Genomic DNA, 56606 nt, shown 5'->3' on the forward strand with positions numbered 1-56606 from the left:
ACCGCGGCGACGGCGAACGGTTGGAACGGATCGGGGGAGGGATACGGCGGCGGTGGTGCGTAGCGGTTTTCGGTGTAGCTCCACACGGTGCCGCGCCGGGATAGCGGGACCAGGGCCAGGGTGTCGCTGTCGCAGCCGGGGTTGGGGCAGTTGTTTTCCCGGGGCGGGAAGACATAGGTGGCACAGGCGGTGCACTTACCGCCGATCAGATGCGTGGCCCCGGACTCATCGGTGGCGAACCACCCTTCCACCGCGGGAGCTGTCGATGCTGCTGGCACGGACGTCAGAATACCCAGACCGAGCGCAAAACTGAAACGTGTTGCAGTTCTCAGGTCGGGGTCAGCAGGATGCGCAGCAGGTCGTCGGGGTTGTCGCGCATGAGGTTGTGCTTGCCGTCGAGTTCGTGGACCACCCAGCTCGGATCGTCGCGCACCCGCTCGTAGGAGGGTCGCAACGGCGAATCACCAGGCCAGCCCAATGCGTAGACGAAGACCCGCCGACGAAACCGGTTCAGATCGCCGTCGAGTCGCAGCGGCTGCAGGACGGTGGCCAACGGGTGCGCGGTCGCGCGGTCGTCGAAGAACGGCATCGGCGGGACGCCGAAACCGGTCGCATCGACGCCGACATACCACTGACGTTCCTCCTCGTTGACCAGCTCCCAGCAGGACTCACCATCGTGGGGGACCACCGCGTCGACGAACACCAGCGATGCCACCCGATGGGCCATGCGGTCGGCCACACCGGTGATCACCATCCCGCCGTAGCTGTGTCCGACCAGGACGAGTTCGTCATCGCCCTCGGCGCCTGCGTCGATGGCACCGATCACATCGAGGATGTGGGTGTCCAGGTTGACCCCGCCCGGCAACAGGTGGGCTCGTTCGGCGACACCGGTGAGCGTCACCGCCAGCACACGGTGGCCCTCGGTGCGCAGTGCCGCTGCCAGATCGTCGAAACACCAGGCGCCGTGGCACATTCCGGGAATCAAGACGTAAGTGGCCATCAGTGGTTGCTCCCTGCGGTGTCGTGGCGGTACTTGGCGGTGATGCGATGCAGATCGGCCGTGGTGCGACCGGATGCGCGATGCATATCGCGGTTGGCGGCGATCACCGCGGCGGTCTCACGGCGCCGCTGCTCGGCGTAGCGGCACAGCCCGGGGATCCCGTGCGCGGCATACTCGTCGGCCAACACCCTGGCGTCGACGATGGACTGGGATCCGCCGTTGGCGCCCACCGGATACATCGGGTGGGCTGCGTCGCCGAGGAGCGTCACCCGTCCGGTTCCCCAGTGCGGCAACGGTTCCCGGTCGACCATGGGGTACTGGTAGATCTGTCGAGTTGATTCGATCAGCGCCACCGGGTCCAGCCGGTCCAGCCGCCAGTCGGCGACGTGCCCGCGCACCTGCGTTGCGTCGGCCGCCGCGTTCCACTGTGTGTCACCGTCGAGCACGCCCGCGGATCCGGTAGGGACCTGCAGAACCCAATTCACCAACCGCTCGCCGATCGGGTAGGCCACCAGTTCGACTCCGTCATCACCCTTGACGATCACCATGGTCTGCCCATCGAGGAATGCCGGGACGTCGGCGACCCCGCGAAACATCGTGATACCCGACCACATCAGCGGGTCGGCCACGGGGTGAAGGGTGCGGCGTACCGCCGAGTTGATTCCGTCCGCGCCGATCAGCGCTGCGCCGCAGATTTTTCCGGCCGTGGTGTGCACCTGGACGCCGTCGGCATTCTGGGTGAATCCGGTGACACCGACTCCGGTTCGGACCGCGCGATCGCCGAGGCGCTCGGTGACGGTATCGAGCAGCAGCATCTGCAATGTGCCGCGATGCACCGACAGTTGCGGGTGGCTGTCCCCGGCGGCCAGCCCGCGTGGTTCGCGGAACAGGAGAGCGCCGGAGGAGGCGTAGAACTCGATCGAATGCGGTGCGATCGCGATATCGCGTACCGCGGTGGCCAGTCCGAGTTGGTCCAGTTCCCGGACCGCGTGCGGCAGCAGGTTGATCCCCACGCCGAGGGGGCGCAAGGTACTCACGCGTTCGAGGTTGACGGTCCGGACCCCGCGTGCGTGCAGGGTCAAGGCGGTAGTAAGGCCACCGATTCCCGCCCCGGCGATCACCATCTCTGTATCCATGCCACCACCGTGCGTGAACAGCGTGAATAACTCCAATACATGTTTGTTCTCGTATCTATAATCAATTCATATGGAGTTGCGCCAACTGGAGTACTTTGTCGCGGTGGTCGAGGAGCGCAGTTTCACCAGGGCTGCCGAGCGGGAGCGGGTGGCGCAACCGGCGGTGAGCGCGCAGATCCGGCGTCTGGAGCGCCAGGTCGGCCAAGCGCTGCTGACCCGCTCCAGCCGGGATGTCCGGCTGACCCAGGCCGGTATCGCGTTCCTCCCGCATGCGCGAGCGGCGCTGGCCGCCGTGCGGGCGGCCCGACGCGCGGTCGACGAGGTCGCCGGCCTGATCCGGGGAGCGGTCGCGATCGGCACCGTGACACTGCATCCGGTGGACATCGCCGGACTGATCGCGGACTTCCACGCGCAGTACCCGGCCGTCGAGATCACCTTGGCCACAGACAATTCCGATGCGTTGCTGGCGAAGCTCGCCGACGGACGCCTCGACCTGGCCATCGTCTCCCTCGGCCTCGACGAGCATCCGCCCGGGCTGGGTGTCCACACGGTGACCGACGAGGCCGTTGTCGCGGCGGTGGCCGCAGATCATCTACTGGCGGGCCGGGCGACGTTGCCGGTGGCCGAACTGTCCGGCTACCCGCTGATCTCCTTGCCCGGCGGGACGGGACTGCGGACGCGTCTCGACAGTGCCTGTGCCCGTGCAGGAATCACCGCGAATGTGGCGTTCGAGGCGACCAGTCCGCTGGAACTTGCCGACCTGGGCGCGCACGGTCTGGGCATCGCGATCCTGCCCGAGTCGATGGCCCGCAATCGTCCCGGACTGCACGCGGTGGACCTCGTCCCGGCGTTACGGGGGCGCCTGGTGTGGGCGTGGCGGCGGGACATGAGCGGTCCGGCCGCGCGCTTGCTGCGGGATCGGGCGACCGCCGCCGGAGACCGCGCAGGGTAGCGGTGCGGAACTGTCGGAGCGGGTGCCTAGAGTTGGGTGCGTGAGCCCCGCGAAGACCGAGAGCACCGCCAAGAAACCGGCCGGCGACGCGACAACCGATGGTCAGAAGCCGACCCTGATGCTGTTGGACGGCAACTCGCTGGCCTTCCGGGCCTTCTACGCGCTGCCCGCCGAGAACTTCAAGACCCAGGGTGGTCTGACCACCAATGCGGTCTACGGATTCACCGCGATGCTGATCAACCTGCTCCGCGACGAGCAACCCAGCCATATCGCCGCCGCGTTCGACGTCTCCCGGCAGACCTTCCGCAAGGTGAAGTACCCGGAGTACAAGGAGGGCCGTTCGGCCACCCCCGACGAGTTCCGCGGGCAGATCGACATCACCAAGGAGGTGCTCGGTGCGCTGGGCATCACCGTGTTGGCCGAGCCCGGATTCGAGGCCGACGACATCATCGCCACCCTGGCCAACCAGGCCCAGGACGCCGGGTACCGGGTGCTGGTGGTCACCGGAGACCGGGACTCACTGCAGTTGGTGAGCGACGATGTCACCGTCCTGTACCCGGTCAAGGGCGTCAGCGAACTGACCCGGTTCACCCCGGAAGCGGTGGCGGCGAAGTACGGCCTCACTCCCGCGCAGTACCCGGATTTCGCCGCACTGCGCGGCGACCCGAGTGACAACCTGCCGGGCATCCCGGGGGTGGGGGAGAAGACCGCGACCAAGTGGATCGTCGAGCACGGCTCCCTGCAGGGTCTGGTCGATAACGTGGACAAGGTCAAGGGCAAGGTCGGCGACGCGCTGCGCGCCAACCTGTCCTCGGTGGTGCTCAACCGGGAGCTCACCGAACTGGTCAAAAACGTGCCACTGCCGCACACCCCGGACACCCTGCGGATGCTGCCCTGGGACCGCGACCAGATCCACCGGCTGTTCGACGACCTGGAGTTCCGGGTGCTGCGCGATCGGCTCTTCGACACGCTGGCCTCGGCGGACCCGGAGGTCGACCAGGGTTTCGACGTGCGGGGCGGGGCGTTGGCGCCCGGCGAGCTGGCAGCCTGGCTGGCCGAGCACAGCCTGGGCAACCGGTTCGGTGTCGCCGTGGTCGGAACGCACCTGGCCTTCGACAGTGATGCCACCGCGCTGGCGATCGTCGCCAACGACGGTGACGGGCGCTATATCGACACCGCCACGATCCATCCCGACGACGAGGCCGCCCTGGCCGCCTGGCTGGCCGACCCGGGCCCGCCCAAGGCGCTGCACGAGGCCAAGCTCGCCATGCACGACCTGGAGGGTCGCGGCTGGAAGCTGGCCGGCGTCACCTCCGATACCGCGCTGGCGGCCTACCTGGTGCGGCCCGGGCAGCGCAGCTTCGCGCTCGACGACCTGTCGCTGCGTTATCTCAAGCGCGAGCTGCGCGCCGAAAACCCCGAGCAACAACAGCTTTCGCTGCTCGACGACAACGACGGCGTGGACGAGCAGGCCGTGCAGGCACTGCTGCTGCGGGCCGCAGCGGTGATGGACCTGGCCGATGCGCTCGACGAGGAGCTGGCCCGTATCGACTCATCCTCGCTGCTGGAGCGCATGGAACTGCCGGTGCAGCGGGTGCTCGCCGAACTGGAGAGCACCGGCATCGCCGTCGACGTGGACTTCCTGCGCGGGCTGCAGAGCGAGTTCGGCGACTACATCCGCGACGCGGCCGAGGCGGCGTACGCGGTGATCGGCAAGCAGATCAACCTGGGGTCGCCCAAACAGCTGCAGGTCGTGCTGTTCGACGAGCTCGAAATGCCCAAGACGAAGAAGACCAAGACCGGCTACACCACCGATGCCGATGCGCTGCAGGGGCTTTTCGACAAGACCGGGCATCCGTTCCTGCAGCACCTGCTGGCCCATCGGGACGCCACCCGGCTCAAGGTCACCGTCGACGGACTGCTGGCATCGACGGCCGCAGACGGCCGGATTCACACCACGTTCAACCAGACCATCGCGGCCACCGGCCGGCTCTCGTCGACCGAGCCGAATCTGCAGAACATCCCGATCCGCACCGAGGCCGGCCGCCGGATCCGGGACGGGTTCGTCGTGGGCGAGGGTTACACCGAACTGATGACGGCCGACTACAGCCAGATCGAGATGCGCATCATGGCGCATCTGTCGCGGGACGAGGGTCTGATCGAGGCCTTCAAGACCGGCGAGGATCTGCACTCGTTCGTCGCGTCACGGGCCTTCGACGTGCCGATCGACGAGGTCACCCCGGAGCTGCGCCGCCGGGTCAAGGCGATGTCCTACGGCCTGGCCTACGGGCTGAGCGCCTACGGTCTCTCGGCGCAGCTGAAGATCAGCACCGAAGAGGCCAAAGAGCAGATGGACCAGTATTTCGACCGGTTCGGCGGCATCCGCGACTACCTGCGTGATGTGGTCGACCAGGCCCGCAAGGACGGTTACACCTCCACGGTACTGGGCCGCCGCCGGTACCTGCCCGAATTGGACAGCAGCAACCGCAACGTCCGCGAGGCGGCCGAGCGGGCCGCGCTCAACGCACCGATCCAGGGCAGCGCCGCCGACATCATCAAGGTGGCCATGATCAACGTCGACCAGGCCATCAAATCGGCCGGGCTGAACTCCCGGATGCTGTTGCAGGTGCACGACGAGCTGCTGTTCGAGGTCGCCGAGGGTGAGCGGGACACCCTCGAGAAGCTGGTGCGCGAGCACATGGGCAATGCCTACCCGCTCGACGTGCCGCTGGAGGTTTCGGTCGGGTTCGGACGCAGCTGGGACGCCGCGGCGCACTAGCGCCGCGTCAGCACGGCCCCGTGCCGATGAACTCCGAGGGCGATCAGCAAATTCGCTTCCTGGCCAGGCTGGGTGCGGCCATGTGTGCTGCGAACTATCCGGTGACGCTGGTGCGCCAGACGCTCGACCGCACCGCGGCCCGGTTCGGGGTGCGCAACGACGGCATCGCGCTGCCCAACCACGTCCAGGTGGTCGGCCCGGACGGCTCCGGCGGCACGGCGGTGCACGGCGCCAGGGTGGACGCCGACCTGCGATTCGATCAGATCTTTCCGCTGGCCCGCCTGGTCTCGGATGCGCTGGCCGGCCGGGTGTCCGCCGAACAGGGCGAAAACAGACTGGACGCCATCGGCGCGGCCACCCGGCGCTACCCGTCATGGGTGACCGTCCTCGGCTACGGGATCCAGAGCGCCGGGTTGTCGCTGGTGCTGGAACCCACATTTCTCAACGTGCTGGCCGCGCTGGCCCTCGGCGCCATGGTCGGCGGACTGCTGGTCGCCGGTCAGCGCGTCCCGATACTGGCCCAGCTGGTGCCCGCGATCAGTGCCTTCGCCGTCGCCTCGATCTGCATCGTGGCGGCGCTGCGGTTGGACCTCGATCATGTCGGGCTGCGTGCGCTGATACCGCCGCTGGCGGTGTTCCTGCCGGGCGCGGCGATCACACTCGCGGTCATCGAGCTGACCTCGCGTGATGTCATCGCCGGCACGAGCAGATTGATCGCCGGCTTCGTGCAGATCATCCAGCTGGCGTTCGGGATCCTCATCGCCACCCAGTTGCTCGGCATGCGCGAGGACCAGCTGAGCTCGGAGGCGGTCAACCACATCGGCCCGTGGGCCCCGTGGCTCGGCGTCGCCGTCTACAGCCTGGGCGTGCTGTTGTTCCTGGCACCACCGGTGTCGTTCCTGCCCTGGCTGCTGCTCATCACCTACACCGCCTTCGCCGCGCAATACGCCGGCGACCTGCTGCTCGGCAGCTATGCCAGCGGCTTCTGCGGCGGTCTGGCGCTGACGCTGGTGGCGCTGGCGGTGTCGCGACGGCGCGGCGCGCCGCCCGCCATCACCATGATCCTGCCCGGGTTCTGGTTGTTGGTTCCCGGCTCGATGGGGCTGATCGGTGTCACCGAGCTGTTCGGCGCCGACGGGGATTCGGCGCTACCGGCCACCTTGATATCGATGATCTCGGTGGCCTTCGGTCTGCAGGCCGGGCTGGTGTGCTGGCAGATCGTCCGGCGGGGCCGTCGGGCCGGCCTGCGTCAGGGACCGGGAATCCGGTAGGCGGCCAGGTACTGCAGTTCCGGTGTGGCCGCCCGCGCCGCATGCACCCGATGGGCCTCCTCGGTGAGCAGCGCCTGCACCCGGGCGTCGCCGAACCCGCGGTCGATGCGGTCCCGCACGAACGCGAGCTCCACGACCTGGGAGGCGAAACCCCGCACCGCCTTGCCCGCGGCCTTGCCGCGATGCCGGGTGACCTCGGCGACGGCCAGCTTGCGGGTGCGGATGGACCGTAGCCAGCTGGCCTCGTTCGCGGTCACCAGGCCGACGGCCACCATGTTCGGCAGCTTGGCGGCCACCACCTGCTGCTCGCGATGCCTGCTCTTGACCGCCAGCCAGATCGCCAGCACGAACACCGGCATCATCCAGAACACGTACACCAGGAAGTACGCCTCGATGCTGATCACCGACGACCCGTTCCACATCGCGTGCAGCACCACCGCGCCGACGTAGCCGGCCACGATGCAGCTCAGCTTGGCCAGCGGATTGCGCCGATGCAGCGCGAAGTACACCCCGACAGCCAGCGCCGAGACGAACAGCGAATGGGCGAACGGCGCCATGATCAGTCGCAACGCGGCAGTCACCAGCGAGCCGGCCAGCGATTCACTGTTGGCGATGTAGAGGATGTCCTCGAACCACGCGAAACCCGCTCCGACCAGGCCGGCGTACACCAGACAGTCGGTCAGCGAGTTCAGCTCGTGGCGGCGACGGCCGGTCATCATGATCAGCAGGAACAGGCCTTTGGCTGCTTCCTCGATGATCGGTGCGCGCAATGCCGTCGACTCGAAACCTTCCGGCAGACCCGGGGTCGGGATGAACACGGCGTCGGCCCACAACTCAAGGACCAGGGACAGGATGATGGCCACCGAGGCGCCCCACAGAAAGGCCAGGATCAGCAGCCGCGGGGGTTCGGGCTCCCACCGGTCCAGCCACAGATAACACAGCACCACCAGGGTGATCGCGATGCTCGACAGCACGAACCCGATGGCGGTGCCCACCGGGTTTGTCGCGGTGAGCAGGATCATCAGCAGCCCGACGATGACGCTCAGGCCGATGATCACCGCCAGTGGCGCACCGACCTTGCGAACGGTCGGCGGCCATATCGGTAGGTGCGAAGGTGGCGTCAGCGCGGGCACGTGAGGAGACTAACCACCGCGGGGCGTAGGGGTCGGGTTTGTCCAGCGTGTACCACCTCTAGTACCCTCGAACAGTACCTGTGCGCTCCGTCATGTCTGGGGCCCCGCGGGAACACCGCATCATCGAAGAGCCTGGTGTCGAATCTGCCGCCCGGCCCGCGCGATTGTGCAGCACGACCACACAGCAGAAACTCATTGTCCCTACGATTGAACCTGTCCGGAGCAAGCCACCACATGCCAAGTCCCTCCGTCACTTCCCCGCAGGTAGCCGTCAACGACATCGGCTCCGCGGAAGACTTCCTCGCCGCTATCGACAAGACCATCAAGTACTTCAACGATGGCGACATCGTCGAAGGGACCATCGTCAAGGTGGACCGCGACGAGGTCCTGCTCGATATCGGCTACAAGACCGAAGGCGTCATCCCTTCCCGCGAACTGTCCATCAAGCACGATGTCGACCCCAATGAGGTCGTTTCCGTGGGCGATGAGGTCGAAGCACTGGTCCTCACCAAGGAGGACAAGGAAGGCCGCCTGATCCTGTCCAAGAAGCGCGCTCAGTACGAGCGGGCCTGGGGCACCATCGAGGAGCTCAAGGAGAAGGACGAGGCCGTCAAGGGCACCGTCATCGAGGTCGTCAAGGGCGGCCTGATCCTCGACATTGGCCTGCGTGGCTTCCTGCCCGCCTCCCTGGTCGAGATGCGTCGTGTCCGCGATCTGCAGCCGTACATCGGCAAGGAGATCGAGGCCAAGATCATCGAGCTCGACAAGAACCGCAACAACGTGGTGCTGAGCCGCCGCGCCTGGCTGGAGCAGACCCAGTCCGAGGTGCGCAGCGAGTTCCTCAACCAGCTCACCAAGGGTGCCATCCGCAAGGGTGTCGTGTCCTCGATCGTCAACTTCGGCGCCTTCGTCGATCTCGGCGGCGTCGACGGCCTGGTGCACGTCTCCGAGCTGTCCTGGAAGCACATCGACCACCCGTCCGAGGTCGTCACCGTGGGCGACGAGGTCACTGTCGAGGTGCTCGACGTCGACATGGACCGCGAGCGGGTTTCGCTGTCGCTCAAGGCGACTCAGGAAGACCCGTGGCGTCACTTCGCCCGCACCCATGCCATCGGCCAGATCGTGCCGGGCAAGGTCACCAAGCTGGTGCCCTTCGGTGCGTTCGTCCGCGTCGAGGAGGGCATCGAGGGCCTGGTGCACATCTCGGAGCTCTCCGAGCGTCACGTCGAGGTCCCGGACCAGGTGGTCCAGGTCGGCGACGACGCGATGGTCAAGGTCATCGACATCGACCTGGAGCGTCGCCGGATCTCGCTGAGCCTCAAGCAGGCCAACGAGGACTACACCGAGGAATTCGACCCCTCGAAGTACGGCATGGCCGACAGCTACGACGATGCGGGGAACTACATCTTCCCCGAGGGCTTCGATGCCGACACCAACGAGTGGCTCGAGGGCTTCGACAAGCAGCGCACCGAATGGGAGGCCCGGTACGCCGAGGCCGAGCGTCGGCACAAGATGCACACCGCGCAGATGGAGAAGTTCGCCGCTGCCGAGGCCGAAGAGGCTGCCCGCCCGTCGTCCTCCAGCAGCTCCTCGCGTTCCGAGGGTGAGTCGGCCGGCGGTTCGCTGGCGAGCGACGCCCAGCTGGCCGCTCTGCGGGAGAAGCTCGCAGGCAACGCCTAGCAGTTCGTTTCTTCGGACGCCCCGGCCCAATGGGTCGGGGCGTTCGTCGTCTCCGGGCTTCATGGCGAGCAGACGCAGAACTGCTCAGATCACCCAGATTTCGGCACTTTTGCGTCTGCTCGCGGGGCCCTGACAGACTGTGGGCGTGCTTCGTATCGGACTGACCGGCGGCATCGGCGCCGGCAAATCGACGGTGTCCTCGACCTTCAGCGAGCTGGGCGCGATCATCGTCGACGGTGACGTCATCGCCCGCGAGGTCGTCGAACCCGGCACCGAGGGGTTGGCCGCCCTTGTCGATGCGTTCGGCCACGACATCCTGCACGCCGACGGTCCCGATGCCGGCGCCCTGAATCGTCCCGCACTGGCCGCCGTCGCGTTCAGCGACGAGAGCAAGCGCAAGACGCTCAACGGCATCGTCCATCCGTTGGTGGCACACCGCCGTTCGGAGCTGATCGCCGCCGCCTCCGAGGACGCCGTCATCGTCGAGGACATCCCGCTGCTGGTGGAGTCGCAGATGGCGCCGCTGTTCCCGCTGGTCATCATCGTCAACGCCGATGTCGAACTGCGGGTCGCCCGGCTCATCGAGTATCGCGGCTTCTCCGAGGCCGACGCCCGGGCCCGCATCGCCGCGCAGGCGACCGAGGAACAGCGCCGCAAGGTGGCCGATATCTGGCTGGACAACTCCGGTTCACCGGGTGCGCTCGTCGAGCAGGCCCGCGGCCTGTGGCATGAGCGCATCCTGCCGTTCGCGCACAATCTGGAGGCGGGTCGTCCCGCCCGGCGCGATGCCGCGGTCGTACCCTACGACGCGAGCTGGCCGGATCAGGCGCAGCGGATCCTCGCCCGGTTGAACACGGCCTGCGGGCATCGCGCGACGCGTATCGATCACATCGGTTCGACCGCTGTCCCCGGGATGGACGCCAAGGACGTCATCGACGTCCAGGTGACCGTCCCGTCGTTGGAGGTCGCCGATGAACTGGTCGACGCGCTGCACACGGCCGGCTACCCGAGGGTGCACGACCTCGATGCCGACACCGCGCACAGTGACGATCAATCGTTGTGGCGCAAGCGGTTTCATGCCTCGTCCGACCCCGGACGAGCCGCCAATGTGCATCTGCGGGTGCAGGGCTGGCCCAATCAGCAGTTCGCGCTGCTGTTCGTCGACTGGTTGCGCGCCAACCCCGGTGTACGCGAGGACTACCTGGCCGCCAAGCGGCGGGCCCTGACGGCACCGGACTACGCCGAGGCCAAAGAGCCGTGGTTCCTGGACGCCTACCGCCGCGCCGCGGAGTGGGCGAAGACCACCGGCTGGAGCAGCTGACCTCTCAGGCCGGCGGAGGTGCGGCGGGCTGTCCGGGGTAGCCGGGCAGCGCCGGCACACCGGCGGCCGCGGCACCGGAGGCCGGATCGTTCAGCGGTGCGCCGCACTGGATGGTCCCGTAGAGCGGATCGTCCTTGGGGCGGAAGAGGCGCGGTGCGATGAACTGATCGGCCTGGGCGACGATCTGATCGTCGACCAGGATCTCGCAGTGCAGGTTCGACCCGTACGGCCACTCGATGGACAGCTCCAGACCCGCCAATTTCGGGTCCGTCATCACGGTGTTGACCTCGAAGGTCTGGCCAGGCAGTAGGGTCGGTTGCTCGCTGTTGACGTTCTGGTCGTCGGCCTTGTAGGCGACGATCGCGCCGCGTGAGGTGCCGTCGGCCCGCGCGCGGTAGGTGATGTTGTGCAGCAGCGGTGCCGGGGCGGAGTCGGTGGCCGCCGGTTGGGGCTGTCCGGTGTCGGGCTCGGCGACGGCCGAGGCCGGGAGGAGCTGCCCTGCCAGCAGTAGCCCCGTTGCCGTGGCAGCCAGCACCGCCGCGTGCCTGCGAACACTCATGACGGTGACTTTACGCCCGCCACGTCAGCACCACACCGTGCCCGGCCAGCCAGCGGTCCAGGTCATAGCCGTTGCGGGCCAATCCGTCGACGGTCGCCGTGGCGACGGTGATCGCGCGCTCCGCGACCGCAGGAGCCACCAGCTGCTCACACACCGCGGCGATCAGCTCGTCGGTGTCGGTGAGGACGACCTCGCGACCGGTGCGCACGATCAGGTCGAGATAGTGGTCTTCGGCCGACCACCCGTCCGCACCGGCGGTGTAGTCGCCGATATCGAGGTAGAAGTCCTGGTCGCGTTCGTGGCCAGGGTTGAAATGGAAGATGGTGGCGCGCAGGTTCAGCGCCGGCAGCAGCCACGACTCCAGGTAGTGGAACTGGTCACGCCCGGGGGCGGGCCGGGCGATGTAGAGGCCCCAGGGGCGCACATCGAACACGTCGACATCGCGCACGATGCCCTTCGGGTCGGTGTTGGTGCGGGCGCGCAGGTCGAAGTACTCGCGTTTGGGTGGGTGCATATCAGCGCCCTCGACGCAGGCTGCGCAGGTCGAGCACGAGCGGCCCGCGTCCGGGCGGGCGGGTGACGATGCGCAGCACAGCCCCGATGACGATCGCCAGCCCGGAGCCGGTCCACAACAGGTCGGCGGCCTCCAACCAGCTGCACTGGTGTGACGGGCCGAGACCGCCGTCACCGCAGGTCGAGCCCAGCCGGGCCGCGATCTCACCGGGACCCGGCCACACCAGCAGGACCGCGCAGACCACGCCCGCCACCAGCAGAATCAGTCCAAGGAGTCGCAGGGCGATGCGTGCGGGTTCGGACACCGCGTCACGGTAGCGCGGCCGGGGTGCGCGCGGGGAATGAACTTGTCGGTGCCCGCGCTTAATCTGGAGATATGGCATTCGCTACCGAACATCCTGTGTTGGCGCAGTCGGAGTACCGGCCTGCCGCCGACGCGGTCGATGGCATCGTCCGCTCGGGCGGCAGGTTCGAGGTGGTCAGCGAGTACGAACCGGCCGGTGATCAGCCGGCAGCCATCGATGATCTGGAACGCCGGGTCCGCGCCGGCGAACGCGACATCGTGTTGCTCGGCGCCACCGGTACCGGCAAGTCGGCCACCACCGCCTGGCTGATCGAGCGGCTGCAGCGGCCCACACTGGTGATGGCGCCCAACAAGACGTTGGCCGCCCAGCTGGCCAACGAGCTGCGGGAGATGTTGCCGCACAACGCCGTCGAATACTTCGTCTCGTACTACGACTACTACCAGCCCGAGGCGTACATCGCCCAGACCGACACCTATATCGAGAAGGACAGCTCGATCAACGACGATGTCGAACGGCTACGGCACTCGGCGACGTCGAGCCTGTTGTCGCGCCGCGATGTCGTGGTGGTGGCATCGGTGTCGTGTATCTACGGTCTGGGCACTCCGCAGTCCTACCTGGACCGCTCGGTCGAGCTGAAGGTCGGCGATGACGTACCCCGCGACGGACTGCTGCGGCTGCTGGTCGATGTGCAGTACGACCGCAACGACATCGCCTTCACCCGGGGCAGCTTCCGGGTGCGCGGTGACACCGTCGAGATCATCCCCGCGTACGAAGAGTTGGCGATCCGCATCGAGTTCTTCGGCGACGAGGTGGAGGCGCTGTACTACCTGCACCCGCTGACCGGTGACGTGGTGCGCAAGGTTGATTCGGTGCGGATCTTCCCGGCCACCCATTACGTGGCCGGACCGGACCGGATGGCCGTGGCCATCTCCAGCATCGAGGCCGAGCTCGAGGAGCGACTGGCCGAGCTGGAAGGCCAGGGCAAGCTGCTGGAGGCGCAGCGCCTCCGGATGCGCACCAACTACGACCTGGAGATGATGAAGCAGGTCGGGTTCTGTTCCGGTATCGAGAACTATTCGCGACATATCGACGGCCGAGGTCCCGGGACCGCGCCTGCCACTCTCATCGACTACTTCCCCGAGGACTTCCTGCTCGTAATAGACGAGTCCCATGTCACGGTGCCGCAGATCGGCGGCATGTACGAGGGCGACATGTCGCGTAAGCGCAATCTCGTCGATTTCGGGTTCCGGTTACCGTCGGCGGTCGACAACCGGCCGCTGACCTGGGAGGAGTTCGCCCAGCGCATCGGGCAGACGGTATATCTGTCGGCCACGCCCGGTAATTACGAGATGGCCCAGGCGGGCGGGGAGTTCGTCGAGCAGGTCATCCGCCCGACCGGTTTGGTCGACCCGCAGGTGCATGTCAAACCGACCAAGGGCCAGATCGACGATCTGATCGGCGAGATCCGACTGCGCACCGAACGCGACGAGCGCGTGCTGGTGACGACCTTGACCAAGAAGATGGCCGAGGATCTCACCGACTACCTGTTGGAGATGGGTATCCGGGTGCGGTATCTGCACTCCGAGGTCGACACGCTGCGCCGGGTGGAGCTGCTGCGTCAGTTGCGACTCGGCGAGTACGACGTGCTGGTGGGGATCAACCTGCTTCGTGAGGGCCTGGACCTGCCCGAGGTGTCGCTGGTGGCGATCCTCGACGCCGACAAGGAGGGCTTCCTGCGGTCGCCGCGCAGCCTCATCCAGACCATCGGCCGCGCCGCCCGCAACGTGTCCGGCGAGGTGCACATGTACGCCGACAAGATCACCGACTCAATGAAAGAGGCGATCGACGAGACCGAGCGTCGCCGCGCCAAGCAGATCGCCTACAACGAGGCCCACGGCATTGATCCGCAGCCACTGCGCAAGAAGATCGCCGACATTCTCGACCAGGTGTACCGCGAGGCAGACGATACCGAGAACGTCGAGGTCGGCGGGTCGGGCCGCAACTCCTCGCGCGGCAGGCGTGCGCAGGGTGAGCCCGGGCGCGCCGTCAGCGCCGGCATCGTGGAGGGGCGTGACACGGCGAACATGCCGCGCGCCGAGCTCGCCGATCTGATCAAGGATCTGACCGAGCAGATGATGACCGCCGCGCGCGATCTGCAGTTCGAGCTGGCAGCGCGCATCCGCGACGAGATCCAGGACCTGAAGAAGGAGCTGCGCGGCATGGATGCCGCTGGCCTGAAGTAGGGGAGTGACGACCGTCGCGCTATGCCGACTTGAACTCAACCGCGGTTGAGCTTCTAGGTTGGCGTGGTGACCGACACCGATGTCTCGACCGATAGCGGCTGGCGTGCGTTGCTGGGCCCGAAACACCTTGGTGTCTCGACGGTTCTGGCCGGCGGGGTGGCACTGTATGCCACCAACGAGTTCTTGACCATCAGCCTGATGCCCAGCGCCGTCGCCGAGATCGGCGGGCAGCGCTTCTACGCGTGGGTGATGACGGTCTACCTGGTCGCCTCGGTGGCCGCTGCGACGACCGTCAGCGCGGTGCTGGCGCGGTTCGGCCCCCGGTCGGCGTATCTCGGCGCGTTGACGGTCTTCGGGTTGGCCAGCATCACCTGTGCGCTGGCGCCGACGATGGAATTGCTGTTGGTGGGGCGCACCATCCAGGGTGGCGCCGGCGGCCTGCTGGCGGGCCTCGGCTACGCGGTGATCAACACCGCATTACCGGAAGCGCTGTGGACGCGCGCCTCGGCGCTGGTATCGGCGATGTGGGGGGTGGGCACGCTACTGGGCCCGGCGGCCGGCGGAATATTCGCCCAGTTCGCCTCGTGGCGTTGGGCTTTCGGCGCCCTGGTGGTACTGACCGCGATGATCGCCGCGCTGGTGCCGATATCGCTGCCCAAACGCACTCGCGGTGATCGGCCGGCGGCAAGCAGGGTTCCGATCTGGTCGCTGATGCTGTTGGGCGCCGCGGCCCTGCTGGTCAGCGTGGCAGGTCTGGCGTCCGACCTGCTCATGACCGGTCTGATCCTCGCGCTGAGTGGGGCGCTGATCGGTGCGTTCATCGTGGTTGATCGCCGGGCGGCGCTGGCGACGGCCGGCCCGGCGACGGGTCACTCGGTCCTGCCGCGCACGGCTTTCCGGCGCGGGCCCCTGAAGTGGATGTATCTCACCCTGGGTCTGCTGATGGCCTCGACGATGGTGGACATGTACGTGCCGTTGTTCGGTCAGCGGCTGGCGCACCTGGCACCGTTGGCGGCCGGCTTTCTGGGCGTGGCACTGGCCGTGGGCTGGACCGTCAGCGAGATCCTGAGCGCTTCGGCCGATCGCCGTGGGGTCGTGGTCCGGATCGTGGTCGCCTCGCCGGTGGTGATGATCGTCGGTCTGGTGGGCTCGGCAATGATGGTCGAGCAGTCGATGGCGGGTTGGTCGGTCGGGTTGTGGGTGGCGGCGTTGGTGATCACCGGAACGGGGATCGGAATGGCCTGGCCTCATCTGTCGGCGTGGGCCATGGGCGGTGTCGACGATCCGGCGGAGGGGCCCGTGGCGGCCGCGGCCATCAACACCGTCCAGTTGATCTGCGGTGCGTTCGGGGCCGGGCTGGCGGGCGTCGTCGTCAACCACTCCGCGACCGATGATGTGCACGCAGCCCGGGTGCTGTTCATCGTCTTCGCGGCGCTGGCATGTGTGGCCGTCATCGCGGCCTGGCGCGCCACCCGACGGGACCGACCATCCGCGATCAGAGGCGGCATCTCATATCTCAAGACAGGTGTCGAGAAGTGACACCGTGTCCGGTATCGGCACTCGTTGTCCACACGCTGGGGTGGACTTTGCCCGCCCCGGGCGCGCAGCGGCGGCGGACTTAGCTGGAGAGTGAGTGGTGGTACGGCTGAGTTCTGCTGTGGCGGCGGTCAACCGTTGATGTTCTTGGGAAGCCTGCTCCCAGCTGGACTATTGCGTCTGCTGTGACCCCGGCGGGACAGCGCCTCGTGCGGGACCAGGATTTTGTGGCATTTGCCAGAATCGCACATTCTGTCGTTTCTTTGGAAATTACCGGCCTGCAAATTATTTGCTGAAGAATGGTCCAGTTATGGAACACTGAGTAGTTTGCACATTACTTTCGAGTAAGTTGCGCGAAAGGTGGTCCTGTCCGCTAATTTCCCTGCATTGTCGATCCCTGCAGGTTCGACGCCATTACTGAGAGCTGGGTGGTCATATGTGGGGTCGCGGTGTTCGGCTGGTACGCACTTTTACCAACCGAATCGTTATTGGCGTCGCAACCGTTGCGCTTGTTGCGGCCACCGGTAGCCACTTTGCTATGCCCGCCACCCCTCGCGTGGTTGCTCACGAGGTCGTCAATATCGCTGCGATCGTGGAATCACCGTCCACCGTCGGGATGGCGGACTCGAACATCTACTTCACCGACAGCCTCGAGCAGGTGATCGAGCATCTCGATCTGATCGAGTCGCTCGGAGTGAAGAACGTCCGGCTTTTGGTGCCGTGGATTTTCGTCCAACCCACCGACCCCATGGGTGCTCCGGTCGACTGGGAGGCAGACCTCGACTGGGCCAAGCTCGACCAGATCGTCTACGAGGCGGACCGGCGGGGAATGGGGATCCTCGGCGTCCTGCAGTGGTCGCCCGACTGGGCGACCGACGGCCCGACCGGCAGCGGACATCCGTCCGACGTGCAGGACTTTGCCGATTTCGCGGCCGCCGTCGCCGACCGGTACCGCGACAAGATCACCGCCTACGAGGTGTGGAACGAGCCGAACGCGTCGTTCTTCTGGAACCCGATCGATCCGGTGGAGTACACCCGGCTGTTGCAGGCGACCTACACCTCACTCAAATCGGTCAATCCGGATATCACTGTCGTCGGTGCCGTTGTGAGCGCCACCCTCACCTGGGGCGATGCCACGATGAACGCCGTCGACTTCGTGGAGGCGATGTACGCCGCCGGTGCAGACGGGTTCTTCGACGCGATCTCGATTCATCCGTACAACTTCGACACCAAATTCTCCGAGCAGGGCGACTTGGACTGGCGCGAACTGATGCCGCTGTTCCAGATCCAGAAGATCCGTGAGTTGATGGATCAGCATCAGCAACCGGGCGAGGAACAACTGAAGATCTGGATCAGTGAGTACGGTCTGCCGACCAGTGTTGTCACCCCGGAAAAGCAGCTGGCGTTCATCACCGATCTGCTGAATGCGTGGCAAGCGTTCTCCGGCGGCGGTCCCATCTTCATGTACACGACCAAAGACGATATGAACGCCATCGGCGATGAACGCTTCTTCGGTCTGTTCGACGAATACGGGAACTTCAAGGGCAGCCCGGAGGCGCTGCGTGACTTCCAGCGTCTGATCGACTGCCTCGACGGTTGCTCGCCGAGCAATCCGGGCAACCCGTCGAATCCGTTGGGCTCGCTGCTGGAACTCATCCAACACGTGGTCACTCAGGTGCTGAGCTTCGTGCCGAACCTGGTGGCCGGGGTGGTCTCGGCCGTGACCAACCTGCTCGGGTCGATCCTGGGCGGGTTTTCCGGTGCGAGCACGGCGACCGAACCGGTCGGTGTGGGAGCGGGCATGCGCGCCATGGTGGCCGAGCAGAGCGGAACGGACGCCCCGGCGGAGGCCGACGGACAGGAGGCGCTCGACGCCCCACGGTCGCTCGGCGCCGCGGTCACCGAACCGCGGGGCGAGGCGGTGTCGGCCGAAGCGCCCGTCGCCGTCGAGGAAACCGTCGGTGGGGTGGGCGTCGAACCGGTGACCGATCCGTTATCGGCGGATCCCGTTGTCGGCGAACCCGTTCTGGAAGAGCCCGTCGTCGAACCCGTCGTCGAACCCGTTGTCGAAGAGCCTGTCCAGGACGCCCCGGAAGTGGATGAGCCCTCTGTGGACGTGCCTGTTGTGGACGAGCCCGTGGTGGAGAACCCTGCTGTGGATGAGCCCATCATCGACGAGCCGGTCGTGGAGGAGCCCGTCGTCGAAACGCCGGCGCTGGAACCGGTTCTCGAACCGACCGATGATCCGTCGCACTCCACCGATACCGAGGAGACCGCCCCGACGCGTGCGGAAACGGAATCGTCCGAAGCGTCGATCAGGGCGGAGCTCACCAGGCCCTCGAGTCGGTCGTCGGCAGGCGACAGCTCCGAGGACAAGATCGAGCGCCCGACGGTGGGCCGGGAGCCGAGTCGCACCGAGGCCAGCGCCGTCGAACCGGGGATGCGGTCGTCGGAACGCCCGGTGGGGCGGGAGAACGACGGTGCGACCGGGGTGACCGGAGACAAGGGAAGTAACGATCACGGCGAGCGCAACTCTGTGACAACGTCACCGTCGGTGGCAGATTGAGCGGTGCTGCGGGTGTGGCTGAGTGGCTAGGCACCGGCCTGCAAAGCCGTTTACACGGGTTCGAATCCCGTCACTCGCTCGTGGCCGTATCGACGGCATCTGGTGTCTGGCTGCCGGCGGATCAGGTCGGCCGGCGGACACCGAGCTCGTCCAGAAGGACCCGAACGCGGCGCTCGATATCGTCGCGGATGGGACGAACCGCGTCGATGTCCTGGCCGGCCGGATCGGCGAGTTCCCAGTTCTCGTAACGCTTGCCGGGAATGTAGGGGCATTCGTCACCGCAGCCCATGGAGACCACGACATCCACCGCTTCGACGATCTCGGGGGTCCACCGCTGCGGCTGTTGACCAGAAATGTCGATGTTCTTTTCGGCCATCGCGGCCACGGCGGCTGGATTGAGTGCGGCGGCCGGTTCTGATCCACCCGAGTACACGTCCGCGCCTTCCCCGGCGACGCAGCGGAAGAATCCCATGGCCATCTGGGAGCGCCCGGCATTGTGGGTGCAGAGGAAAAGAACTGCGGGTTTGGTGTCGCTCATGTGGTCGAAACTTTCGTCTGGGGCCAGAAGCGCTTGCGCAGGAACAGGGATACGTAGACGAGGGCGACCAGGACCGGCACCTCGATCATCGGGCCGACCACCCCGGCGAGTGCCTGGCCGGAGGTGGCGCCGTAGGTGGCGATCGCCACGGCGATGGCGAGTTCGAAATTGTTGCCGGCCGCGGTGAACGCGAGCGTGGTGGTGCGCTCGTAACCCAGTCCGAGCGCGGCTCCGAGCAGGTATCCGCCACTCCACATGACGGCGAAATAGATCAGTAGGGGAGCGGCAATACGCACCACGTCGACCGGTCGGCTCGTGATCTGTTCGCCTTGCAGTGCAAAGAGGATGACGATGGTGAACAGCAGGCCGTAGAGCGCCCACGGCCCGACCTTGGGCAGATATCGGGTTTCGTACCAGGTGCGGCCTTTGGCCTTCTCGCCCAGTCGCCGGGACAGATAGCCGGCCAGCAGCGGGATGCCCAGGAACACCAGGACGGATTGGGCGATCTGCCACGGTGAGGCGGTGATGGACGCGGTGTCCCAGCCCAGCCACCCCGGCAGCACCGACAGGTAGAACCAGCCCAGCACCGCGAACATGACGACCTGGAACAGCGAGTTGAGCGCGACCAGCACGGCCGCGGCTTCCCGGTCACCGCAGGCCAGGTCGTTCCAGATGATGACCATGGCGATGCAACGTGCCAGGCCGACGATGATCAGGCCCGTACGGTATTCGGGCAGGTCGGGCACCAGCAGCCAGGCCAGCGCGAACATCAGCGCCGGACCGATCAACCAATTCAGGACAAGGGAACTCAGCAACAGCTTGCGGTCGCCGGTGACGGTGTCCAGCCGGTCATAGCGGACCTTCGCCAGCACGGGGTACATCATGATCAGCAGGCCGAGGGCAATGGGGACCGAGATGCCCTGCACCTGAACGCTATTGAGCGCGGTGCTGACGCCGGGGACCAGCCGGCCCAGCAGCAGACCGGCGAGCATGGCGGTACCGATCCAAACCGGGAGGAATCGGTCGAGCGTCGAGAGTTTCGCGACGACGACCGATCCGCTCCCGGCATCGGTGTCGGCGGTCATGCGTTGTCGGTGGTGCAGCAGGTTCCCGCCCCGGCGCCATCGGCGACCAGTGCCGTCGAGTTGGTGCCGAAGGTGTCGGAGTCGGCCAGCACGGTGTAGACCTCCCATTTCTCGCCTGCCGGGCCGGTCACCCACACCTTGTCCTGGGTCGCGAAGCAGCAGGTGGTGCCGATTTCCTCTTCGGTGAACATGCCTTCGTCGGTGAGGCGGGCGATTTCGGCGTGGACGGCCTGGCTGGATTCGACTTCGACACCGAGGTGGTTGATCGTTCCACCGTGGCCGGGGTTTTCGATGAGCACGAGTTTCAGCGGCGGTTCGGTGACCGCAAAGTTGGCGTATCCCGGTTTCACCTTGGCCGGGGATGTGTTGAACAGTTTGGAGTAGAACGCGATGGCCTCATCGAGGTCATGGACGTTGAGGGCGAGTTGAGCGCGGGACATGACCGCCTCCTACCTTTGTGGCTTATGTCGAACTACAGGCACCGTCGATCCTGCCACCTCTTCGATATTTGTCAATAAGGTGTGGCAGGATGGCTTCATGCCGAAAACGCTGCCGACCATCGATGTATCCGCGCCGGTCTGTTGCTCGCCGGTCGCCGCCGGCCCCGTCGAGGACGATGCGGCATTGGAGATTGCGTTGCGCCTCAAAGCGTTGGCCGATCCGGTGCGGGTCAAACTGATGTCATTGCTGTTCAGCAGTAGCGAGGGTGAAGTGTGCAGTTGCGACCTCGCGGCAGCGGTGGAGCTGACGGAATCGACTGTGAGCCATCACCTGTCACAGTTGCGGCGAGCGGGTTTCGTCGTGTCGGAGCGGCGCGGAATGAATGTCTATCACCGCGCCCACCATGAGTCCTTGATCGCACTGTGTTCGGTGCTCGACCCGAACTGTTGTCGCTAGCTCACCCTCGCACATGTCGGCACCCGGTCCGCGTGCCAGGTCCCGCACGGTCTCACCGACCGGTGACGACCACGTCATCCCAGGTCGCGGTGATCTCGGCGGTGTCGACACCGATCGTCTCGCGCAGCACCACCGCGGCGTCGCGGCGCAGCGAATCACCGTCCTCCAGATAGGTGTGTCGCCGTTGTTCGGCGCCGATGCCGATGAGATGGATGTGAACGGCGGTCAGGACATTGTCTTCGACGCTGAGTTCGACATCGGCGACGGCCGCGGCGACCTCGGCCGCCGGCTCGGCCAGCGCCCAGGTGAGCAGCTTGGCCAACGCGATGTGCGTGACGCCGATTCCCTTGCGTGCGGTGCGGATCAGCTTGCCTCGCCGCGGTAAGGCCGAGATGCGTTGGGCGATACCGCTTCGTAGCTCGGTGAGCGCCGAACCGGTTTCGGCCCAACGGTTATCGCTCTCGGCTTCCGGCTCATGCAGACCGGCGAATCGGCGGGTGGCGTCGGCGATCCAGGCCGCCGCTTCGGCGGTGGCTTCGTAATCGTCCCGCGCTGCCGTGCTCATATGGTCTCCAGTGTTGCGCACTGGGGCACCACTGTAAAACCGGCCGGTCGTCCTCATGGTCGGAACTCCTCCAGTGTGGTGGCCAGACGTTTCCGGGTGCGCTGCAACAATCCCCGGACCGATCCCTCGGTCGTATGCAGCACCGTGGCGATTTCCGCCACCGGCAGGTCGTACACCTCCCGCAGCCACCAGGCGGCGCGCGCCGGGTATGGGAGCTTGGCCAGTTCGCTGTTCAGGGCCGTCAAGAAAGCGGCGTGCTCGGCCCGCTGGCCTGGGCCCGGTCGGAAGTCCGGGGTCTCCGGGGCCGAATCCAGATCGTTCTGTGGCCGCCGACGGCGCATCGCGTCGACGGTCTTGCGAGACGCCAAGGAGTACAGCCAGGTTCGGAACGCCGAGCGGAACGCGAAGTTGGGCAGCGCCTTCCATGCGGCGATGAAGGTCTCTTGGACGATATCGTCGCAGTCACCGGACTCCGGATACGTTTGCCTGACAAATCTCAGCAACGCCGGCGCATGGCGGACGACCAACGCGTCGAACGCTGCCGGATCACCCCGCTGAGCGCGTCGGGCGAGCGTCTCATCGGGCAGCGAGTCGAGCACCCCGCACTAGTTGTCCATTTAGCGCACATTTCAAACCCGCTGTGTTCTACATCTCCCGTGCGTGCGCTCCGCGCACCCCGCGCCGACTAACCATGTGAGCCGGACAGAACGTTCCGAGCTGGAGGAACTCGTGAAGGAGACTCGCATGACCACTGCAGCACCGTCCCGTGAGGTCAGCTCCGCAGCCAAGGCGGAAAGCGCAGGCAAGGAGTTGGAGAAGCTGGCTTCCGACCACGGCGTCACCACCATCGCCGACGTCGTCGTGTCCAAGATCGCCGGCATCGCGACCCGTGAGGTCGACGGCGTCTACGACCTCGGCGGGCAGGCCGCCCGGGTAGTTGGGAAACTGCGTGAGACTTTGCCCGGTACGCAGAATCTCACCCAGGGCGTCAACGTCGAGGTCGGCGAGCGCCAGGCGGCCGTCGATATCGGCATCGTCGCCGAGTACGGGGTGGCCATCCACGATCTCGCCGATGGCATCCGCAACAACGTCATCTCCGCCGTCGAGAACATGACCGGCCTCGAGGTGACCGAGGTCAACATCACGGTGCACGACGTGCACTTCGCCGATGACGACAACGGCGAGGAGACCGCGACCGACGCGCAACCCCGCGTCCAGTGAGCGCCGCGAGCGAGCGGGTCGATCGCGTCGTCGCGGCGGTGACCGCCGTCGACGGTGTGGTCGGCCTGCACTCGGGCCCCGGTGTCCCGACCACGTACCTGCCCGGCCGCACGGTGGGCGGGATCCGGTTGGGCTCCCAGGACGGCAAGGTTCACGTTGTCCTTGCACTCCGGGGAAACCTGCTCGACACCGCCACCCAGGTACAGCAGGTCGCAAGTACGGCCGCCGGGGTGCCGGTGGAAGTGGTGGTGGGAGATGTGGCGGCCCCGTAGTGGAGCCGCTGGGACCTTGACCCAAGAGGAGAAGACAATGACTGAGAAGTACGTGATACCAGGGCTTTTCGCGGGCCTGCTGGTGGCCATCGCGGCGGTGACCGGCGGGCTGATCGGCTTCCTGCTGGCTCTGGTACTCGGTGCCGCAGGTGCGGTCATCGGTGCCCATCTCGACGGCACCATCGATCTGACCGCGCTCGGTCGCAGGTCGGGGAGCTGACCATGACGAGCGAGGCGGTGACGCAGGTGGTGGAGCCGACCACCCGCGGGCGCACGCTGATCGACGACCGGGTGCGCGAACGGGTGATCGAACGCGCCATCCTGGCCACACCCGGTGTGGTCGCACACCGGACCATGGTTCCCGGGCGGACATTGCCGTCGGTCACCATCGCCGATCACCCGGCGGGCTTGGACGTTCAGATCGCCGCGGCATGGCCCGTCGACAGCGCCACGGTGCTGGCTTCGGCCCGGTCGGCGGTGGTGCGTGAACTCGCCACCACGCTCGGCGAGCATCCCGATCGGGTTGAGGTGACCATCACCCGAGTCGAGTCGGACCGGACGCCGGCCCAAGTCGCCGATGCCTACGCGGATGCCGAGGTGCCGGTGCCCGCGGCCGTCGGTAGTGCGTCACGCCGCTTCGCTCCGCGCCGGATCGCCGGCGCCACCTACTGCGGTGTGATCTTCGCGGTCCTGCTGATGGCGCTCGGCGCGGTGGCCATCCGGGACGCGTTGACGCCCGAGGACCCTTGGATCGCTCCTGTGCTCTCGGCGCTGGCCGATGCCCGCTGGCAATGGTGGACCTGGCCGGGTGCGGTCGCGGCGGCGTTGATCGGCGCGGTCCTGCTGGTCATCGCTGTCAAACCGCGCAAGCGCACCCACGAGCCCATCGACGACCTCGTCTGGGTTCGGCGCGGCCACCAACGGCAATGGCTCGATGAACAGAACTTCGGGGATGACGGGGGAAGTGTGCGATGAGCACGTCACTACGCGTATTCGACCGCGTACTCACCGGACTGCTGGCCGTGCTGATACTGACCGGTGCGGCATGGGTGATCGGCTACGGCGCCGATGTGGCCGTAGCCAGGGATACCGCGGCGCGCATCGACCCCGACGCGCTCGGACGCGCGACCGAGTGGCACCTGTGGCAGGCGGCGCTCGGTGCCGGTGGCGCGGTCCTGCTGTTGATCGGTGCCTGGCTGACCCTGTCGCACCTGCGGCCGCGTTCGGTTCGGGCCGTATCCACCGATCATGTCGGAGCCATAGATCTGGCCCGACTGGCCGATGCGGCGGCGACAGATCTGGGTAACCACCCCGCGGTGGTGTCGGCGAAGGCGGCCACCCGCACCGTGTCCGGACGCCCGGTGGTCCGCGTCAGCGCCGAGTTCCCGGTGACCACCGACTCGGCCCGGATCCGCCAGCTCGCGCATCGGTGCGAGCAGGACCTTCGCCGCGCCGCCGACACGGATCTCGAATTCCAACTGCTGGCCGAAAGGACAGCGAAATAGGCCGAGACCGCAGAACCCTGCGGGCTCACACACGAAGAGGAGAGAAGAATGGGAATCGCCGACAACGCCAAGAACAAGGCCGAGGATCTCAAGGGCCAGGCCAAGGAGAAGGTCGGTTCGGCCACCGGTAACTCGGATCTGGAATCCGAAGGCCAGGTCGACCAGGCCGTCGCCGCGGTCAAGGATCACCTCACCAACGCCGCCGACAAGGTCAAGGACGGCGTCGAAGCCGTCAAGGACAAGCTCACCGGTAAGTGAGTTCGCCTGACACACAATTAGTTACAGACACGGGTGGTACCGGGCGCGATCCCGGTACCACCCGTGCTTTGTCGCAGCCGGGATGGTGTCACGCTCCCAGCAAACGCGGCACCGCCGCTTTGCGGGCTGTGGAGCATGGTGTCGGATATCACCGGAGCATGGGTGCTGCGATACGACAGATCGGGCTGCTGGCCTGGTCATCTCGGTCACGGAACGGTTTGCGCAGGGCTCATCGGGGCTACCATTCGACGTGACGAAGACTGCCGAGGCGTCGCCCGCCGCGGGTCGTGTGGCCAATTGCGCCCGTGCCCGTTGGGCGAGGCGTTAGGGTCTCGGTGGCTAGCTATCGATTTGACATCGAACTTGGAGGGCATGAATGAGCGCCTATCGGACCGTCGTGGTCGGCACGGACGGATCGGACTCGTCGTTGCGTGCGGTGGATCGTGCGGGCGAGATCGCCGCGGGGTCTGGAGCGAAAGTGGTTATCGCCACCGCGTATTTCCCGCAGAGCGAGGACCATCACGCCGCCGACGTCTTGAAGGACGAGGGCTACAAGACCACCGGCAATGCGCCGATCTACGCAATCCTGCGTGAGGCCACCGACCGGGCAAAGGCCGCCGGTGCCAAAGAGGTCGAGGAGAAGGCCGTCGTCGGTGCGCCCGTCGATGCGCTGGTCGACCTCGCCGAACAGGTCAAGGCCGATCTGCTGGTCGTCGGCAATGTGGGCCTGAGCACCATCGCCGGGCGCCTGCTCGGATCGGTGCCCGCCAATGTAGCGCGCCGGTCCAAGGTCGACGTGCTGATCGTGCACACGTCCTGATCGCGTTCTGAAAGCCGTGAGCCCGGCGTCCGCCGCGAGTGCGGGTGCCGGGCTTTCTGCTGTCCGGGCGGTGTTCGGTCGGTGTGCCGGTTACCAGCCCATCGACCCGGGGATGCCCTTGAACGGTCCCGTCACCCAACTGGTGATCCATCCGCCGTAGAAGCCGCCCGGCTGGGGCAGCACGGTCTCGCCGTTGACCGTGCACCGGTCCACCGCGGCGGCCATCACCGCGATCGCCCCGGCGATGGGTTCGAAACCGCGCGTCGGCCGAGGATACGTCCAGGCCGCCCGCTCGCTGACGGTATCGCCCGACACCAGGTCGAAATAGCTCGCCTGCCCTTTCCATTCGCACCAGGATGAGCCGGTGGCCTCGCGCAGGGCGCCGGGCCGAAAGGCGTCTGCCGGCAGGTAATAGGTCGGCGGATGACTGGTTTCCAGCACACGCCAACCACGCTGGGTCGTGGCGATCTCGGCCCCGCCGAGCTCGACGGTGATCGAGCCGCGGAACTCCTCCAGCCGCGGCGGACGCGGGTAGTCCCACACCGACTCCTGACCGCGGCCGGGCTTCTCGGGTACCGGTTTCACCAGCCGCGCTCCTTCCACTCGGCCAGGTGCGGGCGTTCGGCACCGAGGGTGGTGTCATCACCGTGTCCGGGGTAGACCACGGTCGAATCCGGGTACACATCGAACAACTTGTCGGATACGTCGCCGAGCAGCCGGTCGAAGTCACCGTCCTTCCAGGTCTTGCCGACCCCGCCGGGGAACAGGCAGTCCCCGGTGAACAGGTGGGTCGTCTCGCCGTCGGCGCCCGTCAAGGCGAGGGCGACCGAGCCCTCGGTATGGCCCTGGAGGTGGATCACGGTGAAGTCGAGCTTGCCGACGGTCACGGTGTCGCCGTCGGCCAGGAGGCGGTCGGGAGTGACCGGTAGTGGTTCGGCGTCCAGCGCGTGCGCCGCGGTCGCCGCCGCGGTAGAAGTCGCCACCTGCTCCAGGGCCTGCCAGTGGTCGTAGTGCTGGTGGGTGGTGACGATCAGCTCGACATCCGGGGCATGCTCGGAGATCAGCGCGATGAGGGCATCGCCGTCGTTCGCGGCGTCGATGAGCAGGGTCTTGCCCGTCGAGGAACAGGTCACCAGGTAGGCGTTGTTGTCCATGGGGCCGACGGACGCCTTGATGATCGTCGCCGCGGGCAGGGTGCGCCGAGCGGCGGTGCCACTGTCGACGTGGCCGGTGTAGGACTCGCTGAGCGGGATCTGGTGGCTGGTCACACCCCCACGCTATCCGGCTCGACTCGGGCTTGTCGGTGGGTGCACTTAGCATGGGCCGTGAATTCTGTCTTGGGAGGAAAACCCGTTGTCTGACCGTCTGATCGTCAAGGGCGCGCGCGAGCACAACCTGCGTGGAGTCGATCTTGATCTACCCCGCGACGCCCTGATCGTGTTCACCGGCCTCTCGGGCTCGGGGAAGTCCTCGCTGGCCTTCGACACCATCTTCGCCGAGGGACAGCGCCGCTATGTCGAGTCGCTGTCGGCCTACGCCCGCCAGTTCCTCGGCCAGATGGACAAGCCCGATGTGGACTTCATCGAGGGACTGTCGCCCGCGGTCTCCATCGACCAGAAGTCGACCAACCGCAATCCGCGGTCAACCGTAGGCACCATCACCGAGGTCTACGACTACCTGCGCCTGCTCTACGCCAGGGCGGGCACACCGCACTGCCCGGTCTGCGGTGAGCGCATCGCCCGCCAGACCCCGCAGCAGATCGTCGACCAGGTGCTCGCGATGGAAGACGGGACCAAGTTCCAGGTCCTCGCACCGGTGGTGCGCACCCGCAAGGGCGAGTTCGTCGACCTGTTCGACAAGCTCAACAGCCAGGGTTACAGCCGCGTGCGGGTTGACGGCGTGGTCTATCCGCTGGCCGAACCGCCGAAGCTCAAGAAGCAGGAGAAGCACGATATCGAGGTGGTCGTCGACCGTCTGACCGTGAAGGCATCCTCGAAACAGCGGCTCACGGACTCGGTGGAGACGGCGCTGGGTCTGGCCGACGGCATCGTGGTGCTCGACTTCGTCGACCGCGAGGATGATCACCCGCATCGCGAGCAGCGATTCTCGGAGAAACTCGCCTGCCCGAACGGCCACCCGTTGGCCGTCGACGACCTGGAACCGCGGTCGTTCTCCTTCAACTCCCCGTACGGAGCCTGCCCGGAGTGCACCGGTCTGGGCATCAAGAAGGAGGTCGATCCCGATCTCGTCGTGCCTGATCCGGAGCTGACGCTCGCCGAGGGTGCCGTCGCTCCGTGGTCGATGGGGCACACCTCCGAATACTTCACCAGGATGATGTCGGGCCTCGGTGAGGAGTTGGGGTTCGACGTCAACACCCCGTGGAAGAAGTTGCCCGCCAAGGCGCGCAAGGCCATCCTCGAGGGCTCCGACCATCAGGTGCACGTCCGTTACAAGAACCGGTACGGACGTACCAGGTCGTACTACGCCGACTTCGAAGGCGTGCTCGCGTTCCTTCAGCGCAGGATGGAGCAGACCGATTCCGAGCAGATGAAGGAGCGCTACGAGGGTTTCATGCGCGATATTCCCTGCCCGGAATGCCGAGGGACGCGGCTCAAGCCGGAGATCCTTGCGGTGTCGTTGTCGGCGGGAGCGCTTGGTCCCAAGTCCATCGCCGAGGTCGCCGAACTGTCCATCGCCGACTGTGCGGAGTTCCTCAACGCACTCACCCTGGGTGCCCGTGAGGCGGCGATCGCCGGGCAGGTCCTCAAGGAGATCCAGTCCCGGCTGGGCTTCCTGCTCGACGTCGGCCTGGAATACCTGTCCCTCTCGCGTGCGGCGGCCACGCTGTCCGGCGGTGAGGCCCAACGTATCCGGCTGGCCACCCAGATCGGCTCGGGTCTGGTCGGCGTGCTCTACGTGCTCGACGAGCCCTCCATCGGCCTGCACCAGCGTGACAACCGCAAGCTGATCGACACCCTGGTCCGGCTCCGGAATCTGGGTAACACGCTGATCGTGGTCGAGCATGACCTCGACACCATCGCGCACGCCGACTGGGTCGTCGACATCGGTCCGGCGGCGGGGGAGCACGGCGGCCGGATCGTGCACAGCGGTTCCTACAAGGATCTGCTGCGCAATCCCGAATCACTCACCGGCGCCTATCTTTCCGGCAAGGAGAGCATCGAGGTGCCGGCCATCCGGCGGCCGGTGGACCGCAAGCGCCAACTCACCGTGGTCGGTGCCCGCGAACACAACCTCAAAGAGGTCGACGTGGCATTCCCACTCGGGGTGCTCACATCGGTCACCGGGGTCTCTGGTTCGGGTAAGTCGACGCTGGTCAACGACATCCTGGCGACCGTGCTGGCCAACAAGCTCAACGGGGCCCGGCAGGTTCCCGGCCGGCACACCCGGATCAACGGTATCGATCAACTCGACAAGCTGGTGCGGGTCGACCAGTCGCCGATCGGCCGGACGCCGCGGTCCAACCCGGCCACCTACACCGGGGTGTTCGACAAGATCCGTACGCTTTTCGCTGCCACCACCGAGGCGAAGGTCCGTGGCTACCAGCCGGGCCGGTTCTCGTTCAACGTCAAGGGCGGCCGGTGTGAGGCGTGTTCGGGTGACGGCACGTTGAAGATCGAGATGAACTTCCTGCCCGATGTCTACGTGCCCTGCGAGGTGTGCCACGGCGCCCGGTACAACCGTGAGACCCTCGAGGTGCACTACAAGGGCAAGACCATCTCCGAGGTCCTGGACATGCCGATCGAGGAGGCCACCGAGTTCTTCGAGCCGATCTCCTCGATCCACCGCTATCTCAAGACGCTGGTGGATGTCGGCCTCGGATACGTGCGGCTCGGCCAGCCCGCGCCGACACTGTCCGGCGGCGAGGCGCAGCGGGTGAAGCTGGCCGCCGAACTGCAGAAGCGTTCGACGGGGCGCACCGTGTACATCCTCGACGAGCCGACCACCGGCCTGCACTTCGAAGATATCCGCAAGTTGCTCAAGGTGATCAACGGCCTTGTGGACAAGGGCAATACGGTGATCGTCATCGAGCACAACCTCGATGTCGTCAAGACCTCGGACTGGATCATCGACATGGGACCCGAGGGCGGCGCCGGTGGCGGGACCGTTGTTGCCCAGGGGACTCCGGAAGATGTCGCGGCCACGCCCGAGAGCTACACCGGCCAGTTCCTGGTGGAGATGCTCGACCCGCCGCCGGTCGAAGAGTCGCCTGCGCCCAAGACGCGACGCCGCCGCAGCAAGGTCAGCGCCTGATCGGCCCGCCCGGCCGCACTGCACTTCCAGAAGTGGTACTACCGGCAGTATCACGCGCAGCGTAGTACTGCCGGTAGTACCACTGTTGTGGTGGCATTGTCACCCGCGTGGCTGGCGTCAGGTCTTCGTCAGCGGTGAGGGGAAGCGCGGTTTGATCCGTGCCCCGTCGAGCCACGCAGTCAGCTGATCAGCCTTGTGGTGCAACGCCTTCCGAGCATCCCGGCCGACATCGGCGACGACCTGGACCTCCACCGAGGCGTCATCGGTCTGACGCCAGCCGCCGACCACCCGACCATCGACCCAGGCCGTCGGACCGGCATTACCGCGTGTGTCGAAAACCTGCGCACGTAGGTCGTGCAGATACCAGTCCCGTCCGGTCCACCCCATCGTCGTGACGTCCAGACCCGGTAGCAATGCCACCCAAGGCTCCGGCTCCGGTTCGATCTCCAGATCGTCGGGCAACGCCACACCCGGCGAGCCGTGCAGGTCCACCTCGACCGCGCCGATATCGACAAGCGCCCGGCGTACCCAACCGAGGGTCTGCCCGAACCACCACGTGATATCCGCTGTCGCGGCAGGGCCGAAGGCGCGCAACCAGTTTCGCACCATATCGGCGGCCGCGGCATCCGATTCGGCCGACGGTACGTCACCGAGCCAGTCGCTGGTCGAGCACCACAACGGTCGGGAGGATGTCCAGCCACCTTGGTTACGTCCACGCATGATGTCGCCGCGCACATCGAGTACCGTCAACACCCGCGGGGCCAGGGGAGTCTCGCCGCCCCAGGGCTTTCCGGGTGCCGGATCCCAGGTTCCGGCCAGCTCGGGCAGCGCCAGCCGCAGGTCGGCCGCGCCCATGGGACCGTTGTCATCGAGATGGTGGAGCACGGCAGAGCGGGCCCTGTCGAGCCAGGCCGATCCGTCGGTGGCGACCCCGGCCTTCTCCACATCGGCGATCAGCTTGCGGGTCTCGGTCTCGGCGACCCGGTCACTGGAGGCCACCTGCACGCCCGGCAACCGACGGGTCGGCACCATCCACAGCGTCCGCCGCATCGCCACCTGCCGCACCAGTCGCCGATCGTCATACAGCGCGGTGTCCAGATCGGCGCGCTGGAACCCCGGTACCCGGGCCCACAACGACAGATACGGCGTCGTCGGGTCGGTCGCGTGCAAACCCACCAGCGCCGCGGCCACCTCGTCGACCGATGAGCCCGGCACGGACAGGAAATGCCGTCGCCCCAGGCGGGCGCGCCGCTCGGCGACGGTGAATGCCCGCACCGCCACGCCGCCTCAATCCTGGTCGGACTTCATTGATTCGCGGATCTGCGCCAGCCGATCCGCGGCGGCGCGCTGGCGCGCCTCGTACTGCTCGGCCACCGACCTGCCCTCCGGCGTTTCCTCGGCCAACTCCCGGGCGCCGATCGCGGTGCCGACCCGGGTCTCGATCTTCTCGCGCACGGAATCGAATGTCGGCACACCCGACTCGGTGTAGCCGGTGTCGGCCGGGATGGACGCCGGCGGCGCGGGATCTACCGGGACGATGTCCGCGTCGAGCGGCTCATCGGCAGAAGAGTGCTGCTCATCGGGCATGGGATCACCGTACCCGCACCGAAGTTTGGGATCGGTAGCAATCGGCGGTCGATGTACTGATCCCACGACGGCGCCACTGGGGCGACGGGCGAATGAAGGGGACACACATGACGAAGAATCGCGTTCTGGCCGCCGGTATCGGAATGCTCGCCGCGACGACCATCCTGGTCGGCTGCTCTGATGACAAGGGCAGCGAGCCGGCCGCGTCGTCGAGCGCGGGTACCAGCACCGCGCAGGTCGCCACCGGCGGAGACACCGAGGTCAAGGTCGAGGGTCAGGATCTGGCCGGTCTGGACCTGAATTCGGTGACGTGTGTGAAGGCCGGCGGGAAGATCAACGTCGCCAGTGGTGCCATCGGCGGCCAGCAGGGTCTCGGTGTGGTGATGACCGACGAGGCCACCCCCAAGGTCGAATCGGTGGGCCTGGTGGTCGACGGTAACGCGCTTGCGGTTGCCGCCATGGGCGGTGCGAACACCGGTTCTGCCGAGGTCAAGGTCGACGGCAGCACGTACACCATCACCGGTGAGGCGACCGGCGCCGATCTCAAGAACCCGATGGCCGGCATGATCACCAAGAAGTTCGAGATCAAGGTCAGCTGCAACTGATACGGAAAGACCGGCGGCGGACGCAGATCTGCGTCCGCCGCCGGCTGCCGTCCTATGATGACGCCGTGTCGATCACCGATGCCCTGGCCCGGGCCCGGCGGTTGGCGTGGGCATCCGACGAATCGGCAGCCAAGGACCTGCTGCTCGCGCAGCTCCCGCTGATCGAGGAAGCCGACCGCGACGATCTGGCGCTGGAGGTGTTCGCCCAACTCGGCGAGATCTACCTGGTGCGCACCGCCTATGACGGTGTCGTCGAATGCGTCACCCGCATCCGGGACTGCCTCGCCGCCTACCGTGCTCAACCCGATCGCAGTGCCGAGACCCACCACATGATGTGCCGCTACGGCCGTCGTGCCGATTTCCTGCAGACCGGTCTGCACGCCGCCCGCGGTGAGCATGAACACGGCGCCGCCGTGCTTGCCACGTTGGCCGAGTCATCGGGGCCCGCCGATCTGGCTGCCGAGCAACGCTTTCTGGTGGCCTATGCGCAGGTCCTGTGCGCCCAGGCGCTCGCCGATGACGATCTGCACCACATGGCCGTCCCGCTCTGGGACCAGGTGCTCGACGGCCTGGACCTCGCGGCTGATGCCGGAGGTCACCAGGACCGGCTGCTGGTGCTGGCCGGAATCGGCTACGGCGGCTTCTGCGTACAGACCGGCCGGTTGGCCGAGGCCGAACCGTGGCTGCGCCGCGCGGGAGCCCGCGCCGAGCTGAACGGATGGGAACTCGACACCGCCAGGACCCAATTGGAACGTGCGATCGGTGACTGGTCGCGGGGCGATCACACCTCGGTCGAGCACTTGATCAACGAGGCCTATCCCGTCATCGCGCGCTACGCCCGTGCCAACGATGTGTCCCGCTGCTGGTTTCACCTCGGTCTCACCAAACTCGCCGCGGGCGCTCTTGCCGACGCTGATCAATGCTGGGAGCATGCCGAGCGGCATTGGCGTGAACTCGGGAAACCGCTGCACATTCATCGGATCCTGCTGCAGCGCAGTTGGATACCGATCTTCTTCGGTAGGTTCGGTGCGGCCGTCGAACTCATCGCGCAGGCGCGCGCCCTGCTCGACGGCTGGCCGCGCAGCACCTGGTTGCAGTACGCGCGGTGTGATGATCAACTGGGCACCGTATGGCGCGCCGATGCGCTGGCTGACCTGGGATTCGACGGCTCCGGTGATCCCGATGACAGCTGGGACGAGGTGGAGGCCAAACATGCCGCCTCGCTGGGCACCACGAACGCCGAGTCCGACAGCCCGGGCTTCGTCCGTGCCATGGCAAAACTGGAACGGGCGGCCCTGCTCAAGATTCCCGCCGCCCTGGCGGTGGATTCGGTGCGCCACACCATCGCCGACGCCGACGCGCGCGCACACTGGGCGGCCCGGGTGTCGGCCCCCAAGCTTGCCGGTGCGTTCGCCGTGGCCTGGGAGTGGGAGAACACGGCGCTGATCGCAGAACTCATCGAATATCACAGCGCCCGAGGCAGCTTCACCACTTCGAGCGGCCAGGAGGCCGAGGCTCCGATATGGGCAGGGGCGCAGGCGGTGCTGGTGGACAGTGAGCTGGAGCTGCCGGAGCCCGAACTGGCCGATGTCGCGTCCGGATCGGTTACCGGGGGACCATCGCTGACCAGGCTCGGGCCGCTACCGCCCCTACAGATGGATCCCGACGCCGAACCCATCCTCGCCCAGTACCGGCAGTTGGCCCGGCAGCGTTACGGCAGGCGCATCACCGCCGATGAACCGGCCTGGCCGACATGGACGTGAGCAACCGCCCGACACTGATACTCCGGTACGCCGACGTCGGAATTGCCACCTACGCCAGCCTGCGCGTCGTCGGTCTCCCTGAACGCACGGCCACCTGGGTGGTCGAGGAGACCATCCTGCTGGCCGCGCTCGAGGAGATCGCGGGCGCGCTTCCCGATCCGCGCGGCTCCGAATCGCCGCTCGACGCCTTGGAGCGGGCGCTGACCCGCGGCGCGTTCACCGATCCCGAGTCCGAGCTGATGCTCGCCTACCGGCTCGGTGTGCTGCTCATCGGTCCCGAAGCCTGGCAGTTGCTCGACGCGTATGCCGATCGGGCCCCGGTGTTGCACATCGCGCCGAGCGCACGGTTGGGCCGCATCCCATGGGGTCTGTTGGCGCGACCGGCACTGCGCCCCGACGTCACCGCGATGCTGCAGGCGCGCCAGGACGCCATCACCCCGGACGGTCCGCAACCCGCGGTCATTCCCTGGCCGGACGGGGCGCTCAGCGTGCTCAGCTCCGGCGTACGGCTGATGGAGCTCGCCGACGTACTGATGGCGGTTCCGGCCAACATCGCCCGGATCCGCCGGGTCAACCAGCCTCGGCCCCAAGGAGATCCGCTGCTGATGCTCGACCCCCGGGTACCAGGTCAGCGAGCCGACTCCGCGCTCGGATCGGTCTTGGGACGACCGTCCGCGGATACCGTGCTGTCGCGGCACTACGCCGAACTGATGTGCCACCGGCCGGTTTTGCCCCGGGTCGACTCCGCCGTCGAGTTGTTCCGCAGGACCGATACCGACCGGCACTGGCTTGCCGCAGCGCTGGCGCAGCGGCCGGGCAGACTCGTCTTCGTCGGGCATGCCAGCGTGGGTGACAGCGCACAGCACTCCGATCCCGACGTCGGCGTCGGGCATGCCGAACGGGCGGCACTGCATCTGGCCTGCCGGTCCTCGGTGCCCGGCTTCGCCGACCCGATCGGCGATCACCGCCCGTTGACCGCTGCTGACCTGCTCGTCGCCGGTCTGACCTTCCCGACCCGGGTCGCCCTGCTGGCTTGCGCCTCCGGTGGTGACTACCGGTTCGACGAGGCCACCGGTCTGGTGGCGGCCACGGTCCTTGGCGGCGCGGAGTTGGTGACGGCGACGCTGTGGTCGCTACCGACGAGCGCGGGATACCGTCGCTTCACCGACGGAGCGCATCCAGACCCGATGGGTGCTGTGATCGTCGCCGTGGACAAGGCCCACCAGGAGATCGCCGACTTCGATGCGGCGTGTGCGGTGAACCGTTGGCAGCGAACACAACTGCAGCGGTGGCGGACCGGCGACCGACTGGCCGACCCGGTCTACTGGGCGGCGTTGGCCACCTTTGCCGTCGGTCAGGCGGGCGGGATGCACACCGCCACCGAGGATTCGTCGTCTCGCAGGTAGTAGGCATCGATCACCGCTCCAGGGGACACCCGGCGCAACGCGGTCGCGGGGATCAACGCCGTCTCGTGCGCGGGGAATTGCCCGCCCTCGGGCCTGCGGACCATCAGGTCCAGCACGACCTCGCAGTGATCCTCTCGTCCGGTGCCGGTCGGCCGGGCGGCCGTCACCACACCGGTGCCGCGCACCCCGTGCCGGATCAGGTCCAATTGGGATTCGGTGACCAGGCCCTTGACGATCAGCATCCGGTCGAACGCGGCCCGGATCGCCGCCATATCGTCGGGTAGCGAAAGATCCTCGCGCGCTGCGGGGTCGAAAGCCACCAACAACACCACACCGGGTCGGATGCCCGCTGCCATCGGGTCGTCCGGTACCAGGAGTCGTCCGGTGAACGTCCCGGCGCACACGCTGTGCACCTCCACGGTGATGGTGTCGCTGCCCGGCGGCATGGCGGCCACCGTGCCGATGCCCACCGATGTCCCAGACTGCATTGCAGGGCGCCGCGGACGACTGCGGCCCACGGTGAGCAGCAGTGCCAGGCCGACGGCCACGACGATGGCGAACAGGACGAGAAGCGGATGCGCGGACATGAGGTCCAGATTCGCCCTGCTGCGCCGCTACCGAACCCAACTTTCCGTTGGTGCCTATCCTGATCGGGTGAGCACTGCGCCCGAGACGACCCCGCGGGTCGCCGCTGCCGCGCCCGCGTATCCGCGACGGGCCGTCATCGATCGCGCCTGGCGGGCGATCGGACCCGGTGTCGAGGTGCTGAGTACCGCCGACGGCGGCCCGCTGAGTCGCACGGTCAAACGCATTCTCGATCCGCTGGTATTGCGTTTGCGGTCCAATCCGCAGTTCTCTGCGCCGGTGGTCTCCGACGAGGTGGCCGAACAGATGCACCGGGCGATACTGGACCATTCCGGTGCGCTGCGCGCCGCCGCGCAATGGTTCGCCGTGCTCAAGACACATCGCCGGAAGCTGAGACTGACCACCGGTAACGCCCAGGAGTTGTACTTCCCCGTGTGTTTCGAGCTTGCGGTGACCAAAGGGGCGCCAGTTGAGGGTGATTCGGACACCGCGGTGAGCGTGTTGCGCGACGTCCATGACGACCGCGACCGCAATGCGATCGAGGTGCTCAATCGCCACATCGCCGACGAGCCCACGGTCCGGGCGCTGGCGGCGCAGATCGAGCGCAGTTGGGCCGATGTCAGGCCGACACCGGCCCTCACCGACCCGTTCCTGGCCGGGTTGGTCACGGTCCTGGGCGATGCCATCTCACACGGCGAATACGCTGCCAGGCAACGTATCTGGACGGCCCTGGTGGCCGACGCGACCCCCTACAATCTCGGTGCGCGGGCGCACTACGCCGAACCCGATCTGCCGTGGTCGCTCACCACGATCGGACTGAGTTCAACCGTGCCGCAGCCGCCCCCGCCGGTCACCGGCGGAAGCGAAACGGACCGGCCACTCAATCGCAGCGTGCTGGATCGGGTGCGGGCCACGCTGCGGCGGGCGATGGATCGTGACGAACTTCCGGATGTGCCGCTGCTGCTCGCCGAAGAGGTCGATCGGGCGTGTGCCCCGTGGGGCCTGCTCGCCGAAGACGTCCAAGCCGCATTGGTCGCCGGTATCGAGGTGGCTGTCGAGTTGGCTCCGTTGCGGGAGACGGCAATGCCGCGCTACCCGTTGGCGGCCCGGATCCAGGCGCGGCTGCGCAAGGAGGCATACGTCTTGCACGCACGTCGGTACCTGGCCGCCGGCGACGTGCTGCATCCGCGCCAACAGCAGGTCACCGAGGACCTCGCAACCTTCGCCCGGCCCTACCTGAGCAGGTTGTGGGCGCGCCTGCACGGCAGGGATGTGTGGCAGGAGAGCTGCCGGGATGTCGAGGAGATGCGTGCGCTCCTGGAGGGGGTGGCCCGGTCGGTCAGTCTCGATCATCGGCAACGCATCAAGTCGATGCTGGAAATGGAGGCCATGCGGTGAAGCTGACGGCTCAGGATGGTCTGTGGACCACCGGCGGTGCGCTTGCCGAGCCGCCCGCGGTGGCGGTTCTCGAGGTCGCGGGCGCCGTGCTGGCCTGGACGGTCGACGATCCCGCCGCGCCCGTTCACCTCACCTTCACCGATATCGCTGCGGCCGATTGGCTGTGGCGGGTGGCCGGTGAGTCCGGGCACGTCGCACTGCTGGCCGCGATCGGCGATGCGATGCCCGAGCCGTCCGCGGTCATCGATGTTGCGGGGGTGGAGCTGGCTGCTGAGCCGCTGGGCCGGCTGCGACGGTTGGCGTTGGGCCACTGGCTGCGTCGGTGGTGGCCGGCGAGCATGCGCGATTCGATCGTCGAACTCGATGCCGCGGTGCTGGATGTGGAGATCGCGGTCCTGACGGCGGCCGCCCAGGATTACTTCGTCGACGACACGTTCGACAGCGATGTCGAGGCGCTGCTGCGTCCGCATCGCGACGTGCTGGCCGGGCTCGGCAGTTCGGCCGACCCCCGCATCACCGAACTGCTGGAGTCCTGCGCCGATTTGGTGGATCTGCCGGACCCGGTTGATGTGCCTGCGTCGTGGCGCCGCGATGACTACGCGCTGGCGGCGGGTGGAGCAGGCACGGCGACGCAGCCCTCGATCGCGCGCGGGACCGCATCGATCAGCTGGGGTGCGGTGCCACCCGCGGTGTTCGATGCGGCAGAGGACACCGTCGACTGGGCGGCGCACGCCGACGACGCGGGCCGGGTCATCTTGACCGTGCGTACTGCGGTGAGGGCTCCCGCCGACGGCATCCCCGTACGGTTTCGCGGCAACGGGATCGCCGCCGATGCGGTGCTGGCCGCCGACGGCACCACCACCGCCGAGCTGCCGATCACCGAATCGGCCGCGTGGAACCATGATTGGCGTACCGCGTTGCTCACCGTGGGTGGGCCGGCCACCGAAAGCCGCGAGGCCAGGGACCGGATCCGCGCGTTCGTGCGGAGCCGATCACGCGACGGCGCTGCCGATGCCTTCCTCGCCGAGGTGCTGGCTGCCGAGAGTGACTACTGAGCGACCCGATGGTTGGCCACCGGCTGCACCGCCGGAACCGCCGGTGCGGTGTGCATCGGCACTGCAGGCATCGGTGCGGGCGGACCCGGCGGAGGCGCCGGGACCGGGGCAGCGGGTGCGGCGGGCGCCGCCGGGGCGGGACCACCCGGTGCCGCCGGGCCGGGACCACCCGGAGCCGCGGCAGGTGCCGGCGAACCGGTGGGTATCGCCGTCGGGGCGACCTCGGGGGTGTGCACCTTGGCGGCCAGCCATGGCAGCGCCTCGGCCAGCGCCGAACCGGCGTAGGCCCAGTCGTGGTTCCCGGGCCGGGTGACGATGCCACACTCGATACCGTGGGCGGTGGCCACGTCGCACAGTGTCTTGGCGGCGCCGGCCTGCGGCGGAGGCGGTGAGACGCCCGCACCGTTGATCGCGAACCAACCGGACACTCCCGAATACTGTCCGTGCCGGTTCATCACGGTGACCGGATCGAACTCGTCGTAGGCGGCGGCGTTGCCGCCGAAGAGACGATCGATGGTCTGCTCCCGGTTGCCGGTATTGGGCGCGAGGTCACCGGCGATGTCCACGAAGCTGGAGAAGTGGTCGGGGTGCATCGTGACGAGGTTCACCGCGCAGGTACCGCCCATCGAGAAGCCGGCGACACCCCAGTTCGCCGGGTCGGCGCTCACCCCGAACTTCGAGATCACAAACGGCACAACATCCTTGGTGAGGTGGTCGGCGACGTTTCCGCGGACCCCGTTGACACACTCGGTGTCGTTGCTGAACGCGCCGGCCACGTCGGCGAACACCAGCACCGGAGCGTTCCCGTGGTGCTGGGCGGCGAAGTTGTCGGCGGTCTGCACCGCCGCACCGGCGCGTGCCCAGTCCTCGGGCGTGTTCAGCTCGCCGCCGATCATCATCACCGCGGGCAGCCGCGGCGGCGGATTCGAGGCGAACCAGGCCGGCGGCAGATAGACCAGCTCACCCCGGTGTTTGAAACCCGAGTTCGCATTGCCGGTGTCGACGGCGATCAGAGAACCCTTGGGCGGCAGGGAATGTCCGATGTGGTAGGCGGTGAGCGTGGCCAGGTCGGTCTGGTCGGGCAACGGTTCGTCGGTCAACTGGCCCCACGCCGATCCGACGGTGGGGAAGTAGCCCGTCCAGACGTTGACCGCCAGTGCCACGCAGACCGCGCTGAGGGGAACGGCGCTGAACATCGCGGCCCGGCGCAGGAACCGGGCGCCGCGCCAGCCGGCAAGCAGTGCGCAGCAGGCGAATCCGGTCGTGCCCACCCAGATCCACAGCGCCGGTGGCGCGGGTTCGTCGGCCAGCCCCTGGCTGTTGATGTACCAGTTGGTCGCGAGGATCGCGGCGAGGCCGACGGCGGCGGCGGCGATCAGTACGCGTGGGCGCTGTTTGCGGAGCGCGATCAACACGATGGTGCCGGTGACGATTTGGATCGTCGTCGGCACCGAACCGTGGGTGAGCGACATCAGCGTCGGATGGGTCACGCCATCTATGTTGACGGGCTTCCCTGGGAAGTGGCTGTGACCCCTCAGCGCGGCTTGGCAAGTGGGAACGGCAACGTCTCCCGGATGCTGCGCCCGGTGATCAGCATCACCACCCGGTCGACACCCACGCCGAGGCCGCCGGTCGGCGGCATCGCGTACTCGAGCGCCTGGAGGAAGTCCTCGTCGAGTTCCATCGCTTCGGGATCTCCGCCGGCGGCCAACAGCGACTGCTCCTGCAGGCGGCGCCGTTGTTCGACCGGGTCGGTGAGTTCGCTGTAGGCGGTGCCCAACTCGACGCCCCAGGCGACCAGATCCCACCGTTCGGCCACCCCGGGGATGCTGCGGTGCGGCCGGGTCAGCGGCGATACCGAGGTCGGGAAGTCCTTGTAGAACGTCGGGTGTTCGGTCTGCCCTTCGACCAGTCGTTCGTAGAGTTCCAGCACCACCGCACCGGCGTTCCAGTGCGTCAGGTAGGGCACGCCGGCGCCGTCGCACAGATGACGCAGCGTCTGGAGATCGGTCTCTGGGTCGATGGTGGTGCCCAGGGCCTCCGACACCGCGCCGTGGACGGTTTTGACCGGCCAGTCCCCGGAGATGTCGACCGGTTCGAGAGCGCCGTCGGCGCCGGGGCGCATCACCACCTGGGACCCGTTGGCGGCCTGCGCGGCGTTCTGGATCAGTTCACGGCAGCCGTGCATCCAGACGTTGTAGTCGGCATGCGCCTGATAGGCCTCCAGCAGTGTGAATTCGGGATTGTGGCTGAAGTCCACCCCTTCGTTGCGGAACGCGCGGCCCAGCTCGAAAACGCGCTCGACACCACCCACGCACAACCGTTTGAGGTACAACTCTGGTGCGATCCGCAGGTACAGGTCCAGATCGTAGGCGTTGATGTGGGTGATGAACGGGCGCGCGTTCGCGCCACCGTGGATCTGCTGCAGGATCGGCGTCTCCACCTCCAGGAAACCCTTGCCCACCAACGTCTCCCGGATGGCGTGCAGGATCCGGCTGCGGGCGGTGATCAGGTCCCGCGCGTCGGTGTTGATGGCCAGGTCCACGTAGCGGGTGCGCACCCGGGCCTCGGGGTCGGTCAGACCCTTCCACTTGTCGGGCAGTGGACGCAGGCACTTGCCGATCAGGCGCCATCTGGTCACCAAAAGCGACGGTGTCCCGTTGCGGCTGTGCCCCATGGTTCCGGTGACCTCGATCAGATCGCCGAGGTCGATCGCCGCGGTGAAATCGGCGTTGCGCCCCTGGGTCAACCGCGAATCGTCGAGCAGCAACTGCACTTCGGCCGACCAGTCCCGCAGCTGGACGAACAGCACCCCGCCGTAATCGCGGAGCCGCAGGATCCGGCCCGCCACCGTGACGGTCTCGTCGGGGGCGGTGATCGCCAACGCCTGGGCCACCGTGTGGCTGGGCGCCTCGCCGACCGGGTAGGCATCGATCCCGCTGTCCTGCAGGGATTTCAGCTTGGCCATCCGGACCCGAACCTGCTCGGGGAGCCGGTTCTCCTTTGCGCCGGTCAGGTCGTGGGCCAGCGAGCTGGCATCGGGTGCGGTGCCGTCTTCGTGCAGCACGCCGCTGTCCACCAGAGCCTTGGGGGCCGCGACATGTTCACCGGTGTGTTCCTTGCGCCGGGAGAACGGCAGGATCAGGAAACCCTCGGCGATCACCGATGCCACTCCGACACGCGGGATCTCGCGTGTCTCTTCGTAACAGGCGTAGCGCGGCACCCACTCGGGCTGATACTTCATGTTGGACCGGTACAGCGTCTCCAGCTGCCACCAGCGGGAGAAGAACACCAGCAGCGCGCGCCAGAGGCGGGCCACCGGCCCGGCGCCCAACTGGGCGCCCTGCTCGAACGCCGACCGGAACATCGCGAAGTTCAGGGAGATCCGGGTGATCCCGAGATCCTCCGCCTGCAGGCACAACTCGCTGACCATCAGCTCGATGGTGCCGTTGGGGGATTGCGGCGAACGACGCATGACGTCCAGCGACACGCCATTGGAGCCCCAGGGCACCAATGACAGCATCGCCACGACCTGATCCTCGGAGCCGTCCGCCGCGGCCGCGGACACCGCCTCGACCAGCAGGCAGTCGCCGTCGGCAGGATCGCCGAGCCGTCCGAGCGCCATCGAGAAGCCACGCTCGGTTTCGGTGTCCCGCCATTCGTCGGCTCGGGCGATCACCATGGCCATGGCATCGGCGGTGAGATCGCGGTGCCTGCGGATCCGCACCGTCAGCCCGGCCCGGCGCGCGCGGGTCACGGCCTGGCGCACGGGTTTCATGTCCGGTCCCGAGAGTTTGAACCGGTCGGGGTGCAGGATCGCTTCGTCGCCGAGTTCCACGGCGTTGAGTCCCGCCTCGCGGAACGCCTCGGCGGCGGTGGTGCTGGCTCCCATCACGCCGGGCGCCCAACCGTAGGACTCGCACAGCTTGAGCCAGGCCGCGATGGCCGCGGGCCAGGCCCGCGGATCGCCCACCGGGTCACCGCTGGCCAGGCAGACCCCTACCTCGACGCGGTAGGTGATGGCGGCGCGGCCGTTGGGCGCGAAGATCACCGACTTGTCGCGTCGTGTCGCGAAGTACCCGAGCGAGTCGTTCTTGCCGTACAGCTCCAGCAGGCCCCGGATGGCCGACTCGTCCTCACCGGTCAGCGCATTGGTCGCCCGCTGGGAGCGGAACAGCACGATGGCCGCGACCATCAGTGCCAGCGCACCGAAGAGGCCGAGCAACGCTCGCACGAGCACCCCGGGGTGCTGGCCGTCGAAGACCTCCGCGTCGACACCCGAGAACGCGACCACCCGGTTGGCGGCGTAGCCGAGTCGGTAATCGGGCTCCAGGGAACCGGGGAACAGTTCGAGCAGGCCCCAGCCGATCAGGATGCCCACCGCCATCCCGGCCACCAGCGTGCCCACCGCCTTGATCAGCGCACCGCGCCGGACCTTGGCCCAGAACTCGTGACGCGCCAGCAACAGGAATCCGATGGATGCCAGGTGGAAGACCAGGCCGATGATCTCGCCGATGTCCTCCATGACGGTCTCGTCGCCGGTCAGCAGGTCGGCGATGTTCAGCGCCGCGGCGCTGACCATGTAGAGCACCAGGATCCACCACGCGATGCTCTTGCGGGCGGCCAGCGCAGCCGCCAGCAACGCCAACACGAAAGCCCACGCGAAGCTGGTGTCGGGGAAGTTGAAGATGTAGTCGTTGACGAACTCGCGCGGGATCCGGATGACCGCGCGGACGAACGGCGAGATGCTCGCCACCAACGACAACGTGGCGATGACCCCGACGATCCAGCCCGCCGCGGTGGGAACCCAGGCGAAACCCGATGGCCGGCGGGGTGTCGCCGCAGGATGGGGCGAGGGCACAGCTGAGGTGGCCGTCATGGGCGCGACAATATGCGCTAACCGGATGGGACGGGTGATTCTGGGGGCCTCGGGTGGTGTGTCGGGGCCGGGATCACCAGACCGGGCCGGTGTACTTCTCGCCGGGGCCGTGTCCCGGCTCCTCGGGTGCGGCACTGGCCTCGCGGAACGCCAGTTGCAGGCTCTTGAGTCCGTCGCGCAGCGGACCGGCGTGCAGCCCGAGGAACTCCGCCGAGGCTGTCACCAGGCCGGCCAGCGCGGTGATCAGGCGGCGCGCTTCGTCGAGATCGCGGTGCGGGCTCTCGTCGGGATCTGCGGACCCCAGGCCCAGCTTTTCGGCGGCCGCGCTCATTAACATCACCGCCGAACGGGTGATCACCTCGACGGCCGGGATTTCCGCGAGCTCTCTCACCTGCGGGTCTTCGGCGGACTGAGTTTTCTGATCGTCGGTCATGCCTGATAGAGTGGCATGATCGACCGTCCCGGCGAACGCCAGGGACAGTAAGTGGAGTCCCGCTCCCACCGCTGACTGTACCGGTCCAGCGGTCCGGTCACAGGCATCTGCGGATGCTCTGTTCTGCGTCTTACGCAGACGGCGAAAGCCGTGATCGGTCGGCATCGGGCCCTGCTATATGCAGGGCCTTTCTGCTGATGGCGTGGTGTTTCTCCGCTACTGACCCGGTATTCCACACGGTCGTGGCACGAGAAGACAACGTAGGAGGCCCCATCAGCACTGAGACCCGCATCAACGAGCGTATCCGCGTACCTGAAGTCCGCCTGATCGGACCCAATGGCGAACAGGTAGGCATCGTTCGCATCGAAGATGCACTCCGCGTAGCCGCGGATGCCGATCTCGACCTTGTCGAAGTAGCCCCGAATGCCAGGCCTCCGGTCTGCAAGATCATGGACTACGGCAAGTTCAAGTACGAGACGGCACTCAAGGAGCGCGAGTCTCGCAAGAACCAGCAGCAGACCGTCGTCAAGGAACAGAAGCTGCGACCGAAGATCGACGACCACGACTACGAGACGAAGAAGGGCCACGTCGTCCGCTTCCTCGAAGCCGGGTCCAAGGTCAAGGTCACCATCATGTTCCGCGGTCGCGAGCAGTCCCGGCCCGAGTTGGGCTACCGACTGCTGCAGCGCCTGGGCGCCGACGTGGCCGATTACGGCTTCGTCGAGACCTCGGCCAAGCAGGACGGCCGCAACATGACGATGGTGCTGGCGCCGCACCGCGGCGCGAAGACTCGTGCCAAAGCGGCCCACGACGCAGATACGCCGGCGCGCCGCCCAGCTTCTGAGGCGGCCCCCGCCGACACCGCAGAGCCCACGCAGAACTGATCCACCACACGAACTGAGGACACATGCCCAAGGCAAAGACCCACAGCGGCGCATCCAAGCGCTTCCGCGTCACCGGAAGCGGCAAGGTTGTCCGCCAGAAGGCCGGTAAGCGCCACCTGCTCGAGCACAAGCCGAGCAAGCAGACCCGTCGCCTCGACGGCCGCACCGTGGTGGCCGCCAACGACACCAAGCGCGTCAAGAAGCTGCTGAACGGTTAATACCGCTTCACCGACCAACTTTCACCCCGTAAGACAAGGAACACTCTCATGGCACGCGTGAAGCGCGCAGTCAACGCTCAGAAGAAGCGGCGCACAGTACTCAAGGCGTCCAAGGGCTATCGCGGACAGCGTTCGCGGCTCTACCGCAAGGCCAAGGAGCAGCAGCTCCACTCGCTCACCTACGCCTACCGCGACCGCCGTGCGCGCAAGGGTGAGTTCCGCAAGCTGTGGATCTCGCGCATCAACGCCGCGGCCCGCGCCAACGACATCACCTACAACCGCCTGATCCAGGGGCTCAAGGCCGCCGGTGTCGAGGTGGACCGCAAGAACCTGGCCGAGATCGCCGTCAGCGACGCGGCCGCGTTCACCGCTCTGGTCGAGGTCGCCAAGGCGGCCCTGCCCGAGGATGTCAACGCGCCGTCGGGCGAAGCCGCCTGAGACACCGCTGAATGAGTGGCTTCTCCACGCCGCTCACCGAGCGCGCAGATCGGGTGGCCGCAGCGATCAAGCTGCAGCGACCTGTCGAACGTCGCCGCGCCGCACGCTTTCTCGCCGAGGGACCCAACCTCGTCGAGGCGGCGTTGCGGCGCGGAGTCGTTTCCGAGGTGTTCGTCACCGAGGACGCGGCGGTTCGCTTCGCGTCCCTGCTGGGTGACACCCCTGCCCACATCGTGACCGACAAGGCGGCGAAGGCGCTGTCGGACACCGTCACTCCCGTCGGACTGGTGGCGGTCTGCCGCATTCCCGAGGTCTCGCTGCCGGACCTGCTCTCCGGCGAGCCGCGCCTGGTGGCGGTCGCCGTGGAAACCTCCGATCCTGGTAACGCCGGGACCCTGATCCGTCTCGCCGACGCGATGGGTGCCGATGCGCTGATCCTGGCCGGCAACAGCGTCGACCCCTACAACGCGAAATGCCTTCGCGCATCGGCGGGCAGCATCTTCTCGGTGCCGGTGGTGTCCGCGGCCGACACCTTGGCATTGATATCGGAGCTGGTCTATTCCGGCCTGGTGGTGATGGCCACGACGCTGGACGGCGAGGCATCGCTGGCGACCCTCAAGCTCGACGTGCCGACGGCGTGGCTGTTCGGCTCGGAGGCCCACGGACTGCCCAGCGAGGTGGCCGCGGCCGCCGATGTCCGGGTGCAGATCCCGATGAAGGGCGGCGCGGAGAGTCTCAATGTGGCCGCCGCCGCCGCGATCTGCCTCTACGAGAGTTCCCGGGCGCTGTCCTGACTAGGCATCTGCCACCGAGATTCACATCAGGGACGCCGCCGGGCCGCAATCTGTCCCTGATGTGAATCTCGCAGCCGAATTCAGGCGAGCAACCCCTTGGCCACATGGGTGATCTGCACCTCGTTGGACCCCGCGTAGATCATCAGCGACTTCGCATCGCGGGCCAACTGCTCCACCCGGTACTCGGTCATGTATCCGTTGCCACCGAACAGCTGGACGGCCTCCATGGCGACATCGGTGGCGGCCTGCGAGCAATACCATTTGATGGCCGAGGCTTCGGCCAACGAGATGGGGGAGCCCTGCTGGGCGGACTCGATGACCCGGAACAGCATGTTGCGCACGTTCATCCGGGCCACCTCCATATTGGCCAGCTTGAGCTGGATCAACTGGAACTGTCCGATCTCCTTGCCCCACAGGACCCGCGTCTTCGCATAATCCACTGATAGCCGCAGGCACTCCTCGATCACCCCGAGTGCCATGGCCGCCACGCCGATCCGTTCGGCCGAGAAGTTGGATCGGGCACTGTCCCGGCCGTCACCGGCGGTGGTGTTCTCGGTCTCGCCGAGTAGCCGATCGCGTCCCAACCGCACGTTGTTGAAGAACAACTCACCGGTGCGGGAGGAGTGAATACCCATCTTCTGGAACGGTTTCGACTGCACGAAACCCTCCATGCCGCGATCCAGCACGAAGGTGAGGACCTTACGGTCGCGCCGGTCCGTCCCGTCGCCGGAGTCGAGCTTGGCGTACACCACCACCACATCGGCATCGGGCCCGTTGGTGATGAACGTCTTCTGCCCGTTGAGGATGTAGTCCTCCCCGTCGCGCACGACATAGGACTTCATGCCACCGAAGGCGTCCGAACCCGAATCGGGCTCGGTGATCGCCCACGCGCCGATCTTCTCGTAGGTGACCAACCCGGGCAGCCAGCGTTCCTGCTGGGCCAGGGTGCCGCGGCTTTGGATGGTCGGCACCGTCAGCCCGAGGCTGACGCCGAGCCCGGTGACGAGCCCCATCGACACCCGACAGAGCTCGCTGATGAGCACAAAACCCATGCCCGCCTGGTCGGGCCCGCCACCGAACATGCCGCCGGAGGCTTTCGGCTGGCCACCCGAGCCGCCGTCACGTAGCCGGGACAGCCTGCGCTCCAACGATTCCCGCGCCATCGCATCGATGCCGAAGGTGGCGAACAGTTTGCGGACGATGGGATAGGGCTCCATATCCCCGCTCTCGAGTGCGTCGATGTGGGGCCGTATCTCCTTGTCGACGAATTCGCGCACCGCATCGCGCACGGCGATATCGACATCAGACCATTCCAGCATCGAGTCAGGCAGCCTTCCGTTTGGCGGCCGGACGCAAACCGGCCAGTGAGAATGTGGTGTGCAGTAGAGAGCCCGCACGGTCGAGCAGCGACTTGTGCGGGGGTTGGTAGTGCATCGATAGACCTCGACGATCGGACGGGGGAGCCATGAAACCCGGCGCCTCCACCAGCGGGGCGTCGGCGGCGATGCGCCCGCCGGCCCGCCGGTAGGCCGATACCGCCCGCGGATGCAGCCGGATCTCGTCGGGAACCGCGACGAACGCGAATTCGACGGCCTTGCCGAGCAGTCGCAGGATGATCTCGTCACCGGCGGTCCAGCGCATCCCGGCCTTCTCTCGCAGCGCCGGGTCGAACACGCCGGCGGCCACCCAGCGCTGGGCGCCGACGAGCGGCTTGAAGATCTGGTCCCATACAGGGGTCGGCAGCAACACGAACCAGGGTTTGGGAATCCGGATCGAGAAGATGTCCAGGGTGGCCTTGTTGATCTCAAGTTCCTCGCGGCACTTGTGGTCCCAGTACTCGCAGAACTCCTCCCAGGAGCCCGGTACGGGACGCATGCTCATGCCGTACATCCGGTACCACTGCACATGCTCGTCGAAGAGTTGGTGCTTCTCGGCTTCGGTGAGCCCTCCGCAGAAGTATTCGGCGGTCTTGATGATCAGCATGAAGAACGTGGCGTGGGCCCAATAGAAGGTCTCCGGGTTCAGGGCGTGATAGCGCCGCCCCTGGCCGTCCACGCCCTTGATGTCATGGTGGAAATTCTTGATCTGCGCGCCGGTGTCCGGCGCGCGGTCACCGTCGTAGACGACGCCCATGATCGGGTACACGGAGCGGGCGACCCGCTGCAACGGTTCGCGCAACAGGATCGAATGATCCTCGACTCCCGCGCCGAGCTCGGGATACATGTTCTGGATCGCGCCGATCCAGACGCCGAGCAGGCCGGTACGCAGGTCGCCGAAGTATTTCCAGGTCAAGGAGTCGGGTCCGAGCGGTATCGGCTTGGGAACAGCGGTCCGGTCGGTGCCGGCGGATGCAGCGGTCATGGGCGTCCTCGTCGAGCCTCGAAAACCACGGGTGTCCGGCCACGATATGCCTGACAACACGCGTTGTCTATGACGGCGCGCGCAGCTGTGCCGCGTCGTTACCGGTCGGCGATACCCCCGCCGCACCGTCGTGACCTGGGCATTCCCCGTCCGAGGTGCGATGTGATCAAGGTCGTCCCCCAACCTCGTTGCCGGTACCGGCGGTGCCACCTAGGGTGGCGCTGTGGCCGCCGAATCGTTCGAGGAACGATCAGCGCACACCCCGGCGGTCTCGCCGCCGGAGATACCGCGCCCGGCCGGTCCGTTCGGATGGCTGTCGGCCACCAATCACAACCCCGGTGTGGTGGCGATGATCAGGCGTGCGCGACGCGCCCTGCCCGGCGATCCGGAGTTCGGCGACCCGTTGTCGGCCGCCGGCGAGGGCGGCCCGCGCGCCGCCGCGAGGGCCGCGGACCGACTGCTCGAGCGCGAAGCCGTCTCCCGGGAGATCAGTCTCGGCGCTCTGCAGGTCTGGCAGGCGCTCACCGAGCGCGTCTCGGGCAAGCCGGCCAACCGGGAGATGACGTTGGTCTTCACGGATCTGGTCGGGTTCTCGGCATGGTCGCTGCGCGCCGGCGACGACGCCACCCTGCGGCTGTTACGCCGCGTCGCACAGGTCACCGAGCCGCCGCTGCTGGCCCAGGGCGGACACATCGTCAAACGCATGGGCGACGGGGCGATGATCGTTTTCACCGATCCGAGCATCGCGGTCCGTGCGGTGCTCGCGGCCCTGGACGCGGTGCAGTCCGTCGAGGTCGACGGGTACACACCCCGGATGCGGGCCGGCATCCACACCGGCCACCCACAACGCATCGGATCGGACTGGCTGGGTGTGGACGTCAACATCGCCGCACGGGTGATGGAGCGGGCGACCCGCGGCGGCCTCGTCATCTCGCACACCACGGTGGAAGCGGCCGGTGGTGTCGACGCCCTGGCCGCGCTCGGGGTCTCGGTCAAACGGGTGCGTAAGCAGTTGTTCGCCACCAAGCCCAGCGGGGTTCCCGAGGACCTGGTCATGTACTGGGTCAAGCCCTTGACGAAGTCGGCGGCCGCCGACACGGCCGCGGACCGTCCCGAGGGTGCGTGACGTCGCTCTCAACGGGCCATCACCTATGATCGCCGGGTGACGGAGCTCTCAGAAGATGCCCTGATCAGCGCAGTTGCTGCGGCCCGGCAGGCCTTCGACGCCGCCGCGGACCTCGACGCGCTGGCCAGAGCGAAGACCGAACATCTCGGGGACCGTTCCCCGATCGCCATGGCCCGTCAGGCGCTGGGCGCCCTGCCCAAGACCGAACGCGCCGACGCGGGCAAGCGGGTCAACATCGCGCGCACCGAGGCGCAGCAGAGCTTCGATGATCGACTCGCCGCATTGCGTGCCGAGCGCGATGCGGCGGTGCTCGTCGCCGAACGCATCGACGTGACGTTGCCCTCGACCCGACGCCCGGTGGGGGCGCGCCACCCCATCACGCTGCTCACCGAGCGGATCGCCGACACCTTCGTGGCGATGGGCTGGGAGCTGGCCGAGGGCCCCGAGGTCGAGACCGAACAGTTCAACTTCGACGCGCTGAACTTCCCGCCCGACCATCCGGCCCGCAGCGAGCAGGACACCTTCCAGATCGCCCCCGAGGGATCGCGGCAGGTGCTGCGCACGCACACCTCACCGGTGCAGATTCGTGCGCTGCTGGAACGCGAACTACCGGTCTACATCATCTCGCTGGGACGGACGTTCCGCACCGACGAGCTCGACGCCACCCACACCCCGGTCTTCCATCAGGTCGAGGGTCTGGCCGTCGACAAGGGCCTGACCATGGCCAACCTGCGCGGCACCCTGGACGCGTTGGCCCGCGCCGAATTCGGCCCGGCCGGCCGGACCCGGTTCCGGCCGCACTTCTTCCCGTTCACCGAGCCTTCGGCCGAGGTGGACGTGTGGTTCGAGAACAAGAAGGGCGGCCCGGGCTGGGTCGAGTGGGGTGGCTGCGGCATGGTGAATCCGAATGTGTTGCGAGCCTGCGGTATCGACCCGGCCGAATACTCCGGCTTCGCATTCGGCATGGGATTGGAGCGAACTCTGCAGTTCCGCAACGGTATTCCGGACATGCGTGACATGGTCGAGGGCGACGTGCGCTTTTCGCTGCCATTCGGGGTGGGTGCCTGATGCGCGTTCCGTTCAGCTGGCTGCGCGACACCGTCCGGCTCGGCAACCCCGGCTGGGACGTCTCCGTCGAGGAACTCGAACAGATCCTCATCCGGATCGGCCACGAGGTGGAGGAGATCATCCCGGTCGGACCGGTCACCGGACCGTTGACCGTCGGCCGCGTCACCGAGATCGAGGAACTCACCGAGTTCAAGAAGCCCATCCGCGCCTGCAAGGTTGATGTCGGTGAAGCAGAACCTCGCGATATCGTCTGCGGTGCAAGGAACTTCGCCGTCGGCGATCTGGTGGTCGTCGCGCTGCCCGGCACGGTGCTGCCCGGCGATTTCGCGATCGCCAAGCGCAAGACCTACGGCCGCACATCCGACGGCATGATCTGTTCGGCCTCGGAGCTGAACCTCGGTGCTGACCACTCCGGGATCATGGTGCTGCCCGCCGGCACCGCCGAGCCGGGAGCGTCGGCCATCGAGGTCGTCGGTCTCGACGATGTGGTGTTCCATCTGGCGATCACCCCGGACCGGGGTTACTGCCTGTCCATGCGTGGCCTGGCTCGCGATATCGCGTGCGCCGCCGACCTGGATTTCGTCGACCCGGCAGACGTGCCGCCGTTGCCCGCACAGGGCGAGGCATGGCCGCTGACCATCCAGCCCGGAACCGGAGTGCAGCGCTTCGGACTGCGCCCGGTCACCGGTATCGATCCGGCGGCGGTATCACCCTGGTGGCTGCAGCGTCGGCTGCTGCTCTCCGGTATCCGGGCCATCTCACCGGCCGTGGACGTGACCAACTACGTGATGCTCGAACTCGGCCACCCGATGCACGCCCATGACCGGTCGTTGATCACCGGCGGCTTCGACGTCCGGTTCGCCGCGGCGGGGGAGCAGGTCACCACGCTCGACGATGTCACCCGCACCCTGAACGACACCGATGTCCTGATCGTCGACGATGTCGCCACCGCGGCGATCGGCGGTGTGATGGGTGCGGGCACCACCGAGGTGCGGTCGTCGACCACCGATGTGCTGCTGGAGGCCGCCGTTTGGGATCCGGCCGCGGTATCGCGTACCCAGCGCAGGCTCCGCCTGGTCAGCGAGGCCGGCCGGCGTTACGAGCGCACCGTCGACCCGGCCATCTCGGTGGCCGCGCTGGATCGTTGCGCCACGCTGCTGGCCGAGATCGCCGGCGGCACCGTCGATCCGACGCTGACCGACTGGCGTGGTGACCCGCCGCGCGACGATTGGTCACCGGCGCCGGTCAGCATGCCCGCCGACCTGCCCGACCGGGTCGCCGGAGTGACGTATGCCGCCGGGGTGTCCGCGCGGCGGCTCACCCAGATCGGCGCCACGGTCACCGAGTCCGACGGTGTGTTGACGGCCGTCCCGCCGAGCTGGCGGCCCGACCTGCGTGAGCCTGCCGATCTGGTCGAGGAGGTGCTGCGGTTGGAAGGCCTTGACGCCATCCCCTCGGTGCTGCCGCTGGCACCGCCCGGGCGGGGCCTGACCCCGGTCCAGCGCCGTCGCCGGGCCATCGGCAAGTCGCTGGCGCTGGAGGGTTTCGTCGAGGTGCTGCCGACACCGTTCCTGCCGGCCGGGGTGTTCGATGTCTGGGGTCTCGATACCGACGATCCTCGGCGATCGGTTGTCACCCTGCTCAACCCGCTGGAGGCCGACCGGCCCCAGCTGGCCAGCACGCTGCTGCCCGGCCTGCTGGAAGCGTTGACGCGCAACGTGTCCCGCGGTGCCGTGGACACCTCGTTGTTCGCGATCTCCCATGTCGCCGTGCAGACGGCCGAGACCCGCGCGGTGCACCGGATCCCCACCGATCGCAGGCCCACCGACGAGGAGATCGCCGGGCTGGATAGCTCGCTGCCACGCCAGCCCGAGCATGTGGGCATCGTGATGACCGGGCTGCGTGAGCCCGCCGGGCCGTGGGGGCCGGGTCGCAAGGTCGAGGCCGCCGACGCCTTCGAGGCGGTTCGGGCCATCGGTCGAGCGGTCGGAGTCGACCTGACGCTGCGTGCCGACGCGCAGTTGCCATGGCACCCGGGCCGTTGTGCGGCGGTGCTCGTCGGGGACGTCGTCGTCGGTCATGCCGGCCAGTTGCATCCGGCCGTCATCGAGCGGGTGGGGTTGCCTGCGGGCACCTGCGCGGTCGAGATCGATCTCGACGACATCCCGATCGTCGAACGGTTGCCCGCACCCTCGGTGTCACCGTTCCCCGCGGTGTTCCAGGACATCAGCCTGATCGTCGCCGACGAGGTGGCCGCGCAGTCGGTGATCGACGCCGTCCGCGGCGGCGCCGGTGAGCTGTTGGAGGACGTCCGGTTGTTCGACGTCTACACGGGCCCGCAGATCGGGGAGGGGCGCAAATCGCTGACTCTGGCGCTGCGGTTCCGGGCTGCGGACCGGACGTTGACCGAGGACGAGGCCAGCACGGCCAGGGATGCCGCGGTCGCCGCCGCGGCCGAGCGGGTCGGCGCGGTCCAGCGCACCTGACGGCCATCGTAATGGGTTTGCATTCGCCTGCATAACAATGCAAGGATCGGACTCATGACATCCGTAGCTGTCGCCGGCGCCAGCGGATACGCCGGTGGCGAGATCCTGCGCCTGCTGCTGGGCCATCCCGCCTACGCGGACGGTCGACTGACCATCGGGGCGCTCACGGCCGCCGCCAGCGCGGGCAGCACCCTGGCCGAGCATCACCCACACCTGCTGCCGCTGGCCGACCGGGTGCTGGAGGCCACCGACGCCGCTCTGCTCGCCGAGCATGATGTGGTGTTCCTCGGCCTGCCGCACGGCCACTCGGCCGCGCTGGCCGAACAACTCGGTGACACCGTCATCATCGACTGCGGCGCCGACTTCCGGTTGACCGACGCCGCGGATTGGGAGAAGTTCTACGGCAGCGCGCACGCCGGCACCTGGCCATACGGGCTGCCCGAATTGCCGGGAGGTCGAGACGCGCTCAAAGGCGCCACCCGCATCGCGGTGCCGGGGTGCTATCCGACCTCGGCGCTGCTGGCCCTGCTGCCGGCCATCGAGACCGGTCTGGCGGAGCCGAAAGTGACCGTCGTCGCGGTCAGCGGCACCTCCGGCGCGGGCAAGTCCGCCAAGGTCGACCTGCTCGGAGCCGAGGTCATCGGATCGGCGCGGGCCTACAACATCGGCGGAAAACACCGGCACACCCCCGAGATCGCCCAGGGCCTGCGCAAGGTCACCGACAAGCCGGTGACGGTGTCGTTCACCCCCGTACTCATCCCCACCTCGCGCGGCATCCTGGCCACCTGCACCGCACCGACGCAGGCATCCGAATCCGAGATTCGGGCGGCCTACGAGAAGGCCTACGCCGACGAACCATTCATCCATCTGTTGCCCGAGGGGCAGCTGCCCAAGACCGGATCGGTGATCGGCAGCAACGCCGCTCAGATCGCCGTGACCGTCGACGCCGACGCCGGCACGCTGGTGGCCGTCTGCGCCATCGACAACCTCACCAAGGGCACCGGCGGTGCCGCGGTGCAGTCGATGAATCTGGCATTGGGATGGCCCGAAACCGAAGGACTGTCGACCGTGGGAGTGGCACCGTGAGCGGAGCGAACCAAGAGATTCCGGCCAAGCTCGTACGTACCCAGGGCGTCACCGCCCCGGCCGGCTTCCGGGCCACCGGCATCTCCGCCGGTATCAAGGCCTCGGGAGCGCTCGACCTGGCGCTGGTGCTCAACGAGGGTCCCGACCATCACGCCGCCGGCGTGTTCACCCGTAACCAGATCAAGGCCGCACCCGTGCAGTGGTCGCAGCAGGTGCTGACGACGGGCAGGCTGCGCGCGGTCATCCTGAACTCCGGAGGTGCCAACGCCTGCACCGGTCCCGGCGGGTTCCAGGACACCCATGCCACCGCCGAGGCGGTCGCCGCGGCACTGAGCGACTGGGGCACCGAGACCGGGGCCATCGAGGTCGCGGTGTGCTCGACCGGTCTGATCGGGGACCGGCTCCCGATGGACAAGGTGCTCGCCGGGGTCACCGAGATCGTGCACGAGATGGCCGGTGGTCTGACCGGCGGTGAAGAGGCCGCCCGGGCCATCATGACCACCGACACGGTGCCCAAACAGGTTGCGCTGCATGCCGACAACTGGACCGTCGGCGGGATGGCCAAGGGCGCGGGCATGCTCGCCCCATCGCTGGCCACCATGCTGGTGGTGATCACCACCGACGCCGTCGCCAGTCCGCAGGCGTTGGACGCCGCGTTGCGGCGGGCCACGGCGGGGACCTTCGACCGCCTCGACGTCGACGGCAGCTGCTCCACCAACGACACCGTCATCCTGCTGGCCTCGGGCGCCAGCGAGGTCACCCCGAGCCAGGACGACCTGGACGCGGCCATCTTCGCCGTTTGCGACGACCTGTGCGCGCAGCTGCAGGCCGATGCCGAGGGTGTGACCAAACGCATCACGATCACCGTCGTCGGCGCCGCCGAAGAGGACGACGCGCTGGTGGCCGCTCGGGCCATCGCCCGCGACAGCCTGGTCAAGACCGCGCTGTTCGGATCCGACCCCAACTGGGGCCGCGTGCTGGCCGCCGTGGGAATTGCGCCGGTGACGCTCGATCCGCAGCGGATCAGTGTGTCGTTCAACGGATCTCCGGTCTGCGTCGACGGTGCCGGTGCCCCCGGCGCCCGCGAGGTCGATTTGTCCGGTGATGAGATCGAGGTGCTGGTCGACCTGGCCTCCGGCGATGCGTCCGCGTCGATCCGGACCACCGACCTGTCGCATGCCTATGTCGAAGAGAACTCGGCCTACAGCTCATGAGTGACACCGTCGACGAGCATTCGACGCGGACCAAAGCGGCCGTGCTGGCCGAGGCGTTGCCGTGGCTCAAGCAGTTGCACGGCAAGATCGTCGTGGTCAAGTACGGCGGCAACGCCATGACCGATGATGCGCTCAAGGCGGCCTTCGCCGCCGACATGGTGTTCCTGCGCAACTGCGGGATCCGTCCGGTCGTCGTGCACGGTGGCGGCCCACAGATCAGTGCGATGCTCAAGAAACTGGGCATCGCAGGCGATTTCAAGGGCGGTTTCCGCGTCACCACCCCCGAGGTGCTCGATGTCGCCAGGATGGTGCTGTTCGGTCAGGTGGGGCGCGAACTCGTCGGCCTGATCAACGCGCATGGCCCCTACGCGGTCGGCGTCACCGGCGAGGACGCTCAACTGTTCACCGCGGTGCGGCGCAGCGTGACCGTCGACGGTGTTGCCACCGATATCGGGCTGGTCGGCGACGTCGAACGCGTCAACGCCGGTTCGCTGCTGGATCTCATTGCCGCGGGCCGTATCCCGGTGGTCTCCACCATCGCGCCCGATATCGACGGTGTGGTGCACAACATCAACGCCGATACCGCGGCCGCGGCGTTGGCCGAGGCACTCGGTGCCGAGAAGCTGCTGATGCTCACCGATGTCGAAGGCCTCTACACCGATTGGCCGGACCGTACCTCCCTGGTCAGCGAAATCGACAGTGCGGCGCTGACGCAGCTGCTGCCCAAACTCGAATCTGGCATGGTGCCCAAGATCGAGGCGTGTCTGCGTGCCGTCGACGGGGGTGTACCCAG

The 56606-nt window shown here is 67.3% G+C and carries 54 protein-coding genes and 1 tRNA gene (1 of these 55 running past the window's edge); 33 read left to right on the top strand and 22 right to left on the bottom strand.

Features of this window, described 5'->3' with window-relative positions:
* The 3 genes from IC40_RS0123690 to IC40_RS0123700 form a co-directional block, all read right to left on the bottom strand.
* On the bottom strand, positions 1-278 hold a 278-nt coding region (locus IC40_RS0123690), incomplete at its 3' end, for a Zn-ribbon domain-containing OB-fold protein (protein WP_036470751.1).
* Positions 279-328: 50 nt separating this feature from the next.
* Positions 329-1000, bottom strand: coding sequence for an alpha/beta fold hydrolase (locus IC40_RS0123695; protein WP_030137150.1), 672 nt, complete (start codon positions 998-1000; stop codon positions 329-331).
* Complete coding sequence (locus IC40_RS0123700) at positions 1000-2157, bottom strand: FAD-dependent monooxygenase (protein WP_411431667.1); 1158 nt, start codon at positions 2155-2157, stop codon at positions 1000-1002. Before IC40_RS0123700 ends, IC40_RS0123695 begins: the two co-directional genes overlap by 1 nt.
* A gap of 49 nt (positions 2158-2206) precedes the next feature.
* Here IC40_RS0123700 and IC40_RS0123705 point away from each other — a divergent pair, with 49 nt between their 5' ends.
* The 3 genes from IC40_RS0123705 to IC40_RS0123715 are packed head-to-tail and all read left to right on the top strand — an operon-like array spanning position 2207 to position 7138.
* Complete coding sequence (locus IC40_RS0123705) at positions 2207-3088, top strand: LysR family transcriptional regulator (RefSeq protein ID WP_030137152.1); 882 nt, start codon at positions 2207-2209, stop codon at positions 3086-3088.
* A gap of 40 nt (positions 3089-3128) precedes the next feature.
* The gene (gene polA, locus IC40_RS0123710; RefSeq protein WP_030137153.1) at positions 3129-5867 is read left to right on the top strand and encodes a DNA polymerase I; all 2739 of its coding nucleotides are present in this window, start codon (positions 3129-3131) and stop codon (positions 5865-5867) included.
* A 26-nt stretch (positions 5868-5893) separates the two neighbouring features.
* On the top strand, positions 5894-7138 hold the full coding sequence (locus IC40_RS0123715; RefSeq protein ID WP_030137154.1) for a threonine/serine exporter family protein: 1245 nt from the start codon (positions 5894-5896) through the stop codon (positions 7136-7138).
* On the opposite strand, the gene IC40_RS0123720 is transcribed toward IC40_RS0123715, so the two are convergent.
* A complete protein-coding gene (locus IC40_RS0123720) occupies positions 7117-8271 on the bottom strand; it encodes a PrsW family intramembrane metalloprotease (RefSeq protein WP_030137155.1) in 1155 nt (384 codons plus the stop codon). The two genes, IC40_RS0123715 and IC40_RS0123720, sit on opposite strands and share 22 nt — an antisense overlap.
* A gap of 234 nt (positions 8272-8505) precedes the next feature.
* Here IC40_RS0123720 and rpsA point away from each other — a divergent pair, with 234 nt between their 5' ends.
* Together rpsA and coaE are read left to right on the top strand one after the other, a co-directional pair.
* Positions 8506-9951, top strand: a complete 1446-nt coding sequence (gene rpsA / locus IC40_RS0123725; RefSeq protein ID WP_019511500.1) for a 30S ribosomal protein S1 — start codon at positions 8506-8508, stop codon at positions 9949-9951.
* A gap of 145 nt (positions 9952-10096) precedes the next feature.
* Complete coding sequence (gene coaE / locus IC40_RS0123730) at positions 10097-11272, top strand: dephospho-CoA kinase (RefSeq protein WP_030137156.1); 1176 nt, start codon at positions 10097-10099, stop codon at positions 11270-11272.
* A gap of 4 nt (positions 11273-11276) precedes the next feature.
* Here coaE and IC40_RS26675 read toward each other — a convergent pair whose 3' ends face one another.
* Genes IC40_RS26675 through IC40_RS0123745 form a run of 3 tightly spaced genes read right to left on the bottom strand, consistent with a single transcriptional unit; the run spans position 11277 to position 12649 of the window.
* The gene (locus IC40_RS26675) at positions 11277-11831 is read right to left on the bottom strand and encodes a hypothetical protein (protein ID WP_042509763.1); all 555 of its coding nucleotides are present in this window, start codon (positions 11829-11831) and stop codon (positions 11277-11279) included.
* Positions 11832-11841: 10 nt separating this feature from the next.
* A complete protein-coding gene (locus tag IC40_RS0123740; RefSeq protein ID WP_030137158.1) occupies positions 11842-12345 on the bottom strand; it encodes a ribonuclease FAU-1 family protein in 504 nt (167 codons plus the stop codon).
* A 1-nt stretch (position 12346) separates the two neighbouring features.
* A complete protein-coding gene (locus IC40_RS0123745) occupies positions 12347-12649 on the bottom strand; it encodes a hypothetical protein (protein ID WP_030137159.1) in 303 nt (100 codons plus the stop codon).
* A 71-nt stretch (positions 12650-12720) separates the two neighbouring features.
* Between IC40_RS0123745 and uvrB the strand changes: the two genes are divergently transcribed.
* The 4 genes from uvrB to IC40_RS0123765 all read left to right on the top strand — a co-directional run bounded on the left by uvrB (position 12721) and on the right by IC40_RS0123765 (position 19073).
* Positions 12721-14892, top strand: coding sequence for an excinuclease ABC subunit UvrB (uvrB, locus tag IC40_RS0123750; protein WP_030137160.1), 2172 nt, complete (start codon positions 12721-12723; stop codon positions 14890-14892).
* Positions 14893-14958: 66 nt separating this feature from the next.
* Positions 14959-16431 carry an MFS transporter gene (locus IC40_RS0123755; protein ID WP_042509839.1) on the top strand — a complete coding sequence of 491 codons (1473 nt, stop codon included), beginning with the start codon at positions 14959-14961 and terminating at the stop codon, positions 16429-16431.
* A 535-nt stretch (positions 16432-16966) separates the two neighbouring features.
* Positions 16967-18994 (top strand): cellulase family glycosylhydrolase, encoded by a 2028-nt coding sequence (locus IC40_RS26985; RefSeq protein WP_051644426.1) that lies wholly within the window; start codon positions 16967-16969, stop codon positions 18992-18994.
* Positions 18995-19002: 8 nt separating this feature from the next.
* Positions 19003-19073 (top strand) — tRNA-Cys (locus IC40_RS0123765).
* Positions 19074-19115: 42 nt separating this feature from the next.
* Here the strand turns inward: IC40_RS0123765 and IC40_RS0123770 are convergent.
* Genes IC40_RS0123770 through IC40_RS0123780 form a run of 3 tightly spaced genes read right to left on the bottom strand, consistent with a single transcriptional unit; the run spans position 19116 to position 21057 of the window.
* Positions 19116-19532 (bottom strand): arsenate reductase/protein-tyrosine-phosphatase family protein, encoded by a 417-nt coding sequence (locus IC40_RS0123770; RefSeq protein ID WP_030137163.1) that lies wholly within the window; start codon positions 19530-19532, stop codon positions 19116-19118.
* Positions 19529-20617 carry an ACR3 family arsenite efflux transporter gene (gene arsB / locus IC40_RS0123775; protein WP_030137164.1) on the bottom strand — a complete coding sequence of 363 codons (1089 nt, stop codon included), beginning with the start codon at positions 20615-20617 and terminating at the stop codon, positions 19529-19531. The genes IC40_RS0123770 and arsB overlap by 4 nt, the downstream gene beginning before the upstream one ends.
* Positions 20614-21057, bottom strand: a complete 444-nt coding sequence (locus IC40_RS0123780; protein WP_030137165.1) for an ArsI/CadI family heavy metal resistance metalloenzyme — start codon at positions 21055-21057, stop codon at positions 20614-20616. Before IC40_RS0123780 ends, arsB begins: the two co-directional genes overlap by 4 nt.
* Positions 21058-21154: 97 nt before the next feature.
* On the opposite strand from IC40_RS0123780, the gene IC40_RS0123785 reads away from it, so the two are divergent.
* Entirely contained in the window at positions 21155-21514 is a 360-nt protein-coding gene (locus IC40_RS0123785; RefSeq protein ID WP_030137166.1) for an Rv2640c family ArsR-like transcriptional regulator, read from the top strand.
* Positions 21515-21566: 52 nt separating this feature from the next.
* Here IC40_RS0123785 and IC40_RS0123790 read toward each other — a convergent pair whose 3' ends face one another.
* Together IC40_RS0123790 and IC40_RS0123795 are read right to left on the bottom strand one after the other, a co-directional pair.
* The gene (locus tag IC40_RS0123790; RefSeq protein ID WP_030137167.1) at positions 21567-22079 is read right to left on the bottom strand and encodes a hypothetical protein; all 513 of its coding nucleotides are present in this window, start codon (positions 22077-22079) and stop codon (positions 21567-21569) included.
* Positions 22080-22132: 53 nt separating this feature from the next.
* Entirely contained in the window at positions 22133-22678 is a 546-nt protein-coding gene (locus IC40_RS0123795) for an RNA polymerase sigma factor (RefSeq protein ID WP_030137168.1), read from the bottom strand.
* A 145-nt stretch (positions 22679-22823) separates the two neighbouring features.
* On the opposite strand from IC40_RS0123795, the gene IC40_RS0123800 reads away from it, so the two are divergent.
* The 7 genes from IC40_RS0123800 (at position 22824) to IC40_RS0123830 (ending at position 26155) form a co-directional block, all read left to right on the top strand.
* A complete protein-coding gene (locus IC40_RS0123800) occupies positions 22824-23300 on the top strand; it encodes an Asp23/Gls24 family envelope stress response protein (protein WP_030137169.1) in 477 nt (158 codons plus the stop codon).
* Positions 23297-23572, top strand: a complete 276-nt coding sequence (locus IC40_RS0123805) for a hypothetical protein (RefSeq protein ID WP_030137170.1) — start codon at positions 23297-23299, stop codon at positions 23570-23572. Before IC40_RS0123800 ends, IC40_RS0123805 begins: the two co-directional genes overlap by 4 nt.
* 37 nt (positions 23573-23609) lie before the next feature.
* The gene (locus IC40_RS0123810) at positions 23610-23792 is read left to right on the top strand and encodes a DUF2273 domain-containing protein (protein WP_030137171.1); all 183 of its coding nucleotides are present in this window, start codon (positions 23610-23612) and stop codon (positions 23790-23792) included.
* A 2-nt stretch (positions 23793-23794) separates the two neighbouring features.
* The gene (locus tag IC40_RS0123815) at positions 23795-24547 is read left to right on the top strand and encodes a hypothetical protein (protein WP_042509762.1); all 753 of its coding nucleotides are present in this window, start codon (positions 23795-23797) and stop codon (positions 24545-24547) included.
* Positions 24544-25077, top strand: coding sequence for a hypothetical protein (locus IC40_RS0123820; protein ID WP_030137173.1), 534 nt, complete (start codon positions 24544-24546; stop codon positions 25075-25077). The genes IC40_RS0123815 and IC40_RS0123820 overlap by 4 nt, the downstream gene beginning before the upstream one ends.
* 48 nt (positions 25078-25125) lie before the next feature.
* Positions 25126-25335 carry a CsbD family protein gene (locus IC40_RS0123825; RefSeq protein WP_019511519.1) on the top strand — a complete coding sequence of 70 codons (210 nt, stop codon included), beginning with the start codon at positions 25126-25128 and terminating at the stop codon, positions 25333-25335.
* A gap of 376 nt (positions 25336-25711) precedes the next feature.
* Positions 25712-26155 (top strand): universal stress protein, encoded by a 444-nt coding sequence (locus IC40_RS0123830; protein ID WP_019511520.1) that lies wholly within the window; start codon positions 25712-25714, stop codon positions 26153-26155.
* 90 nt (positions 26156-26245) lie between these two features.
* Here the strand turns inward: IC40_RS0123830 and IC40_RS0123835 are convergent, their stop codons facing one another.
* Both IC40_RS0123835 and IC40_RS0123840 read right to left on the bottom strand, forming a co-directional pair.
* Positions 26246-26740, bottom strand: a complete 495-nt coding sequence (locus IC40_RS0123835; protein ID WP_234411611.1) for a DUF427 domain-containing protein — start codon at positions 26738-26740, stop codon at positions 26246-26248.
* Positions 26737-27423: an MBL fold metallo-hydrolase gene (locus IC40_RS0123840; protein ID WP_030137175.1), complete on the bottom strand. Its 687-nt coding sequence runs from the start codon at positions 27421-27423 to the stop codon at positions 26737-26739. Before IC40_RS0123840 ends, IC40_RS0123835 begins: the two co-directional genes overlap by 4 nt.
* Before the next feature lie 85 nt (positions 27424-27508).
* Between IC40_RS0123840 and uvrA the strand changes: the two genes are divergently transcribed.
* Positions 27509-30427 carry an excinuclease ABC subunit UvrA gene (gene uvrA / locus IC40_RS0123845; RefSeq protein ID WP_030137176.1) on the top strand — a complete coding sequence of 973 codons (2919 nt, stop codon included), beginning with the start codon at positions 27509-27511 and terminating at the stop codon, positions 30425-30427.
* A gap of 117 nt (positions 30428-30544) precedes the next feature.
* Here the strand turns inward: uvrA and IC40_RS0123850 are convergent, their stop codons facing one another.
* Together IC40_RS0123850 and IC40_RS0123855 are read right to left on the bottom strand one after the other, a co-directional pair.
* Positions 30545-31702: a winged helix DNA-binding domain-containing protein gene (locus tag IC40_RS0123850; RefSeq protein ID WP_030137177.1), complete on the bottom strand. Its 1158-nt coding sequence runs from the start codon at positions 31700-31702 to the stop codon at positions 30545-30547.
* Positions 31703-31714: 12 nt separating this feature from the next.
* Positions 31715-32014 carry a hypothetical protein gene (locus IC40_RS0123855; protein ID WP_030137178.1) on the bottom strand — a complete coding sequence of 100 codons (300 nt, stop codon included), beginning with the start codon at positions 32012-32014 and terminating at the stop codon, positions 31715-31717.
* Between the two features lie 107 nt (positions 32015-32121).
* On the opposite strand from IC40_RS0123855, the gene IC40_RS0123860 reads away from it, so the two are divergent.
* From IC40_RS0123860 to IC40_RS0123870, 3 genes are all read left to right on the top strand, one after another.
* A complete protein-coding gene (locus IC40_RS0123860) occupies positions 32122-32619 on the top strand; it encodes a lipoprotein LpqH (protein ID WP_030137179.1) in 498 nt (165 codons plus the stop codon).
* Positions 32620-32684: 65 nt separating this feature from the next.
* Positions 32685-34382, top strand: coding sequence for a hypothetical protein (locus IC40_RS0123865; RefSeq protein WP_030137180.1), 1698 nt, complete (start codon positions 32685-32687; stop codon positions 34380-34382).
* On the top strand, positions 34373-35788 hold the full coding sequence (locus IC40_RS0123870) for a CHAT domain-containing protein (RefSeq protein WP_042509761.1): 1416 nt from the start codon (positions 34373-34375) through the stop codon (positions 35786-35788). The genes IC40_RS0123865 and IC40_RS0123870 overlap by 10 nt, the downstream gene beginning before the upstream one ends.
* Here the strand turns inward: IC40_RS0123870 and IC40_RS26990 are convergent.
* The gene (locus tag IC40_RS26990; RefSeq protein ID WP_051644427.1) at positions 35737-36375 is read right to left on the bottom strand and encodes a hypothetical protein; all 639 of its coding nucleotides are present in this window, start codon (positions 36373-36375) and stop codon (positions 35737-35739) included. The genes IC40_RS0123870 and IC40_RS26990 overlap by 52 nt on opposite strands.
* A 67-nt stretch (positions 36376-36442) precedes the next feature.
* On the opposite strand from IC40_RS26990, the gene IC40_RS0123880 reads away from it, so the two are divergent.
* Together IC40_RS0123880 and IC40_RS0123885 are read left to right on the top strand one after the other, a co-directional pair.
* Positions 36443-37771 carry a hypothetical protein gene (locus IC40_RS0123880; RefSeq protein WP_030137183.1) on the top strand — a complete coding sequence of 443 codons (1329 nt, stop codon included), beginning with the start codon at positions 36443-36445 and terminating at the stop codon, positions 37769-37771.
* Positions 37768-38826 (top strand): hypothetical protein, encoded by a 1059-nt coding sequence (locus IC40_RS0123885; RefSeq protein ID WP_030137184.1) that lies wholly within the window; start codon positions 37768-37770, stop codon positions 38824-38826. The genes IC40_RS0123880 and IC40_RS0123885 overlap by 4 nt, the downstream gene beginning before the upstream one ends.
* Here IC40_RS0123885 and IC40_RS0123890 read toward each other — a convergent pair.
* The 3 genes from IC40_RS0123890 to IC40_RS0123900 all read right to left on the bottom strand — a co-directional run bounded on the left by IC40_RS0123890 (position 38820) and on the right by IC40_RS0123900 (position 44138).
* The gene (locus tag IC40_RS0123890; RefSeq protein ID WP_030137185.1) at positions 38820-40298 is read right to left on the bottom strand and encodes an alpha/beta hydrolase; all 1479 of its coding nucleotides are present in this window, start codon (positions 40296-40298) and stop codon (positions 38820-38822) included. The genes IC40_RS0123885 and IC40_RS0123890 overlap by 7 nt on opposite strands.
* 62 nt (positions 40299-40360) lie before the next feature.
* The gene (gene lysX / locus IC40_RS0123895) at positions 40361-43705 is read right to left on the bottom strand and encodes a bifunctional lysylphosphatidylglycerol synthetase/lysine--tRNA ligase LysX (RefSeq protein ID WP_030137186.1); all 3345 of its coding nucleotides are present in this window, start codon (positions 43703-43705) and stop codon (positions 40361-40363) included.
* 73 nt (positions 43706-43778) lie between these two features.
* Positions 43779-44138 carry a DUF1844 domain-containing protein gene (locus IC40_RS0123900; protein ID WP_030137187.1) on the bottom strand — a complete coding sequence of 120 codons (360 nt, stop codon included), beginning with the start codon at positions 44136-44138 and terminating at the stop codon, positions 43779-43781.
* A gap of 197 nt (positions 44139-44335) precedes the next feature.
* Here IC40_RS0123900 and infC point away from each other — a divergent pair, with 197 nt between their 5' ends.
* The 4 genes from infC to IC40_RS0123920 are packed head-to-tail and all read left to right on the top strand — an operon-like array spanning position 44336 to position 46472.
* Entirely contained in the window at positions 44336-45022 is a 687-nt protein-coding gene (gene infC, locus IC40_RS0123905) for a translation initiation factor IF-3 (protein ID WP_030137188.1), read from the top strand.
* Positions 45023-45045: 23 nt separating this feature from the next.
* A complete protein-coding gene (gene rpmI / locus IC40_RS0123910) occupies positions 45046-45240 on the top strand; it encodes a 50S ribosomal protein L35 (RefSeq protein ID WP_019511535.1) in 195 nt (64 codons plus the stop codon).
* A gap of 48 nt (positions 45241-45288) precedes the next feature.
* Positions 45289-45678, top strand: coding sequence for a 50S ribosomal protein L20 (gene rplT / locus IC40_RS0123915; RefSeq protein WP_011560372.1), 390 nt, complete (start codon positions 45289-45291; stop codon positions 45676-45678).
* A gap of 53 nt (positions 45679-45731) precedes the next feature.
* Positions 45732-46472, top strand: coding sequence for a TrmH family RNA methyltransferase (locus tag IC40_RS0123920; RefSeq protein WP_030137189.1), 741 nt, complete (start codon positions 45732-45734; stop codon positions 46470-46472).
* 80 nt (positions 46473-46552) lie between these two features.
* Here the strand turns inward: IC40_RS0123920 and IC40_RS0123925 are convergent, their stop codons facing one another.
* Together IC40_RS0123925 and IC40_RS0123930 are read right to left on the bottom strand one after the other, a co-directional pair.
* The gene (locus IC40_RS0123925) at positions 46553-47791 is read right to left on the bottom strand and encodes an acyl-CoA dehydrogenase family protein (protein WP_030137190.1); all 1239 of its coding nucleotides are present in this window, start codon (positions 47789-47791) and stop codon (positions 46553-46555) included.
* 4 nt (positions 47792-47795) lie between these two features.
* Positions 47796-48833 carry an oxygenase MpaB family protein gene (locus tag IC40_RS0123930; RefSeq protein WP_030137191.1) on the bottom strand — a complete coding sequence of 346 codons (1038 nt, stop codon included), beginning with the start codon at positions 48831-48833 and terminating at the stop codon, positions 47796-47798.
* Positions 48834-49056: 223 nt separating this feature from the next.
* Between IC40_RS0123930 and IC40_RS0123935 the strand changes: the two genes are divergently transcribed.
* The 6 genes in view from IC40_RS0123935 to argB are tightly spaced (at most 54 nt apart) and all read left to right on the top strand, a layout consistent with a single transcriptional unit that may run on beyond the window.
* The gene (locus IC40_RS0123935; protein ID WP_030137192.1) at positions 49057-49959 is read left to right on the top strand and encodes an adenylate/guanylate cyclase domain-containing protein; all 903 of its coding nucleotides are present in this window, start codon (positions 49057-49059) and stop codon (positions 49957-49959) included.
* A gap of 36 nt (positions 49960-49995) precedes the next feature.
* Positions 49996-51027: a phenylalanine--tRNA ligase subunit alpha gene (gene pheS, locus IC40_RS0123940; RefSeq protein ID WP_042509758.1), complete on the top strand. Its 1032-nt coding sequence runs from the start codon at positions 49996-49998 to the stop codon at positions 51025-51027.
* Positions 51027-53513, top strand: a complete 2487-nt coding sequence (pheT, locus tag IC40_RS0123945; RefSeq protein WP_030137194.1) for a phenylalanine--tRNA ligase subunit beta — start codon at positions 51027-51029, stop codon at positions 53511-53513. Before pheS ends, pheT begins: the two co-directional genes overlap by 1 nt.
* A 54-nt stretch (positions 53514-53567) precedes the next feature.
* A complete protein-coding gene (argC, locus tag IC40_RS0123950) occupies positions 53568-54599 on the top strand; it encodes an N-acetyl-gamma-glutamyl-phosphate reductase (RefSeq protein ID WP_030137195.1) in 1032 nt (343 codons plus the stop codon).
* Entirely contained in the window at positions 54554-55813 is a 1260-nt protein-coding gene (argJ, locus tag IC40_RS0123955; RefSeq protein ID WP_411431662.1) for a bifunctional glutamate N-acetyltransferase/amino-acid acetyltransferase ArgJ, read from the top strand. The genes argC and argJ overlap by 46 nt, the downstream gene beginning before the upstream one ends.
* Positions 55810-56606 carry the 5' portion of an acetylglutamate kinase gene (gene argB, locus IC40_RS0123960; RefSeq protein ID WP_030137197.1) on the top strand. The gene runs 91 nt beyond the window's last position, so 797 of the gene's 888 nt are visible here — the first part of the coding sequence; it begins with the start codon at positions 55810-55812; the stop codon falls past the right edge of the window. Before argJ ends, argB begins: the two co-directional genes overlap by 4 nt.

This window comes from Mycolicibacterium neoaurum ATCC 25795, from assembly GCF_000691525.1.
In the GTDB taxonomy this organism is placed as follows: Bacteria; Actinomycetota; Actinomycetes; order Mycobacteriales; family Mycobacteriaceae; genus Mycobacterium; species Mycobacterium neoaurum.

What these genes read in the sequence shown, in the direction of transcription:
- IC40_RS0123695 (WP_030137150.1), bottom strand. Translation starts at nt 1,000, where the DNA reads ATGGCCACTTACGTCTTGATTCCCGGAATGTGCCACGGCGCCTGGTGT.
- IC40_RS0123705 (WP_030137152.1), top strand. Translation starts at nt 2,207, where the DNA reads ATGGAGTTGCGCCAACTGGAGTACTTTGTCGCGGTGGTCGAGGAGCGC.
- IC40_RS0123715 (WP_030137154.1), top strand. Translation starts at nt 5,894, where the DNA reads ATGAACTCCGAGGGCGATCAGCAAATTCGCTTCCTGGCCAGGCTGGGT.
- rpsA (WP_019511500.1), top strand. Translation starts at nt 8,506, where the DNA reads ATGCCAAGTCCCTCCGTCACTTCCCCGCAGGTAGCCGTCAACGACATC.
- IC40_RS26675 (WP_042509763.1), bottom strand. Translation starts at nt 11,831, where the DNA reads ATGAGTGTTCGCAGGCACGCGGCGGTGCTGGCTGCCACGGCAACGGGG.
- IC40_RS0123740 (WP_030137158.1), bottom strand. Translation starts at nt 12,345, where the DNA reads ATGCACCCACCCAAACGCGAGTACTTCGACCTGCGCGCCCGCACCAAC.
- uvrB (WP_030137160.1), top strand. Translation starts at nt 12,721, where the DNA reads ATGGCATTCGCTACCGAACATCCTGTGTTGGCGCAGTCGGAGTACCGG.
- IC40_RS26985 (WP_051644426.1), top strand. Translation starts at nt 16,967, where the DNA reads ATGCCCGCCACCCCTCGCGTGGTTGCTCACGAGGTCGTCAATATCGCT.
- IC40_RS0123770 (WP_030137163.1), bottom strand. Translation starts at nt 19,532, where the DNA reads ATGAGCGACACCAAACCCGCAGTTCTTTTCCTCTGCACCCACAATGCC.
- arsB (WP_030137164.1), bottom strand. Translation starts at nt 20,617, where the DNA reads ATGACCGCCGACACCGATGCCGGGAGCGGATCGGTCGTCGTCGCGAAA.
- IC40_RS0123780 (WP_030137165.1), bottom strand. Translation starts at nt 21,057, where the DNA reads ATGTCCCGCGCTCAACTCGCCCTCAACGTCCATGACCTCGATGAGGCC.
- IC40_RS0123785 (WP_030137166.1), top strand. Translation starts at nt 21,155, where the DNA reads ATGCCGAAAACGCTGCCGACCATCGATGTATCCGCGCCGGTCTGTTGC.
- IC40_RS0123790 (WP_030137167.1), bottom strand. Translation starts at nt 22,079, where the DNA reads ATGAGCACGGCAGCGCGGGACGATTACGAAGCCACCGCCGAAGCGGCG.
- IC40_RS0123800 (WP_030137169.1), top strand. Translation starts at nt 22,824, where the DNA reads ATGACCACTGCAGCACCGTCCCGTGAGGTCAGCTCCGCAGCCAAGGCG.
- IC40_RS0123810 (WP_030137171.1), top strand. Translation starts at nt 23,610, where the DNA reads ATGACTGAGAAGTACGTGATACCAGGGCTTTTCGCGGGCCTGCTGGTG.
- IC40_RS0123815 (WP_042509762.1), top strand. Translation starts at nt 23,795, where the DNA reads ATGACGAGCGAGGCGGTGACGCAGGTGGTGGAGCCGACCACCCGCGGG.
- IC40_RS0123820 (WP_030137173.1), top strand. Translation starts at nt 24,544, where the DNA reads ATGAGCACGTCACTACGCGTATTCGACCGCGTACTCACCGGACTGCTG.
- IC40_RS0123825 (WP_019511519.1), top strand. Translation starts at nt 25,126, where the DNA reads ATGGGAATCGCCGACAACGCCAAGAACAAGGCCGAGGATCTCAAGGGC.
- IC40_RS0123830 (WP_019511520.1), top strand. Translation starts at nt 25,712, where the DNA reads ATGAGCGCCTATCGGACCGTCGTGGTCGGCACGGACGGATCGGACTCG.
- IC40_RS0123855 (WP_030137178.1), bottom strand. Translation starts at nt 32,014, where the DNA reads ATGCCCGATGAGCAGCACTCTTCTGCCGATGAGCCGCTCGACGCGGAC.
- IC40_RS0123860 (WP_030137179.1), top strand. Translation starts at nt 32,122, where the DNA reads ATGACGAAGAATCGCGTTCTGGCCGCCGGTATCGGAATGCTCGCCGCG.
- IC40_RS0123870 (WP_042509761.1), top strand. Translation starts at nt 34,373, where the DNA reads ATGGACGTGAGCAACCGCCCGACACTGATACTCCGGTACGCCGACGTC.
- IC40_RS26990 (WP_051644427.1), bottom strand. Translation starts at nt 36,375, where the DNA reads ATGTCCGCGCATCCGCTTCTCGTCCTGTTCGCCATCGTCGTGGCCGTC.
- IC40_RS0123890 (WP_030137185.1), bottom strand. Translation starts at nt 40,298, where the DNA reads ATGTCGCTCACCCACGGTTCGGTGCCGACGACGATCCAAATCGTCACC.
- lysX (WP_030137186.1), bottom strand. Translation starts at nt 43,705, where the DNA reads ATGACGGCCACCTCAGCTGTGCCCTCGCCCCATCCTGCGGCGACACCC.
- IC40_RS0123900 (WP_030137187.1), bottom strand. Translation starts at nt 44,138, where the DNA reads ATGACCGACGATCAGAAAACTCAGTCCGCCGAAGACCCGCAGGTGAGA.
- infC (WP_030137188.1), top strand. Translation starts at nt 44,336, where the DNA reads ATGGCGTGGTGTTTCTCCGCTACTGACCCGGTATTCCACACGGTCGTG.
- rpmI (WP_019511535.1), top strand. Translation starts at nt 45,046, where the DNA reads ATGCCCAAGGCAAAGACCCACAGCGGCGCATCCAAGCGCTTCCGCGTC.
- rplT (WP_011560372.1), top strand. Translation starts at nt 45,289, where the DNA reads ATGGCACGCGTGAAGCGCGCAGTCAACGCTCAGAAGAAGCGGCGCACA.
- IC40_RS0123925 (WP_030137190.1), bottom strand. Translation starts at nt 47,791, where the DNA reads ATGCTGGAATGGTCTGATGTCGATATCGCCGTGCGCGATGCGGTGCGC.
- IC40_RS0123930 (WP_030137191.1), bottom strand. Translation starts at nt 48,833, where the DNA reads ATGACCGCTGCATCCGCCGGCACCGACCGGACCGCTGTTCCCAAGCCG.
- pheT (WP_030137194.1), top strand. Translation starts at nt 51,027, where the DNA reads ATGCGCGTTCCGTTCAGCTGGCTGCGCGACACCGTCCGGCTCGGCAAC.
- argC (WP_030137195.1), top strand. Translation starts at nt 53,568, where the DNA reads ATGACATCCGTAGCTGTCGCCGGCGCCAGCGGATACGCCGGTGGCGAG.
- argJ (WP_411431662.1), top strand. Translation starts at nt 54,554, where the DNA reads ATGGCCCGAAACCGAAGGACTGTCGACCGTGGGAGTGGCACCGTGAGC.